The following is a 57,671-nucleotide window of genomic DNA, read 5'->3' as shown; positions in this document are numbered from 1 at the left end:
TGCGCAGCGCAGGCAGCGCATTTTGTTGATCGGTTTGGATGCTGTCACCAACCCCCGTGAGCACCTCGACCAGATCGGCAGCTTTGGCATATTTGAGATAGATGACTTTGGTATTGCCCTGTACCGCCTGCTGGCGGTCGAGCTGCTTGATCATATCGATAACGCGCTGGCGTGAATTTGGTTCTCCACGTACCAGCACCGAGTTTGTGCGTTCATCCGCGACTACATTGGCGGTTAGCATGCCCGGCAAGGCGGATTTTTCATCCATCTTGTTTAGCTCATTCACCATCTTCACCACTTCCGTCGAGGAAGCGTAAGACAGCGGTACGCTAACTACATTCCGATCGCCCGTCTGATCAACCCGCTCGACAATCGTCATCAGCCGCTTGATCACACCCGCACGGCCGGTCATCAACAACACATTCGACGGTTCGTAATGCACCACACTCCCGGCACCCGCATTGTCGTTCAACTGGCGCAACAGCGGTGCCAAATCACGAGCCGCTACGTTGTTGACTGGCACGACGCGCGTAACGACTTCATCGCCGATCCCCGGCTGCTCATCGCTTGCCAACGGCATAGACGTTGATTTCGCATCCTTAGAGCGAATAATTTTCAAGACATTGTTATCCATCGGGATAACGGTGAACCCATAGACATCCAACACGCTCAGGAAGAACTGATAATATTGCTCTTCATTCATCATGTCATAGCTACGTACGGTAATCGTTCCGCTGACCGATGGATCGATAATCACTGTCTTATTCAGGTTCTTACTGACGGTATTGATAAACTCCTGAATATCCGTGCCCTTAAAACTGGCGGAGAATTCAGCGCTCCACGCCAATGATGATGCCATCAGCAGAACACTCCCGCCGAGCAATAACATGCTTTTGCGGCGTACACGACTAAGCCATTGGTTTTCATATTGCGAAAAAACCTGACGCTTAAAAAATCCCTGTCCCTTGCTAAACAAATTAGTGGTCTCCATCCAATGCCAGATATATATCTTGCTGTTGACCATCACGCTCGACGGTCAAATTAAATTTGCTCATCCCTGCCAGTTGCGCCATCGCCTGCTGTGCCTGAGTCGCATCGCGCAAATCCATACCGTTTAATGACACGGCGAGATCGTTGTCCTGCAAGCCTGCGCGGTAAAAAAGATCGGGATTTTTGCCGGGGTTTAACTGATATCCTTTCAGTACGTCTTCTTCCGTGACGGGAGAAATGGTGAGGTAATCCTGCGCCGTGAAGGGATCTTTTTGTATCTTGTCTTTCACCTGATTAAAGGCACCAGAAGACGGCGGTGCATCGGCGGTGTTTTCTTCCTGATACAAATGGAGCGCCTCATAGCGCCCTTGATACTGGAGCACGACACGATCGGCAGAGATAGTCACAATTTTGGCTTCATAGCCTGGCACCGCATCGCCGACGTTGCGGCTATATTGCTGACTATCTTTAGCGATAATGGCAATCGAACGTTTGGCGTCTTCACTCGCCAGCACCCCAGTCAGACTAATATTTAATGATGACAGTGGAATGTTACCGGATAACGCGGCGTCGTTAACGGCAGAGGCATCCGCATCGGGAGCATGGCCGAACAGAGTAAAATCACCCGGCGTTGCGGGTTTTTCTTTCGCTTGAGCAGGCGTGACCGACACGCCAACAATGCGCGAGTCTTCAGGTAGGATAAAACGCCAGGTCAGCACGGCCAACTGCTGACAAATCAGCAGCAAAATCAGCCCCAATACGATACGTCGAATCAGAGGGGCTGGCAGCGAGCGAAAAGTGGCGACCAACGAATTAAAAGACGGTTCTTTGAAAGCTTGCAGTCGTGCCATAGATAATCATCCATAATACTCTCCACGCCCAAGGGCGTGGAGAAAATGCCTTATTCCGTTGCAGCTTCCCGGGTGATGGTTTCATCACCGCTGGTCGTCAGCGCGGCATCATTGTTTACACGGTCTTCGAGCCTGATATTTTCAATATGACCGAAATTCCAGGCTCCCGGTACATTCTCAAAAATGACATTTTTAAATTCACTGTTCTTCAGGAAGGTGATGTCCGTAGCTTTTACATTTTTGAATTTTACATTCTCAAAATGCAAGCCTTGGTGATAAGCATCACGTCCAAAAGAGAACTTATACGCATCAGCCATTTCAGCCACGGTCATCCCGTCGACCATGATGCTGTTTTTCTTCGGTGAACCATCAACCGTGACGTTAGAAACGGTCACATCACGGAACTGTGCGGGTTCTGCCGCTGGCTGGGTATCGTTCACGTCCGCTTTATATTTGATAGTGAACACGAACGGCTCGTTGACAATATCACGCATCGCGTTATTACGGAATACCACGTCACGTGAGCCGCCACCATAATAAGGCCGGCTCTTCATGCGCAAGCCAACATCCGTCTTATTCATTACGTTATCTTCAGCAACAATTTTTTCAATCCAGGCGCCAGTATGGCTACCCGTGACTACCGCACCATGACCACGACGGAAGTAGTTATTGAAGATCCAGGCGCCGCTCTGCGCCTTTTGCCCCAGCGTCGCCACTTCGGCACCATATCCCGCGGCAAAGTTTACGCTGTCATCACCTGTATCAAAAAAGTTATTAAATACCATAACGTTCTGGCTATTTCCGAATTCAATGCCATCCGCGTTGTTGGCATCATACGTTGTGTGAACCAACGCATTCATCACTACATTTTCAGATTCCAGCACCATCACACCGTGATATGCCGGGTTCAGAATTGTCAGCCCTTCCAAATACATATTGCTCACACCGCGCAACGTCATCAGGCTGGAGCGCCGGTTTTTATACGCGTCATCCAATAGCATTCCTTCAGCAACGGCTTTTGCCGTTTGGTCTTTTGCCAGAATACCGTCACTGCTGACATTGGTGGATTTGCTCGCGCGATAGAGAGGTAAGTTGTTATTTAATTCATCAATTTCAGTAATGTTTGCATCACCGGCTTTAATACCACGAGTCCAGCCGTTGCCATCAATCGTGTCCTGCCCGACGATACGAATATTTTTAAAGGTGCCAGCATGGCTGCTGCCCTGATCGTCCGCTTCCAGTACGTTAATCAGTGAAGGTGGACGCTTCGGCAATTTAGGTAAGCTGTAGGGATAGAGATAGTAGCCACGAGCAAGTGGATAATCGTCACCATTTGCCGACCCCAGCAACGTAGCGCCTTTCGCGACTTCCAACGTCATATCGCTATGCAAGAACAGCGCTCCGGTTTTAAACGTCCCACCTTCAACCACAACTTTACATCCTTTCGGATACGCGGCTGGCGTACAGTCATCAATCGCCTTCTGAATCGCCACCGTATCGTTTGCAACCCCATCCCCTTTCGCGCCGTAGTTAGTCACATTCAGTGAAGCTGGTGTGGCCGTCGTTTTCTGCACGACGGCTTCACTATCAACGGATTCTTTGCCGTCGTCATAAAGCGCGCGCACCGTGAAACGGTACTCAGTTTCCGGCGACAGGTTAGCCACCTTGAAATTATGGAAGCTGACGCGGACGTGCCAGTTGGTGGTATCAATCGAGTTATAGAAGTTATCGATATAAGGCTTGGCTGGCGAATGGGTGTTTTGATTATCTATCGTCCCGCCCAGTAAGGTTCCATTCATATAGACACGATAATCTTTAATGCCTGCGGCAGGTTTAGTCGGTTTTTCCCAGGCCAGTACCACGCTGCTGTCATCATAGGCCAGCGTCGGGACTTTAAGATTCTGCGGCGCGGCGGAACGATCGACGCCGACATCTGGTGCTGAGTCGCTATCACTGCATCCAGCAATCAAGCTGCTCAGAACGACGGTTGCACAGAGCGTAAGACGAGTACGGGGTAAAAAATAATTCATAGTATTTCCTGTATTTTTACTATTATTTTTCCCTATATGTCTCACCCTGCGGTGAGAGTCATTACCGCAGAATGATTAATATTAGGCAGAGAGATTACAGATAACTATTTCAATAAAAATAATGCGTTAATAACGATAACTACGGGAGAGAAATATCCAGTTTTCCAGATCCAGCATTTTCCAGAACATATTTCTCAACAACGGCGATGGATTTTCCAACGCTATACACATAAGGCGGGCTCCATTCCAATTCATTGGTACAGGTCTCCAGCGCCCATGCTGGTACAGCTTTCCCAGAACTTGTAGCAGCCGCTTTTTCGGTTTCTTGCAGGGCATTACATTTATCTAATGCGATTTGATTCAGATTGCTTGCTGGATTTCCATTGAACCAGGAGCCATTGTCTTTAAATTTACTTCCCTTGTAGGCACCGACAATCAGTTTTTCATCCGCACTGCCACCTTGGAAATTAAACACGTTACTTTCGGAAAGAATCGATGAATCAAAACCCATCCCAATGGCATACAGAATGGGATAGTTTGTATCCGTTGCACCACGGTGATAGTTATTAAGCAAATGCACCTGACCAAAGCGTACCCGCGGCGAACGCTGCACGCTGTTGTCCCACAAATTGCCTTCAAAAGTGATCCGATATTCCCCTTTATCACCATCTCCTGAACCGATTAATACCGTTTTGTCATGCTGAGCAAAAATGTTGTAGGAAATTGTCAGGTAATCAGCGCCATCTTCTATATCCAGCAGGCCATCGTGGCGTTGGATATGCTTACCGAACAGCACGGGCTCTAAATGATCGGGATATTCACCATCCGTAAAAGTGCAATGGTCAACCCAGACATTTTTACTGGCATTAATCGATACAGAATCATAACGCGCATTCCAGTTGCCTTTATCACCATCGCCTGCATCCCAGGCAGGCGCAAAGTCACGCGGTGCCTGAAATGTAATATTACGGATAATGATGTTGCTGTTGTCCGTTTTACCGAACGTTTGGCTTAACGTATTGAGGGATAAATAACCCTCCACCAGTTTCGCGTCGCTACCGACACCTAAAAGTGTGGTATTCGGCGGAACCTGAAATTGAATCTGTGCTTTCTGGTTATTGGCATACTGCGAACGCTGACCATTCTGCTTTTTCAACAGACTAAGCTCTGCACTGGCCGCCGCTGCATCCGTTCCACCAGCATCCACTGTGGCTTTCAATTGCGCCATATAATCCTGATCGAAAGCTTTGACATATAAATCAAAGTCGAACGTTGTTTTATTCGGTTTGGTTTTATAGTATTCGGCATCCGCATAGCGTCCATTACCTAAATCATCGCCGCGAATAGTACCTTGCCAATAGATAACTTTTGGCTCTAATTTAGCCTTCAACTCCGCATCGGCATCGCCTGCGATATAAAGGGAGCTGCGTATATTATTTAACGCATCTTTTAATTCTTGGCGGCTGGTCACGACATAAATACTATTTGCATGTGCTCCCTCGCCCCCCGTCGTCGCGTAAAACTTACCATCCGTGTTCTGATATTGCGCAGCCCAGCCAAACGGTGCCGTTTTCACCTGTAAATCTGGCGGAGCCGCTTCTTCCACTGGCTGCTGACTGTTGTCGCACCCGGAAAGTACCATCCCAGAAAGGGCAATAGCTACCGCACAGGTACGTAAACGACCAGTCCCAATAACTGTTTTAAACATTTTATCCCTCAGTATTTTAAAAAAATTAAAATAGAAAAAAAATAAATCCGCACAAAACCCTGCGATATTAATCGCACTCTTTAAATTTGCTTTTATTCGTAATTTAGCGGCAGATTGGCACTTCTTTATCGATAAAAAAGCAGCGCAATACCTGTAGTAAAGAACCACATAATAATACTGCCGATTTAACACCCAGGATGGCTAATTAAATTATTATTCTTCCTCCACGTTTATTGATCACCAAATCATCAAAAAGAAACACCATACCTACAATGGTAAAACGTGATTTCATTAAAGCAAATCCGCACTTTTTTTTTGCGACCCGCATCAAGATTCCATCCGTGATTATTATGATTACAATAGTTTTTAATCAAAATGGAGTAACTGTCACATAACCGAGAGATACCGTTTTCTGGTGCTTCCTATTTTTTGCAAAATAAGGCATGTGGCATCACCCTACTCACCCAACTTTCGTTTATGATGTGCTACACGGCCTAAGTAGATAATTAAGGATTAGCGCGTGGACAACGCACCGGACGCACCGACACAACCACAGCCAGCGCTACTTGCCAGATACCCGATGCCTGGTTATCTGATGGTTGTTTATGCTTTGCTTTTTATCGCGCTAGGCTGGTTCAGCCATCAGCGCTGGGGGAGCCCAGCCACTTCTCCGACGACCGCTTTGGCCGTTCACGCAGCCACCTTGCCTGCGGCAGAAGGACAAGCACCAGCCGCGCCCGCAGCGGCACCGCCTCATCAAGAAGAGTCTCATGTCGAGACGCCAGCGTCGCCAGAGAAGAAGACCAGGCTGCCATTACCTGCCGTCAGCAATGGCGAGATTCCTCCACTGACCTACAGCGCACATGTTTATACGTCGGACGAAGCCAAGCGCAGCATCACGCTCAACGGTATGCGATTCCGTGAAGGTGACTCGCCGATGGAAGGGCTAACGATAGAACAAATCCAGCAAGACATGACCATTTTCAGCGTAGAGGGCGAGGTGTTTATTCTGGAAGCGCTGGAGGATTGGCCGGGCGGAAAATTCAACGAGAATGAACGTTCCGCCGACAGTGAAAGTGAAAACGCGGTGCCTTAGCCGTGGCTACGCATGGCATCAATAAACGGCGTCAGCGTGCGGTTAAACTCCGAACACTGCGTCTCTTTTGGCGTGCTATCTTTTAATAACCCTTGATACAGGCTTTCGCTACGCTGTGGCAAAGCCTGATAGTTTGCAATATTCCAGCCTCTTTGCTTCGCTACAGCCAGCGCAACATTGGCAATCGTCGCATCATCGGGAAGATCGCTACGGTTACACTTCGATTTGAGATATCGGGTGGCCGCAACCAGCGACGACAGCTGGTTCAGTTGATCGTTAGAAGAGACCGTTACCGCAGAAGACTGACCCGCCACCGTTCCTTTTTGGGCAGACGTTCCTGTTTGTTGGCACCCGGCCAACGTGACGCAAAGCAGCGTTAGCGCAGAAAATTTAGACAGAGATAACGACATGACAAACTCATCCTGATTGAGATTAACGGTAGGCATTCTAGCAAATGATAAGCCGCTGTCACGGCATGTTTATGTTGCTCCCAGTCAGGTGACTGGGAGCCAGGAATATCAGGCAGCAGAGCCTTTTCCTGATAAGGATTTCGTCGTCGGTAAGATACCGTCAGCGCGGAACATCGTCTTGATGCCACGCACCGCCTGCCGAATACGATCCTGATTTTCGATTAAGGCAAACCGAACATGGGTGTCGCCATAATCGCCAAAGCCAATACCAGGCGAGACGCAAACCTTCGCTTCAGACAACAAGCGCTTAGCGAACTCAAGCGACCCCAGATGCGCATAGGCATCTGGGATTTTCGCCCAGACGTACATGGAGGCTTTCGGTTCATCAACCATCCAACCCGCCTCATGCAGACCACGCACCAAAACGTTACGACGCTGGCGATACTGCTCGGCAATATCTTTCACACATTGCTGATCGCCTTCCAAGGCGGCAATTGCGGCAACCTGCAACGGCGTAAACGTGCCGTAATCATGATAGCTCTTAATCCGCGCCAGCGCGTTTACCAGCTCTGGATTTCCGACCATAAAACCAATGCGCCAGCCCGCCATATTGTAGCTTTTCGATAGCGTGAAGAACTCCACAGCGATGTCCTTCGCGCCGGGAACCTGCATGATCGACGGAGCCTTCCAGCCATCATAAACGATATCGGCATAGGCCAAATCATGGATGACCAACACGCCGTACTGTTTCGCCAACTCAACGACGCGCTCAAAGAAATCCAGCTCGACACACTGCGCCGTCGGGTTCGACGGGAAGCCGAGAATCATCATTTTCGGCTTCGGAATACTCTCGCGGATAGCGCGCTCTAACTCATTGAAGAAATCGACGCCCTCCACTAGCGGAACAGAGCGCACCTGCGCCCCAGCAATCACCGCGCCATAAATATGAATCGGGTAACTAGGGTTCGGCACCAGCACCGTATCACCATGATCCAACGTTGCCAGCATCAAGTGCGCTAGCCCTTCTTTGGAACCAATTGTGACGATAGCTTCATTTTCAGGATCGATATCAACCTCATAGCGATCGGCATACCAACGGGAGATCGCACGGCGTAAGCGCGGGATCCCTCGAGATGTCGAATAACCATGGGTATCTTCACGCTGTGCAACCGTACAGAGTTTTTCCACGATATGAGGAGGCGTCGGGCCGTCAGGATTACCCATGCTGAAATCAATAATATCTTCGCCGCGACGACGCGCAGCCATTTTTAATTCAGCAGTGATATTAAATACATATGGGGGAAGACGATCGATGCGCGTAAAACGGCGCGGAGAAATAGAATCAGCCATAACATCCTCAAATTAACGTGAGCGCCCGGACCGTCCGAGCGACGCAGCGCCTGTAAGAAAGCGCTCTACTCAATATCATTCAAATCACAAAAGCTGACTATAGCTTTCGTTAACCACAAAGGTACATGCGACCTGAAGTGTAATGAGCCTATTCAAGCTATCTCAGATAATTCGCTCTGTCGATACCCGCTCATAAATTTTCTTAGTCAGAAATTACACCTCATTTATTTCTGACTAAAATTGCGAAAAATGAAGAATACTCGCAAGAAGAAGCATTACACTTTATCACCCGTTCAAGCCCGCCAAATGAGGCACTTATGGTGCTGGGGCACAAGATGGTTAATTCGAGATCGAGCTTATGACCGAGATGCGATGTTTCACCGAAAGCTGGCCGATAGAAGGCACATTTACCATTTCACGCGGCAGCAAACGTCAGGCGGATGTCGTTGTCGTGGCGCTCCAGACAGGCAACATCGCGGGTTATGGTGAATGCGTCCCTTATTCACGCTACGGTGAATCCCTCGACAGCGTAATCGAGCAGATTGCCTCACTGCACAACGATATCCGTAACGGTCTGGATCGAGAGACGCTGCAAACCGTTCTTCCCGCAGGCGCAGCGCGTAATGCGCTCGATTGCGCATTCTGGGATCTGGAGTGCAAGCAGCATCAGCAACGCATTTGGCAGCGTCTGAATATCTCTTCCCCCACGGCGTTGGAGACGGCTTATACGCTATCGCTCGATACACCAGACCGCATGCGGCACGCTGCGATACACAATGCCAACCGTCCTCTTCTCAAATTAAAACTGGCAGATGCAGACGATCTGGCCAGAGTTGCCGCGGTTCGCGAGGGTGCCCCGCTGGCTCGTCTAATTGTCGATGCCAATGAGGGATGGGACACAGAGCGCTATCTGACGCTAGTTCCTGAACTCGCTGCGCTTGGCGTAACGATGATCGAACAACCTTTCCCAGCGGGGAAAGATGATGCACTGGCAGATCTACCCCGCCCGATTCCCGTCTGTGCCGATGAGTCCTGTCATGACAGCCAGTCGCTAGAGGCTCTGGTAGGACGCTATGACATGATCAACATCAAACTGGATAAAACGGGTGGGCTGACTGAAGCCCTGCGTTTGCGAAAATACGCACAAGAGCAAGGTGTAAACATTATGGTCGGCTGCATGGTGAGCACATCGCTTTCGATGGCCCCCGCATTTGTCGTGGCGCAAGGTGCGGCCGTAGTCGATTTGGACGGCCCGCTGCTCTTACAGCGCGATCGCAATAATGGGTTGCATTATAACGGTAGCGAAATATTACCGCCCAACGCATTATTGTGGGGATAACGCGCGTTAACCTGCATTGAGCAACTATTAAGGAGTGTTGTGATGCAACGTCTTGTTTACGTTGATGGACAGTATTTAGAAGAAAATGAAGCCAAAATTTCCGTATTTGACCGTGGTTTCCTGTTTGCCGACGCCGTCTATGAAGTGACAGCGGTAATCGATGGCAAGCTGGTTGATTTTCCCGACCATATCACTCGCCTACAACGCTCCTGCCGCGAGTTATCGCTTACGTTACCCGTCACCGCTGAGGCGCTCAAAGATATTCACCATGAGTTGATCAATAAAAACGATCTGAAAGAAGGCGCAATCTATTTGCAGCTTAGCCGTGGTAATGCTGGCGATCGTGATTTCTATTTCCCTTCTGCTGACGTCAAATCCACGTTGGTTTTATTCACTCAGGCTCGTTCGCTGGTCGGTAATCCGAAAGCAACAACAGGCTTACATGTTGTCACCACCGAGGATATCCGCTGGCACCGTCGGGATATTAAAACCGTCAGCCTGCTCGCCGCCAGTCTGGCGAAAGAGTATGCCCATGCGAATAAGGCCGACGACGCCTTCTTTGTCCAAGAGGGTTTCATTACCGAAGGCAGTTCCTGCAACTGCTACATTGTCCTGCATGACAACACGGTTGTGACTCGCCCACTCAGTAACGATATTCTGCATGGCATTACGCGCCAGTCGCTGCTCAAACTGGCAGAAAAGGATGGCATTACGCTCGAAGAGCGCTGTTTTACGCCGGAAGAGGCGTACCATGCCAAAGAGATCTTTGTCACTTCAGCTACCATGCTCGTCCTTCCTGTTGTGATGTTGGATGGAAAAACGATCGGTGACGGCAAGCCCGGCCGAGTGACTCAGCGGTTACGTGAAATCTATCTTGATATGATTAAACAGCAGGGAAAATAGCCGCGATTAACGCCCTGTAAGCACAGCGTCGATATCCATCCGTTACCCGTTCAATATCGGATAACGGATGGCTAAGTAGATTATTTATCGTCGCCCGAAATGCCATCAGGCAGTGCAAAACCTGAGTTTTCCAGCACCATTTTCTGCGGTACGGCCAGTGGAATATTGGATGCCCGTAACCGTTTGATGATCTCAAACAGCAGGTCGCTCTTCGCTTCCGATACCATTCTCGGGCTGCTGACATAGCCCGTCACACTCAGTACCATGCCCGTCGGGTTCAACTGACTGAATTTCACTGACGGCGCCGGTGACTCAAGAATCGCATCATGGTTGATGTAAGCATCCAGTAACAGTGCCCTAACCTCTTCAGGATCAATATCGAGTGGAAACGTCAGCGCCAGCGTCGCAACCCCAAACGGGTTCCCCATCGTAATATTGCGCACATTCTGTGAAATGAATTGCGAGTTCGGCACGATCACCGTCGAACGATCGCCCAGTTGAATTTCCGTCGCACGCACGTTAATCCGACGGATATCGCCTTCAACGCCGCTGATACTGACCGAGTCCCCGACTTTTACCGGGCGTTCCGTCAATAGAATCAGGCCAGAGATAAAGTTCTTCACTATCTCCTGTAAGCCAAAACCAATACCCACCGACAGCGCACTGACAATCCACGCTAGCTTGTTCCATTGAATCCCCAATGTCGCCAACGTCAGCAGGATAATCAGGATATAACCGATGTTACTAAACAGGGTCACCAGCGACGCACGGATTCCACGTTCTAGCGTCGTTTTAGGAAGAAACTCGTCCTCCAGCCAGCGTTTTGAGGAGCGTAAAACATAAACCCCTACTACCAGAAAGAGCACAGCATTGACCAGATGGGCAGGCACAATACTCAAGGTTTCCAGCCCTTTTCCGCCCCAAATTTCAACGGCTTTTTGCACCAGTTCCAGAGGCGTAGTGGTGCCAAACGTTCCGTTAAGTAAGGCAACGGCCGCCATCAAAATTAAAAAGACCTTACCGCCAGCCGACAGAAGCAATGTGGCCTGAGCCAAATGCCGATCGTCCAGATTAAGCGAATTTTTCATTCGCTTGCCGCTGGCATTGTTGGGAGAAAAAAGACTTTCGCAAATATCGGTAATAAACGTTGAGAATAAATACAGGCAGGAAAACACCATGCCAATCCACACTAATTCGAACGCCAGAAAACGAGCCAGTGAGATATAACCAATAACCAGCGACACCAGAATAGAGAATGCCGTCGCCAATACTGCGAGATGAATAACGCCAGATAATGTCGAACGCGCTTCTGGCTGTTCCCCTGAATGCACCATCTGCCGACGAATCTGATCGCTTTTCAGCGTGATCGTCCCCGCGGTAAACGCTAAGAACAATGCAGATAAGCCATTCACCATAATGGTTGCCGCAACCGACGTTCCCACCGTCGCCGTCACCTGTTCAATAAAGCCAAAGATCAGAATAATGCCAGCAGCAACCACAGGGAACGGTTTCATGGCTTTTGCTACGGGGTTAGCAATCGCGGGCAAACGCCATGAAGGACGCTGATTTGACAGGAATGCGCGCCCCAACCCTGCAATCATCGAACAGAAAATGGCCTGCCTCACCAGTGCGTCCAGGAACGAGATTACGCGTTCTGTCGCCTCGCCATGACGCGTGAACGTAAAGTCGATCAAGTTCACCGCAATACCGATAGTGACTACGGTTGAGATAACTGACGCCGTGGCTAAAAAACTCCGACGCAGTCGACCTTCTGGCAACCAGTGAATCCCCGCCCAGGCTAGGTATTTTTCCAGATACCGACGCCCTGCCGAACTCATAGCCATTGCAATCAGAATCAGGAAGGCAGAACCGTAGCGCCAATCTGGTTCCCAGGCCGCCGTAAAGGCATCGCTTAACTGCTCCTGAAAGGCACTTAGACGGCGGACATCCTCGGCTTGCGGCGTAACAAGAGGGGCCCAGAAACGTCCGCCCAGAATGCTGCCAGAGTTCAATGCCAACTGCGTTTTCAGCGCATTACGGCGCAGGGTAACGATTTGTGCCGACAGATTAGCTGCACTAGCGCGTAAAGCCTGAATCTGCTCAATCTGCGCATCCATTTTCGCTTTTTGCGCATTCAAACTATTGCGCTTACGCGTCACTTCACTGGTTTCATTAATACTGGAACCCGATTCTGGCGCGGGCCCTAAGACATCCAACTGAGCCTGAATTTGGGCACGCAGCGGTGCTACAGCATTAGAAAGCTCGTTGGCGTTATTCACCAACGCCTGCGTTGTGTCATTCAACGCACCAAATTTGCTGTCGCTATTTGTGCCTGAAACCTGCTGCTTGATGTTATCTAACTGCTTTTGTAGCTTGATTAACTCAGCATCAACATTAATTTTTACTGGCGCATCGGTCTGCGCGGGCTGTGGGTCAGAATCAGAATCCGCACTCGCCGCCGATGCATATCCAACAGGCAGCATCAACATCGCCAACAGACAAACGCGTAAGAATGCGGATGAAAGAATGTTCATAAATCAAAAGGTTCCAAAGTTCGACAAAATAGCGGATTCACAAATAGCCGAGTAACAGGCCTGACTAGTGAAAACAGCCCGCACTCATCCAAAACCCAACGAATGCGGGCATAGTGTACCAATAGCGCAGGATGCAGAATATGGCCGATCATAACTTGAAAAGAATTACTGAACGCATCCGGCAGATAAAACTGAAACTATCATTGCCATGTTTGGTTCATGTGGATGGCGCTCGCAATTGTGCAAAAAAAGCACACGAGAAAAAGCAACATCTACCAAAGTTGTACAGGGATTCACCGTATAGCGTAAATCCAGCGCCAACCCGTTGACTCACTGGGACGTGTGGGTATAATCCAGCCCACTGTTGCGACAAGCATCAGCGACTTCTTTGCGCAATGCGCCCTTAGCTCAGTTGGATAGAGCAACGGCCTTCTAAGCCGTAGGTCACAGGTTCGAGCCCTGTAGGGCGTACCATTTTAAGTTCTCCCAGACTCTACCGAATTCAACAAAACCCCGTTATATTCATTGATACCACTAGGATTTTCTGTCGCTGAGCTCTACCGAGGTCAACCCAGCATACCGGAAATCAAGTCGATGTTGGGGGCCTCTATGGGGGCTCTTCTTGTTCAATGACTATTAGGGGCCCCCACCATGCCACTTAATGCTCGACAGATAGAAACCGCCAAGCCACAAGACAAAGAGTACAAACTCACTGACGGCGCAGGCCTTTATCTTCTGATAAAGCCGAACGGAGCCAAATATTGGCGTTTGAAGTACCGCGTTGCAGGGAAAGAGAAAAAATTATCTATCGGTGTTTATCCGGATATCTCGCTGGCTGAAGCAAGACTAAAACGGGAAGAGGCTCGAAAAATCGTCGCCTCAGGCGGCGATCCTAGTGAACAAAAGCAGGTCGAAAGACAGGCTAAGAAAATCAACATCGATAACACCTTCAAAGCCATCGCTCTCGAATGGCATGAATACAAACGACCTAACTGGTCGAAGGGTTACGCTGAAGACCTGATGGAAGCCTTTGAGAACGACATCTTCCCTGATATCGGCAAACGCCCTATTGCTGAGATCAAACCACTGGAAATGCTAACCTCACTGCGGAAACTTGAAAAACGAGGCGTACTCGACAAACTGCGTAAAATTCGCCAAGCCTGTAATCAGGTGTTCCGCTACGCCATCGTCACTGGCCGAGCTGAAAACAACCCAGCATCAGAACTGGCAAGCGCCCTTCCCCCACCAAAAGCCACGCACTACCCTCACCTTCTGCCAGATGAACTGCCGGATTTTCTACGCGCTCTATCAACTTATTCGGGGAGCAAGGTCACACAACTGGCAACGCGCATTCTGATGCTTACCGGCGTTCGCACTATCGATTTACGACAAGCAGAATGGAAGGAGTTTGATTTTGAAAAACAGCTTTGGGAAGTACCGACAGAACGCATGAAAATGCGCCGCCCTCACCTCGTTCCCCTCTCCGATCAAGTGATCGATGCGCTGCAACAGCTCTATGCCGTTACCGGACACTACAATCTGGTTTTCCCTGGACGTAACGACATCACCAAGCCGATGAGTGAAGCCAGTATTAATCAGGTACTGAAACGGATTGGTTATCATGGCAAAGCGACAGGACACGGTTTTCGCCACACGATGAGCACCATACTACACGAACAAGGCTATAACACTGCCTGGATCGAATTGCAGCTTGCTCATGTGGATAAGAACACCATTCGTGGAACGTATAATCATGCGCAGTATCTGGAGCAGCGAAGGGGAATGTTGCAGTGGTATGGGGATTTTGTTGATGGGCTGGAACATGAGGATATGAAGAAGGTTGTGGTGATGGGTAAGCGGAAGTAGGCAAGAGGACAATTAGCCGGAGTTGTTCCGGCTTTTACTCGGTGTATATTTAGCTGGCTGATTTCGTCGGGATCATGCTAGAGATATATGGTAGAGTAGGAATATCTAATCACATATCAGAAGATAACAATATAATATTGTTCTTCTTCCTAAAAACAGTGTCTGGCTAAACTGAAGTATCCGGCCTACTTACAATATCAGGTGACTATAGCCATTACTCAACAAGACGCTACTCTACGAAAAAGCAAGGCTAAATATCACTATCGGCAGTGAGAAAGAAATACATAAGGAATATATCAGGGTGTGAAGTAAACTCCATTCGTGTAAAGGAAAACGGCTGAAAATATAACCATCAGCCTCCTTATCATATAGTGTTATGGAATAATCCCTAATCTATATGTATTAGCTCAAATTTTTAGTTATCACTCCAGTTATGTAGCTTTTTTTTCCAATTAGTCAGTGTAATATTATTATTTTCTAATTTAATAGCCTCTTCTAAGATTGATATTGCATCATCTGGACTACTTATATACAAAGCCTCAGCTTTATCATTAAGGAAAGCACTCTTATAGTTTTTAAATTTTGGATTGGATTCAGACAATAATATTGCTTTGTCTATAGATTTTATGGACTCTTCCAAATTATCAAAACCACCTAACAATCTAAGAATCTTACATTTTTTTTGGAAAAAGAATGGGTCATCAACTTGGTTTGCATTCTTACATAATTCGACAAGAGCCTTATCTGGATATTTTGATTCAATATATAAATCTATAAGTTTACCTCTTTGAAAATCATTCAAATCAATTGATTTTAAATACATTTCCGCTAAAGAAAAAGCTTCTTCCATTTTAGAATCTTTGTTTGAATCATTAGAGTATTTTAGCTGTTTATAATAAGCGACTTGTATTGTGGAAAACGCATATTTAATTTTATTATTTTTATCGATGGTTGATGGTAGCGGTAAGCTTTCACAAAAACATCCAAACATTTCCTTATGATTATAACTTAGATGATATGATAACTTAGCAAGCAATTCAAAAGGCTGTTCAAAACCAAATGATAATGAATATAATAGATTACTGACAAAAACACTGATGCATGAATCAATGTATTTTTCTCGATATGATCTCATTTTATTTTCAGAAATAAGTTCATATGTCGCTAATAAAACACTTAGCGAAGTTGAACTCCAGTCATCGGTTTTACTTAATATTTTACTTATATGTTCATTCATCTCTACTGATGAGACTTTACTTTGATCATGCCAAACACCAATTCGTGCAATTTGCAATCTAGCATAATCAGCACTATCATCTTTCTCTACAACATATTTAAACAATTCTATCGCTTTATCGTAATCTTTAATGCGAATATAAATTTTTCCTAGATGATGCCTTAGGTATAAATCAATGCTACTATTTTTATTTTTTTCTATCTTATCTTTAAGATGTTTTATATTTTCTTTACAGAAAGATAAGTAGTTTTCCTCGTCGTTAGTACCATACTTTTTCTTTAAATTGAATAGTTCCATTTCAATTTTTTCTATTAACAATAGATACGATATCTTAGTATCATCGTCTAAGCTAATTTTTTTTATTTCATCTATTATCCAACCATCACTATTCTCATCCCACCCTTGAGCTAGAGAATATATTAAATAGTTTTTAAGTTCATCACCACCTTTACGATTTTTGTACAATTCCATTAGAAAATTATGATGAGTGATTAAAAAATTAAAATATCCTATTGATTTAGATTCACTTTCAACCTTTAAGTAACTGAGAATTATTTTGTAATAGTTGCTTAGATCATCAGAAAATTTATCAAACACAGAGACAACCGAATCAAGGATGATTTGGTGAACTGAATAATTATAAACTTCTGTTTTATTTATAATTGATCTCTTAAGTAAGGATTTTATCCCATTATTCTTTAGTGAAAACTGCAAGAACTCTGAGCTAATGATTTTTGATTTTAAAATATATATCCAATAAAGTTCTTCTTTTATCTGACTTAAAGAACGTTCCAATATCCTAGCAGAGATCCTTATATTTCTATCATGATCTTCTAAACTAACAACATCTTTTATTTCATTTAAAACATCCTCCCAACTATCCCCACAATCATCTACACTGTCTCTTATAATGCTTAAGACTAAAGGATAGCCATCTACATATTGGATTATTTTTTCAACAACATCATTTTTTGGAGTATTATTAGTGTCTAATAATATTTTTTTTGCTATATCTCGCTCTAAATATTTTAGGTGAAATGATCTATCTTTAGAAAGATTTTTTTGTAAAGATGTGATTAAGCACAAAGAATGTTTTTTATTATAAAAATCAAAATCTTTTTCTATGTTAGATAAATTTTCATTAAAATTATCAAGAATAATAATTATTTTATGGTTCTCTAATAGAGTTCCTAGATTTATTTTAGTATTGAACCGAGAAATATGGGTAGACATAAAATCAAAATTAATATTGTTTGAATCATCTCCATTAACCCAAATAACTGTTTCATAATCTTCTTGAACTTTTTTAGCTATGCTTTTTGATATCTCTGATTTACCAATGCCACTAGAACCATAGATTTGCATAAACTCCTTATCTTTTAGAATTTTTATAATGGATAATTCCTCTCTTCTGCCATGATATTTTTTTGATGTAAACCTTGGTAAGGTATTATTTTCCGGAAATAAAATATATATTTTATATGCGTTAGGGACATATAACATCAATAATGGTTTAACTCGTATATTAAGAATGTTCTTCAAAATAACTTCTTTAGTTATCTTTTCTGAATCATATACATTAATTTTTTGACTATAATTCTTATTAGATATTTCATTGTTTAATTTTGATAATGTCCCACCAGTGGCTCTTTGGTTTGAAAATAAAAAAATCTCGTGGCATTGAGGATGATTATTAATAGCACTTTTTATATCATTTATAGGTTTCACAAAACCATCGAAATAATTATGATCAGTTCCACATTGCCCGACTATTTCAAAATCATCAGAGTTAAAATCAGCCGTGCTTTTAACCGGCTTGGCATATAAATTATGTCCTTTATGTTGAACAATTTCGGAAAGTATTAGTTCAATAATATCTTTACAAAAGTATTCAAACTGCGTTCCATTCAATTTTTCAAGGTCACTACATACTTGTGCAATAAAATTAATCTCAATCTGTTTCATAGGATCACCTTTGATTGTCATGTCGATTCTAAATAACATATCTCACAGTCGTTTGTCTCAATATATAAAACTTAAATACTTTTTATAAGTTGCTGTAAAATTGATACTCTTGGCATTAATTTCATTTTTTATATACAATTATTTATAATAATTATGGAATTTATTCTCAAAAAAAAAGCTACAAGCTAATAGCTTCCCTTATGGCTAAATACATCAACAGTAATTACTAAAATGTTTGATTATAGGACTGATGTTGACTCTAATCAGACTAACAAACGTATTTTTTGAAACGCAGCAAGAGGCGACTAATCAGTAAAGTTAAAAGTAGCCCCTTCCTTTCGCCACCCTGCTTATATAAACTATATCAGTGCAACTCTCACAACTGACAAGTATAAACGTCCATCCGCAGACCGATCTTCTTAGTAATTTACAACAGCACGTCGCATGATCGTACCCCCGCTAATTAGGCCCATATTTACAGCGTCAATCAGCAATTAATCCATTCGTTCGCCAGCGAGCGCGAACAAAACTCTCAAAATTGTAGCCTTCTTTGAGCGGCAATTTATCTGCATGATCGCAAACGATGATTTGTGGTATTACCCCTGTTTCTTTTAACGTGTCATCACAAAATTTGGCCAAGGTAGTAAACATCTTTGATACTGCGTCCACATCTTCATCTATCGTTTTATCAGTCTTCCTATCCCCGCGAAGATCATCTGCCTTGAATGTATCCGCATCATCCGTTGATGGGAAATAGACCTGAGTTGGTTGATCTAGGAATAGGATCGGCGGCACCCTACATGTTCCATAAGCTGCAAAGTTATAGTGCAGAGCAAGGAATAATGTCAGATGGGAGTAGAGCCAATTAGCACCGCTCCCCATTGAACGCAGGAAAACCTTTTTAGCATAACCATTTTTCTCTTGTTTCTCATGCCAAAGATCAAATGTATCGATATCAAATCTTAATGATCCATTTTTATAAGTCTCCTCGAAATCAAAATCTTGGCCGATAGACTTCATTTTTCTATTGATGCCGTTCTTAAGAATCCTTAATCTTGACTCAACATCATATTGAGCCATTTCATCATTGTACTCATCTACTTTCTTCTGCCAATAATCCACCTGTTTTTTGGCCTCTGATGGAGGGTTATCAATATATCGTTCAATGGCAAGTTCAAGTTTAATCTTGGCTTTCTGCGCAGAAGCATCGACAGACTTCGATTTTTGTAAGTGCTCAGCTTCATCATCAAGTGGCTTTAGCGACTTTTCAACACTCGCAAGCTCTTTACGTAACTTTTTAATTTCGTCATCGATCGCCCTGCGCTCCTCACCAAATCCCTCACGCGCATAAGTTGAAACCTTGAGCTCTTCGTTCAGCCAGTGTATCGCAGCTGAAAGCTTATTAGCTTCATCTTCAGCTATATCAGATTGAGATGCACATACTGGGCACACACCTTTCTTGAGATTAGTTGTTTTCGGAATAGTAAGAGATGTCATCGTCTCAGCGAATCCAGATGCTTGCCCAGTAGATATATCCAGCAGATAACGGGTATTCCTGGCTTTTTGAATGTGGGACATCAGTGATGCTTTTGTTTTACGTAACTCCGCTCGTTTATACTCAAATGCATCAGAAAGCCCATCAACTCTAATCGGAATACCAATAAGGTGATTCAATGCTTGTTGCGGTCTTTGCCAGATATCTAAAGGCGTCAAGTCAGTGAGTGGATGACCAGCCAACGCATAGTATTCACTCAAAAAGGTTGAAAATTCGTTGATAAAAGCATCTCTGATCTTCTCCTGTTTCGGTATCTGAGCCAGAGCGCGTTTGAGCTCATATGTTGCCTCAGTATGAAGCTTGGCAATGTCGAAGTATTTTTCGCCAACGATATCCATGAAGATCTTGAAATGATCAATGACTTGATCACGTTTACGTTTTTCGTCGAATCTATAGAAAATTGCATGCCTGTTAGCCACCAAATTTTGGTGCTGTAACATAAAAGACATAAAGCTACGCACAGAAGGTGTCGGGCTTTTCTTACCAGTAATTTCCTTCCGAAGCGGATCTACATCAATATTCTCAAGGGTTACCGCAAAATATCGCCCCAAGCATTTAATGAACTCATCTTTGTATTGGAAGTAATCTTTAGTAAAGAAGGACTTAACGTCTTCAATTCGGGGAAGGATATCATTGATTTCAGTTCCTGATACTTCACGCAGGAAACAACGATTACTGTCTACAACTCGGCCAATAACAACTACAAGATTAGAAAAACGTAGTACTGTAAAAAAAAATTTCGCACATTCAGTGATAACACCTTCAGGAATAGTATTCTCAGAGCTCCCCATACAATAATCAAAGATATCAAGTATCGCACTTTTCCCTTTGGAGGACTTGCCTGTAATGATGTTAAGGCCTGGAGTAAAAGTAACGGAGTGGACTTTATAATTATTATCAATGACACCAATATAATTAACATAACACATCATAATGATTTGAGCCCCAACATCCTGTAGATTGAAACAACATTTTCACCAGACAGCACCATCGACAATTTCTGACCATATCTAAAAAGATGCTTGTCCGAGTTGGCCACATTAGGAGCTTTAATTGTCCGCACTGAAAGTTCAGGTGTAATTTCCAAACTTTCCTCAGCGGTCAGGATCAACAAGGCAGCATTAGTGATAGGTTTAAACTCTTCAACTCGTATCGCTAGCCCAATCAATCTACCAGCATCTGATGACATCGTCCGAATCGAGCTATCTCTACGAGCCCCCTTCAAGAAACTATGCATAGGTTTGTAGGTAACGATAGGAAGGATTAAATAGCTCAACAGAATATCATTTTCGATAGAGTCCCAGTCTTGGTAAAAACCATGAATCACTGGAGCTAACGCAAATGGTGTTCGATGCAGGGAATACAGGTGCTCCGAGACTTGAGTTGTCATTACCATAACCTCCAGTGAAACTCATCATCCTGATCCTCAGGTTCCTCTCCAGCAAGTAAGTGATAGACACCGTTGCGAAATTCAGCCTGTGTGTGTTCCATCCCGCAAAAAGGTTCGACCGCCATACCATTGCGATCGTAGTAAAACCTCATGGAATGTTTATTCAACTCCATTTGGCTTGTGACGCCAGTACAGTCGAGCATCGCACTATTTCGTCCATTCTGATGCAGAATCAGGTGATTATTAAAATAGCTATCAACATCTGATTTGGAAAGTACTCCATCACTGTAGAGTTCCGAAATTACGGTCTGAGTAACCACTCGATGTAGAGCAGCTGTCTTCAGAACACATTCTCCACCGATTTGTGTTATTTTCAGGGCAAACAACATGGGCTTAATTTCTTCAATATTGATGGTCTTTTTGAGTGCATCCATGTCGACCAGTGGAAATTTTTTCGGATGCTTGATGTATCTATGCGTGAGTTCGGTAAATTTTGCAGAAAAGTCTTGATGGGATATTTGCCATCCTTCACTAACAAGTTTGGTACTACACATAAACCCTAGCAAATCATCTATGAATTGCTGGTATTTGGTAGGACGAATCATTGTGAGATGACGCGTCTGGTAGTTTTGGATGCGCTGTTCCAGAGAGTCAGCTCCAACCGTGATATGCATCCGTTCTAGAATTTCCATCAACTTATCACGGTGTTCGGGTGCCATTACATACTGTTGTAGTGACTGCGATTTAGTTGGCTTAGCAGTTTCGTCGTCATCGCTAGATTTACTCGTCGTTTTTTTCGCCTTCCTTTTCGTTGCACCAGTTTGCGAAGATACAAAGATATTCTCCATTATTTCAAGCCGTTCAGCAGTAGATCGCTCGTTCCAGCTCTTAAGTTCACTCTGAGATCCAAACTCCTGTGTTGTTAACAACACAAGGCTTTTGAAGGAAGTGCGCTCGAAATTTTCATGCATCCAATTTTTCAGGGTATTCCAGAAATTGGCATGACTATCAGTAAGGTTGTCGGAGTAATTTTTGACCTCAGTCTGAACTTTTCCTGGGACCGTAACATCACCTGATACTTCAATCCATAGGCTTTCGGCCGGAGTTAGATCATGGCAATATTCGACTGCAACCAGTAACTGGTACTGGAGTGCCTTGAACAAGATCGTCGCGTCGAAGGGTAACAGCCCGTCGTTAGAAGAGGCCTTATTCAGAGATAGTTTTGTATTTACACATTCCAATTTTTACCACGCCTCCTACCCAAAGCTAGTGTTGAGCGTTTAGCCCATATAAAAATATGTTTCCCTGTTTATCAAGGTTAGATATAAAAACATTCTTTTTTATTCAAGGCATTGATAAAATTAGCAATACACCCCAAAAACCTCATTAACTAACGCAACACTATGGTGTTTACCTAGGACAGCCCTAAAAAGACCTTCAACAACAATGTACCAAGCTCAACTGCCCATGACCGACTATTTTATCCCGTTTCAGTCATTCAAATTCTATAGTCCAGTGAGGCTACAACCTAAAAACTGTTTATCACAATCGCTCAATCTCATCGATAGTGAACCAGTGGTTACGAACAGCCGCAGCGATAAGAGCATCAGGATTTTCGGTATAAGCGACCAGAGCCAAGCTTTTTTTTGCGCGAGTACACGTGACATACAAGAGGCGGCGTGTGCGTATGATTCCGCTAGCCGTTGCATCAGAAAGATGCTTGCGATCCGTATCCGATAAAGGCTTGGCCTCAAATAGTTTGTCATATGAAAATAAAAACCCACGCGCATCGCTGTCATCTAAGATCACTAGCACGCGTTCAAACTCAAGGCCTTTCACGCCCTGGTGGGTTCCGAACGGCCCACGATCACTGACATATTCTGAGAATGGAATCGTCTGGTTGTACGGAGTTTCTAAAAATTCTCGCCAAGCCTCAAGACTCGAAGGTGACTGCCCTACTGACTCCTCTTCGCTATCTGGCTCATCATCATCGTTGATCTGCTCGTTTTCCTCCACTGTGAGATCACCGAGGACAAAGGGGCGCAATGCCGATGGGATTTCGAATAACTGGTGCTCAGCAATGCATTTCAACACTGAGAGGAAGGTAGTACTGGATTGTTCAGTGTTGAGGGCAAGCAGCGCATCCACAGCGGAGCGTATCGGTTGTAGCGGATCTTCTGGAGTAGGGCTATTGGCAATGACTACACGCTTAAGAAGCGGAGATGTTGCCCGCAGATGGGCCATAACCGCGAATCTGTCATCGGCACGCGCCACAGCGATGAGTGGAGCAACACGTTCAGTGAACAACCTAATACCAGCTAACTCCCCAGTTCGTAGTCCTGTCGACAAGCGAGAATCCCGATCCAAGGCTTGGAACATGTCAAGGAAACCACATCTTGATGCCGCCATGTGGTGTTCTAGAGTGAGTGATTTGATTGCAGGTCCGTTGCGCCAATCAGAATCGCAGCATAGAGTTGCCATCCGCTCACGGACATGCAGCTCAAATCCTGGTTTGTCTAAAATACCATTGGGGGCTACGAAAAGACGGACAAAGCCAACTTCGCTGTCATCACGCGCCACCTGGCTTTGGCTATCAATCGGTGCTCGCAACACGTTGCCTAGCGCAATGACACGCTGAGGCGAGCGATGATTCAACCGTTTGACCGGACGCGCCCAATCCACTGGTACTAGGCGTTCCAACTCGGGATGGCCGTCAAGGAAGATCCGCTGCATGGTATCACCGAACAACCCCAGACCGAATTTTCCTTTGTTCGCAGTTGCGAGCGTAAAGAATGCTTCAAGTAATCCCTTATTGGTGTCCTGGCTCTCGTCGATAAGCAGAAAAGGATATTTGTTGACAAGAACTGCCTGCATTGATGGTTTTGTCTCAATGAACGAAGCCGTTATCTTTAGTACCTCAGTATGCGATAGTGAATCCTGTCCATAATTGTCGCCGTTAGGGTTGTAGGTGAAACGTCTTGGCACACTGAGCCATTCAAGACGTCGCATTATTGAAGCAATCGCGCGTTCGCGATCCATAGATGCTTTACCGGCACGCCCTTTCGCTTGCTTCTCGCGTAGTTCAGCAAGATTGGTCGGGAGCGTGTTGAGAAGCCATTCTTGGATATCCCTATGGTAGGTTTCAATATGCCGCCAGCAAAAACTGTGGATCGTCGAAATCGGAAATAAAGAATCCTCACCAACACGTTCAGCGATCTCATCGGCCGCCGCATTCGTATACGTGATCACCGCAATTTTCTTGCCCAAACGTCGGAACAACGCGCCATGTTCGGCGCGAAACGCATCAAGCGCGTTTTTTAATGAACGTGTTTTTCCTGAACCAGCACTTGCATAGAGGAAAAAACTTCTAGGGGCGGAAGGATTTAGGCAAGCACGAATTTGCGTGTCAGCACCGTCGTCAAAATCAGGTGGTGCCGTCTCAATCATTATCATGAACTGGCCCCGCCTTGATTTCGTTATTCACTACATCGTTACCAACAGCGCTTTCAAACCATTTAAGACCGGCAGCGATATAGCTCGGTGGTTTCAATGCCTTGGGATCTTCAAGCATCAAACAATCGAGCGCAAACGCCGCCTTCTCAGCGGTTTTTAGCAAATCGAACAGTTCATTTTCAAGATCATCACCCGCGAGATCTTGTGTCACTATTTCACGGATCTTTTTTGATGTGACTGAGCCTTCGACATTCGCCACCGTGGCAAGGTTTTCAATGATCAGCGCATCCTCAAATGTCCGGGGTATGATCAATGTATCCCCATCAGATGGAACCTTAACAGGCTTTTGGTAGGCGACGTAAAGTTCATAGCCACTGCCCGTCGTCGATGCATGCCCCTCTGGAGGCAATGCGATTAGTTCGTCGATCGAAATCTTTCCTGGGTGCCACTCTTTCAGCACAGAGTTTGCTGTCTCTTGCTCTTTACCTTTCTCGGGACGCGCTGATTTCCAGCGCGTCGTTTCGTTACCATTCTTGTCGGTTATCTTGACTGCCATAGTTGCGTCAAGATCGCTGATAATCAACGTCGCAACACCGAGCACATCAACCAGATCGCGAAATTTATGCGCGTGGCTACCACCGAGTTCAAGTAATGTAATATAGCGCCTTGATAGTTCTGGGAAATGATGACGAATGAAGTGAGGTACAAGAATACGCTCAGCCTGCCCTTCAACAAATATGACCCCATCAGCAAAAAAAAGATCGCAATGCGTAGCCTTGAGATACCGTTTTACAAAGCGCTTAGTTTCATCACCATTACCGAAAATATGTGAAAGATTAGCGACCGTTGTTGTTGGTGTTTCTCCCTTACTCGCAGCAGGTCGACGACGGAAATACCGCAAATTGGCGAAATCCGCTTCATGAGCGACATGACTCGAATGGGTACTAACAATCAGTTGAGTGCAATAGGTATCGCTATCACCAAGATCGTCATGTTTCCTGAGGAGACCATATGCTTTGTTAATGAAGACCTGCTGAACCTGAGCATGAAGATGTGCCTCGGGCTCTTCAACGAGCACGAGGTGCAGAGGCTGAATCTCATGTGACACATCCGAACCTTCGAGGAGGCCAGCCTTTTTGACTCGCATCCATTCGTCACGGAACCCCATCAGCATAAACACCATGGCGATCAAGTTCTGATAACCAAGCCCAGAATAGTCTTCTGGGAGTTTGAGCGTCTTGGTTCCATCGCCCAAGGGGTCAGCAACTTGATACTGTACCGAGGAGCCATGTTTCATCCCATCCGTCGCACGAAGAAGCGTCGAGATTTTTAGTTTGGGGTTATTCATGCCGGGATAACCCAAGTCTTCGAGTTCTTCAAAGGCTGCGGCGAATCCGGCTTCCAGACGGGCGTCAAAACTACGCTCAGCAGCTTGGATCGCTCCCAGTGCCTCGTAGTCTTTTTCCGAAGGCGTTTTCGACGGGTCGAGATGGCGATCGTAATAAGAACGAAGCTGGTCTGATAGGCGGCGCTTGAATCTGCGATTAGCAGTCTCGCTCTTATCTTCACCACCATCCTTGCTCCCAGCATCGGCGAAGTCACGCTGTGCGGCAATTTCATCGATCTTGATAAGGTTTTTAAATGGAGGATGGTCGAACGCAAGCACATTCGCTGGCAGTATTTGTGGTGTCGCAAGGCCATCATGCCCTGGCATCGTTACCGCAGTTGGGTCGAGAGGATAGGCCACGAGTTCAAGATGTGCCCGTAACCTACGGTCTAGAAACTCAGTCAGGCTGCCCGGCCATAACGCGATCTTGGTTCTTTTTCCATCCGGTCCAGATACTGATGCATCCCGCGCAGCTGAACGCTGTATGAGATACTCAGTTTTGAGTTCGTCTAGGTCTTTAACCCGATAAGAAAGCCGCACACCCAGCATGCCGCCGGACCAATCCAACGTAGGGAGAATATTCACAACATGTTGGATCTCGCTAAGCGGTACATCAAGCCATACATCGAGTGAAGGAAGAAGCGCATTAAGATCGACTGTTGGCTCCCTATCTACCTCCCACTCATCACCCAAGAGATCAATTTTTGTCCAGTTGGCAATCGTTACATCACGTAGTGCCAGACTGTTCGGTGAAAGTAGAAAAATGCGTAGTGCCAGCATTGCCGAAGTTTTGCCACTATTATTAGCGCCAACAAGAATCGTCGTTTTCTTATCGAAGTTTAAATGCATGCACTTCAGTTTTCGAAAATTCGTAATTTCAACGAATTTAATTCGCACATTAACTCCCTATCCCCTGCAACGGAGAATTAGATATTAAGTCCTTGCGTTCGCTCTGAATCGAATAGCTAACATATGGGACGATTATATAGCGCGATAGAGAGTAAATATTGCTCTTCTCTCTGCTCCCCAAAGCGCTAGTGCATCATTGACGTCGATCCCCATTACTGCACATTAAAGAGTAGTTTTGCCAATACGCGATTGAAAGACACTCAACTTATAATGCATAGGAAAATTAGTAACGCTTTCGTTTTTTGCACTCTCTACATGCCATAAGACTTGATGTCACCGCAGGCAGGATAGGCTGGGTGATAATGTTCGTTTCAGTCAGATGAATCCTGTTTACACCAGCCATAACAGAATCCATCAATAACGAAGATATGTAAGCATTTTTACACATACCAACATTTTACTTCACGATCAGAAACACAGTTTTGAATCATTGAACTCATCAACGCTGACTGCACCCAAACGACCGTTCTTCCCTGCAATACGATTTGGTTCGCTCTTTGGCGAAGTAGCTAACCCTGAACGTCAATCGATCATAAATCGTTCGATAATCTTCAGCGTTGATATCCAGATAATAGAGAGGTTTTTCAGGGAAGTGTACCAGCGTCCGGTAATCGGACTGGTTACTCAGGCCTAACCCACTCAGCCATGCTGCTTGTATCAACGATGCTAGCCCCGTTCCGCTTTCGTCATACCTTCCCAGGCCGCTGAAGGTGCCTTTGTTGACGAATAAGACAACATGATAATGGGATTTTCGGTTTTCCTCTCCAACTTCGCGTACCCAGAGATGACGCAAATGGCAGGGGTATGTTCGTGTCCCTTGCTTCTGCTTACTCCGATATCGCGCTTCAATCTTTGCATCCAGTGATTCAACGAAACGGGACATCAAGCCCTGACGTGCATTGAATTCATCATCTGGCAAACGTAAATCTACCCGTATTGCCATGGTGCGCGGATGCTCGGCCACTGCGTTATTTATCACGCTAATCATGCGTTGCAGATAAGCCTCATTGAACGGAGCCTGGCTCTGATCAATACGAATATTATCTATCATGGTTTTTCACTTATAAGATTGCTACAGGCAGGGCATAGCCTTACCCGTAGTGGGCTAATGAATGAGTTAATAATGTGTGGGGATACTGCTGTAACAGCAGTAAGAGGGATCACAGTGATATGTGAATGACTACCTTCCTGGTAACCGAGTGGATAGATAATTTAATTATATCAGACAGTTAATAATACCAATCCGTCATCAAGCACACCCGATTGATACCTGTGGCGTATGGTGTTACTCGAGAAAATCAGGTTAATTTTTACTCCGAAGTTATCCTGCTCATACTATGGCCTGTTAACGTACCAAAACATCTGAAGACGATTCGGTACGTGTTATGTTTGAGAAGCCTCTGTAGAGCCTGTATTTCAGCCTTTCAGGCAATTATATTTCCCTGCTGTAAATGCCTGTCTTGCACAGTGAACACTGTTTATTCCCCCGGTAGTGGCTACCACACATTGTGCATCGCCAGTGGGTAACCCGCTGAACGGGTGGTAGCTACGCAATAAGCCTTTGCAGTTGCTTCATATTGGAGGACGTTTGATCCTTTGAGACAAGGTAAGCGCAATGTAATAGCGCTTCGGGATCACCAGCAGTAATGACATGCTCAAACCATACAGGCGACATTACAGTTGCAGGATGAGATATCAACGGACACCGACAGTGATGGCAGCACCACTCATTGTCAGCAGAATCGACTCGAGGGGCTGCCGCGATTTCACCGGTACTCCTCTGTACGATGTGGCATTTTTCTATACGCCTAGCCCACCTTCACAATGGCCGGGTGGCTTCAATGTAATCCTTCGTCAGCGTTGCCAGTCCTCGGTAAGTTTCTTGTTGTGCTGATATCCACTTTTTTAACTCATCAGCGTCAGGCAAGTGTAGTGAATACCATTCATCCAAATCGCTACCAGTGATGAGATCACACCAGCACAGCAGTATTAGGGCATGACGTATCTCCGGTTGCGTATGCAATCGGAATAGCATTTTTAATTGTTCCAGCTTTCTTTTTCCCAACCGGCAACATTCACTGAATAGCACGCCTGGAAGCAAGGGGTAATCAATATGCTTAATCAGTTGGGGAATAATATTGCAATCTACTACCTGCTCTGTGCGTATAACCTGGAGCAGACATTGTGGAATGACAATAACGAATACGCTGCCATCTTCTTGCTGGCATGATGCAATCGTCAGCTTGTGCCACAATGTTATCGACTGTTGAAATAATCCATGGCACAGGTTTAGTCGGGTAAAATCATCAAGCCAAGTTTGATAATGGTTAAGTAGTGGAGTCTTTTTCATCGTTATTTCCCTTCAATACTGGATTTCAGACAGCAGAAAACCGCCGCTAATGCGGATAATGGTGATAGCTGACTAAAAAGGTGTTATTAGTGAATAAAAGGCGGGTTAGCGTTGTTTTCGGGATTTGGCAATGCTCTCTTGTAGCCAGGCCTCAACCTCACTCTTTAGCCAACGGGAACTCCGGCCAAATTTAACGGGCGCAGGGAAATCTCCATCCTGAATCAACTTATAAAACCACTTATCCGTCATCTCAGTGAGGGCGGTGATAAATTTCATATCGATAAACTGATCTTCCAGTAAGGTCGGTTGCGTTGCCATGTTGGTATTCTCCGGCTGGTAAATAGATATCAGAGCCGGGGGTTTTGCTTACCAGTCGACTCCGCTATACCAACTGACCCATCTGTAAAAATACTCAGTAGCCAACTAATATGTGTAAATCTTACATCCTTCAAGATATAAAGAACTACTCATAATTTATTTTTTCACCTAGTTTCCACAAGTCATACTGTCATGCTTAAAGTTGCTTTTTCGTTGGGGATACTTTTTCACCAAAATCATTTTCTTAAATAAGCTCATCGGAGTTCTTTCCCTTTCCACTTCCCTGTGACTCGAATGATTTGGGGTATATATAGCTAACGAAATAGGTATCGATGATGGGGGGAGTCGTCTATATAAATTGTCTCTAATGGTATTTAGTAGAGAAATTATCTGTACTCTGCCTATGATCATCTACATGAAATCATCAGATATTCGTTGTGTTTTCAGCATAAAATTGTCAGAATTATACATAAAATCACGTAGTGATGAGGTGGTATGTATGGCTAGTTTCATGGATGGTAGAAGTTCTGTGCTTTTTTTGTTCACCGCTTTGAAGTTGAAGAGGGTAATATTTCCTCCAGAGGCTGGAGAGAGTGATATAGATAGTTATGAAAAAAGAGTAAAAAGATATCTTTTAAATAAGGGGGAGGATGAAATTAAGGTTGATTATTATCTTAACAAAGTTCGAGAAGATAGTGCAAAATTACTACCTGATGAAAATGAATTAACATGGCTTAAAAATGACTCTCGGGCTAGTTATTGGTTTCTTCTTAAAATTGACAATCCTAGTTATATCCGTGAAGATGATATTCTCCTTGGTGGAACAGATGAACTGGTTTTGGTTGAATCATCCTTAGGTAAAAAAGTCCCTCCAAAGCATGGAGCAAGAATAAATTTCATTAAAGAAAAAATCCGAGAGAATATACCAAAAGCAGTAAAAGGATACTCAATTAAAGAGTTCATTCTTAACTCACATAATGAATGGATTGATTTGATTTCCCATGATGATTTATTTAGTGATATTAATGGAAGGACAGGCGTTACAATTGACTGGTTACTAAACTACCTCAGAGATAACAACATTACAACTTCAGGTTATCGATGTGGGGATAGTATAGATGAAAAAATAGCATACTGTTATGCGGCTTATTTCAATTGGTGTAAAATAATTAATCTTGATTTCAATGACGCAAGGAAAGAGTTATTCATAAATAAATTTAAAAGTGCATTGAGCACACAAAAATCCAGAGTCAAGAAGAGAGCTGAAAAATATAAGGATTTGAACGTTACTATTTTACAAGAAACACATGATAAAATTCGTGAAATTTCTAAAATAGAAGGAATTTCAAACTCCAGAATCATTGAATATGCTATTCATATCGCTTGGCAGCAAAAGAAAAATCGGCAATTAAAATAATCTCAGATAGATATTATCCCCATGAACACACCAATCTGTGGCGGTTTTCAATAGCCGCCACACCATTCTGTCTGAGAAATCCTTATGCCCAACCACGAGAATCTGCGAGAGATACAGGCGTCGCTGTCAGTATTGCCGGATAGCCTGCACCAGCGCGTCATTGACCACATTGAACAACTGATCCAATACGAACCCGTCATCGGCATTATGGGGAAAACCGGTGTAGGTAAATCCAGCCTATGTAATGCACTGTTTCAAGGGGAAGTGTCCCCGGTCAGTGATAACAGCGCCTGCACCCGGCAAGCTCTTACGTTCCGGCTGTCATCAGGGCAACGCAGCATTCTGTTTGTCGATTTACCCGGTGTCGGTGAGAGTGAGGATAGGGATCTTGACTATGTGGCACTCTACCAGCACTGGCTGCCGCGCGTTGATATTGTCCTCTGGTTGCTTAAAGCCGATGATCGTGCGCTTGCCATTGACCAGCATATCTATCGTACCGTTATCGGTGAGCACTACCGTGACAAAGCACTGTTTGTCCTGAATCAGGTGGACAAGCTGGAGCCCAGTCACGAGTGGGACTGGGAGTCGCAGCAACCCTCACTCAATCAGTCAGGCAATATTTATGCCCGTCGTGTCGCAGTCCGTTCCACCTTCTTTCCGACCCATCCTGTTTGCGCCGTGTCGGTAAAAAACGGCTGGGGCATTGCAGCAATGGTGGAGACGTTGTTTCAGTGTTTACCGCCTAAGGCCAGCAGTCCGCTGTCGGCCCGGCTACAGCCCAACTGGCGTTCAGTGGCTATTGAGAACCGGGCTCAGGATGATTTCGCCCAGTCGGTCGGCGACGTACTTGATAGCGTGATTGCGCTACCTGCCGTCCCCGCACCGCTAAAAATGCTTATCGGCGGCCTCAAACAAACCGTGGTGTCACTCGCCCGTTCATTGTGGTCCTTGCTGTTCTAGGCAACACCTAACCTTTTCATCCCATCTGGCCCTGTCGCTTTTGCGGCAGGGCTTTTATTTATTCTTTTTCTGAGGACATTCCTATGGTTCGTTTAGCTTCCCGCTTTGGTGCCGCCAATGTTATCCGTCGTGACCGACCGTTAACACACGATGAATTGTTCCGCGTGGTCCCCAGCGTGTTTAGTGAGGACAAGCATGCGTCGCGCAGTGAACGCTACACCTGTATCCCGACTATTACCCTGTTGGATAGTCTTCAACGTGAAGGATTCCAACCCTTCTTTGCCTGTCAGACCCGCGTCAGGGATATCGGTAAACGCGAGCACACCAAGCATATGCTACGCCTGCGCCGGGAAGGACAAATCACCGGCCAACAGGTGCCGGAGATTATTCTGCTGAACAGTCATGACGGCTCAAGCTCTTACCAGATGTTGCCGGGGCTGTTTCGCAGTGTGTGTCAGAACGGCCTGATTTGTGGTGAATCGTTGGGTGAGGTTCGGGTGCCACACAAAGGCGATGTGGTTGGGCGGGTGATTGAAGGGGCTTATGAAGTGCTGGACACCTTTGAGCGTATCGATGAGAAGCGGGATGCGATGCAGTCACTGCTGTTGCTGCCACGGGCTCAGGTAGCGCTGGCAAAGGCGGCGCTGACCTACCGCTTTGGCGAAGACCACCAGCCGGTCACAGCAGCGCAGATACTGGCTCCACGCCGCTGGCAGGATGAATCCAACGACCTGTGGACCACCTATCAACGGGTACAGGAGAACCTGATAAAAGGCGGGCTGACCGGTCGCTCAGTGCAGGGAAAGCAGGCCCGGACACGAGCCGTCAAAGGAATTGATGGCGATATCAAACTCAACCGGGCGCTGTGGGTGATGGCGGAAACCATGCTGGCGACATGCCAGTGAGTGAAGGACAACGTGTTATCAATCTGTAACCACCTGGACAGGGTGTGTCCGACTGTTAGCGTTTGCCTTCATTGCCTGTTTACCTCAATGGCCCCTTAGGCCGCATCCCACCAGCTTTCTTACTGAAAATAAAAATATTTTCCATAGTGTCCATACCCTGACCACGCCCCTCTTTAAAGTAATCACAGGATTTTCATTCAGTTAACGGCCTCAGGAGGCTGCACCATGACACAGGCTGACCGCCGATATGACCGGCTGGCCGTCAGGCTGTCATTGATAATCAGCCGATTACTGGCGGGAGAAACGCTGAGCGTCAGGAAACTGGCGACAGAGTTTGGCGTTTCTGCCCGTACCTTGCGACGGGACTTCCGTGAACGGCTGATGTATCTCGACCTGGAATACCGTAACGGTCTTTGTCGTATGCCTGAGCACCACAACCCGGCACGACATGAGCAGGATGTGCTGATGTTTGCCCGCCAGACTGGCGTAGGGGTGTTCTTTCCCGGTCTGGATAACCGGCTGGTCAACACCCTGCTGGACAGCGGCGAGGACGCACCCTGTCTGGTCTGGCATCCGCCCTTGCGCGGTGCGCCAACGCTGCCTGGGCATTTTTACCGCCTGACCCGGGCAATTGGTGAGCAGCTACGTGTCACGATTCTGGCCGACGGTCAGCGCTATGACGGGTTATCGCCTTATCGGCTTATCTGCCTGTATGGCGAATGGTATCTGGTGGCCGAATCACTGGGGCATCTTCTGGTCCTGCCGCTGCATGAGATTCACGGTGTGACGGTGTCCACCGAGTCATTCCAGCGCCGCGATGATATCTGCCACCTGACCACGCAATCCGGCTTCATCACGGCATTGCCGCATTTTCGCTTTATTCATGACGTACTGACCACTTTCGGCACGTCTCCGACCACATAAGTCAGGGACGCGATGCCAACACCAGAGAAAACCAGAAAGACAGATAAAGAAGGACAGTACCGGTAGTTGCACACAGAGGCCGTTACCGGACAGTTCAGTGAAGGACCACACCTGGCGTCACGGACAGGCACAGTCCTGTCTTGACGATATTTATGATGACTTCAACATAAAGGATACGATGATGTTTACATACCTTCCGGGCAAACGGGGATGGCTGATAATCGGGCTGTTGACCACTTTCTCTGCGCACTCAGCAACCGGGTTCCCCACTCAGGTTAACTGGTTCTCCTTAAAAGCGCTTGGCTGGACCAACACGGATGGGATAAGTGACGACGAGTTAGGCCGCCGAATATACAAAGGCAGAGCGATTTTTAACTACCCCTGGACTGAGCAGTTTTTTGTCAGAGATGGCTCCGGTCCACTGTTTCTGGCGAATAAAAAGGCCAAAACCCTTTCCCTGATGAAAGTAAATACGCGGTCACAATCACCAGGTGACCTGGAGGTCACCTATCGTGGTAACAAAACCAGCAACTGTACCTATGAAATTACCGACAAAAAGACTTACTTCAATGCCAATTTTGCCAACGACAAGCCCGAGCAGCCGACGTTATTGCTGAGCATTCCAGAGAAGTGTATCGACCAGAAAAAGATGGCAGAAATTCAGGCACAGAAGCGCGAACAGGAGCAGAAACTGGGTAAATGGCTGGTCGACGGCGTGAACAAAGAGCACTACCGCCGTTACGGCTACTGACCCTGAGACGTGTCTATTCACACCAAGGAACCCGTATGAAAAACATTCCTTCACTTCTGCTTGCAGGCGCACTGTTGTTGCCGCTATCCGCACAGGCTGTACCGAACCTGTGGAGTGCCGACTCTGGTCAGGGTGTCACCGAATATCGGATAGCCAATACCGCAGGCAGTGTCTTTACCGTTAACTGCACCGGCAACCCTGACGAAGACAACACGCTGCAACACAGCGTAGCGGTATCGCCCGTAGGCGGTCAGGGTGTCGATTCCCATTTTTCCACCGAGGTGTATATCGTCGTCGTTATCGATGACCAGCAGTACGGTATTCCGTCCTCACTGGGGTGGCGCAATGCGGATAATGCCTGGTTCGCGTTTATTGAAGCAATTGGCCGCGCAACGCAGTTTGACGTTTATCTCAATGACCGGCATGTGGGTGCCTGGGAGCCCAGGCAAAAGAACGTGCAGAAGGTACTGGCTGATATCGCGTCGTGTGCCACGACACACCGGGAATAATCGGGAGAGGTAACGCTATGCCCATTATTGCCATCATCGTTATTGTCGTGGTTGTCATTATCTTAAGTAAAACCGGTATCTCGGACAGCCTTATTGGACTGGTTATCGCCACCGTTGCAGGGTTGCTAACTGGCAGCGGAACCGCAGGCGTTACCAGCGTGGCACTGACACCGTTTCTGGGTATCCCGATAGGGCTGTTTGTCGGTGTAACCGTATTCGCCAAAGTACTGCGCTGGTTTTCCCGACGCTAGTGATAGCGTTAACCACACAAAGTAAATCCATCCCTGTCCCTGTTGCTTATGCAGCGGGGGCATTTTATTTATTAAGGAATCACCATGTCATGTAATTCATTGGCAAGCAGTGTTGCCTCCAGAGAGCAGCGCATCATCCAGATGGCGCTGTGCCTGCTGGACAAGCGCGTGCGTAAAAATGCGCGACAGTTCAAAACCTCTGAGGACACCAAAAGCTGGTTACTGCTGGAACTCAGCAGTCTGGAGCGTGAAGTCTTTATGGTGCTGTATCTGGATAACCAGCATCGCCTGATAGAAAAAGAAGTTATCGCGCTGGGCGGCATCAACAATACCGAAGTACATCCGCGTGAAATCCTCAAAGCCTCACTACGTCACAACGCAGCCGCCGTGATACTGGCACACAATCATCCCTCCGGCTGGGCAGAGCCCAGTCAGGCTGACCGCCATATCACCGACACACTGAAAAATTCTCTCTCTCAGCTTGATATCAGAGTACTTGATCACCTGGTTATTGGCGGCACTGAGGTGGTGTCGTTCGCTGAACACGGCTGGCTGTGATGCCCACATTTACCACCGTGTTTTTTATAAGGAAGCTATCATGCCATTGTCTGATTCCCCGGAATGGGGACTAAAACGTGCCGTCACTCCGCAATTCGGAGCCAGGCTGGTTCAGGAAGGTCACTATCTTCATTATCTGGCAGACCGGGCCAGCATTGTCGGTACGTTCAGCAAAACGGAAGCCCGTAATCTGGAACAGAGTTTTCCTGAGCTGATTAAGCAGTTGGAACAAAAACTGCGCTCGGGTGAGTTGAATCCCCGCCAGCAGGGCTGCATCACGCTGCATTGCAACGAATGGACCTGTGAAGCCGATACGTTGGGCAGCTTTGGCTACGTGTATATTGTTATCTATCCCTCTTCGGCAGCAGCAGAATAACCTGCAATTTCTCTCCCATCCTGAGCATTTTTCTGATTTTATCGACTTAACCTGTAGAGAGTATTCCCATGCAAACAACACCTGCAATCCCGTTACGGGAGGATCAATCCTGTCCGTCACCTATAACCGTCTGGCAGCAACTGCTGACCTACCTGCTGGAAAAGCACTACGGCCTGACGCTGAACGACACGCCGTTCTGTGAGGAAAACGTGATTCAGGAACATATCGATGCTGGCATCACGTTGGTCAATGCCGTCAATTTTCTGGTAGAGCGTTACGAACTGGTACGCATCGATCGCAACGGCTTTAACTGGCAGGAACAATCACCGTTTCTCACGACTGTCGACATCCTTCGCGCCAGACGTGCAACGGGCTTACTTAAGGCATAAAGATCCCGAGCTGTTTTCCAGTAACACCACACCAAACCTACTTATCTCTCTCCCCGATGCATAATGCGCCAGCCCTTACCGGCTGGCGCATTTGCTTTTATGTATGGATCACAAACTATGCAAATTGAACCCGAGGTTTTGACCGAACACACTGAGCTGATTTGCTCGACCAATATCGAACGTATCGTCACCGGACGTGATACCGCGCTGCAACAGATAGAGCAACTCCTCAATCAGCTACGGGCGATCTCAACGCTAACGGCGACTGTCGGTGGCGGCACTGCCGAAGATTGGGGGCTGAAGCAAGGGCATCGCTACGATTGCTGGCTAACGGAAACGCCTGACAAGGCGATGCCATCCATCACCCGCACGCTGGATCGCAATATCTGGCGCGACCTGATGCTGAAATCCGGCATGTTGTCGCTGATGGATGCCGAAGCGCCTAGTCAGTGGCACAAGAATCTGGATCAGGGGGAGCTACCGGCCATCAGCGAAGCCAATATCCTCAGCACCTTTGAGCAACTTCACCAGAGCAAGCGGGAAGTATTTGAGCGAGGTGTGATTAACGTATTCAAAGGGTTATCGTGGGATTACAAGACCAATCACCCTTGTTACTTCGGCAAGAGAATCATTATCAACAATCTGGTGACCTACAACCGTTGGGGCTTTGGTCTGAACTGGGGCTGGAGACGCGATCAACTGGCTGATTTGGAACGAATGCTGTATCTGCTGGATGGCAAACCGATCCCCGACAATCGGGGCGATGTCACCATCCGGCTAATGGATCATATCCGCGATAATACGCATCAGCAGGAATACGAGGATGAGTATTTTAGCGTGCGTTACTTTCAGAAAGGCACAGGGCATCTCACCTTTAAACGCCCTGACTTGATCGATCAGATGAACGATATTATAGCTAAACATTATCCGGGGGTGTTGGCGAAAAAGTAATTAACACCATAAATCAACAAATAAAAATTAATATAACAAATTAATTTTTATTAAAAATACCTAACCCCTATTATGATCCTTACTGGATGTTCGTTTTCTTCCTAGAGAAACTGGATAAGGATCAACAGGTTTAAGATCAGCTTGCGGTTTACGTAATGCCTCCTCCCAACGGCCAATATCATCCTTAAGGTTGATATCCCGGCTGAACTGATCAAAATCGCAGGCATCCAGTTTCGTTTCAAAATTACGTTTGTGCTGGATAAATGCGGCAAGTTGATCCTGATCCAGTGACTGCGCCAAATAGGGATAGTGAATACGTAGCTCGGTACTCCCCTGCTCTTTTAGCAGATGGTTCACGCGTCCGAATAAACGATCGACTCGGCCCACACGTTGCTCGTTATCACCCGGCGTCCACGCAATGCCATAGTGATGAACCTGGTTGCACTGCAAATGCAGGTTTACGCCTTCCTGAAACACCGATGTCGCCACCAATACGTTGGGATAAAAGGGGCTGTTAAACCCAAGGATCAAACGTTGCCGGTTATCCGTTTCACCACTGGCATACCATGCAGGGCTAGAGAGGCTGGTTAACTCGCGCCACGGCATTGTCCACGCTGTCAGCGCATGATCGGTGATCTTTTCACACATTGCTTCGAAAGTTTCAATGCCATTAATGAAATAGCGTAGCAATAAAGATCCGGGCAATTTATCAGCAATACTGTCCGTGAAATGCCGGTAACGTTCTTGCACATCCAAGGCGGTATTATTGCGGCTAAAGCGTGTATACCAGCAGTACAACTCAATCATAACCGGACTGGCAAACACATATCCGGTTTTAAGATAATTGCCCAAATTTTCTACAATTGCCGGATTGGTGCTGTGCCATTTTTTGATCTGCTGCTGGCAGTGTTCAGGGAGCAGAGGAAACATCATTCCCCAGGCTGTTTTCAATGGCTGGCTATATTGGCGCTCTTTTGTATTGGCCGAGTTTAACGGGGTCTGCCGCTCAACCCACTGACTTCGCCGGTAATCCTGCGCCGCATCACCAAAACTATCGCGCAGTTGCTCAGCCACTCGGTAATAAGTGTGATATTCAGCGGTGAGGTAATCGGCCGCAGGCTCGAGAAACAGCGAAAACAAGTTTTCCGGTCGGCGAAAACGCAAGCTGACGTTAGTGCAATCGGTTCGTTTTACACCGCTTGTTTTTGCCACAAACAGATCAGCTATTTTTGATGAAAGCTTCAGCTCATTAAGTTGTTGCTCAGCATTTTCCCGGTTCTCTTGCACATCATTGGCATCGACTAGATCATCTTGCGGGATTTTCTCAGTTAGCGCTTGCGTAAATTGGTTGAAATACCTGCGCGACCAACCATAACCACGCCACATTTCTAACGTTTTATCCGGCGATTGTACATCCCATGCTGCAATAATCTCTTTCGCCATCAACTCATCATATTTAGCGTTTATGCGCTGGGTGATTTCACGCACAGAGGGAATACGACGCACAAAAACCAGATGCTTATAGGAATAAAGCGAGTCTTGCGAATCAAAGAGTTTTTCGGGAACACACTGTTTCACCAGTGTGTCATATTTCGGGTGATCCGGAAAACGCTTATAGATCTCCTGAAATTCTTTCGTCAGTGTAGCGAGCAAATCGGAGTCAGGAGCCTGATGAAAAGCATCTTTTGCCATCTCGTCCACATTTTCCGTTTCAGTATCGTTATCTTCTCTGGCAACAGTACCCGTTGATTCAAATCCTTCGAGGTAACCATACTGGAATTGGCGATTTTCCCCTTTCGCACCTAACGCATTTACCAGTTCTTTCTGATACAGCGCAAAAAACAGTTCGGCATCCGGATTACTAACAAAACTCGCGGCCGTCACCCGCTCATTACGGTAGTTATATTTGTTATTTGTAATACCTTGTCCTTGCATTTTGCGCAAACGTCGAATAGCAAAGGTCTTTAATAGCGTTTTGACGTCACCGTCTGGGCTGACTGATTCGGGATGGGTAAAGTAACTGAAAATATCCATCACATTGCGCGATGAGGAGTGATTTGGTGTCGCGCTCAATAACAGGGTTCTTTGCCCAAGTCGCTCATCGTCCTCACCAAAGAAATATTTGGCCGCCGCCGCACGCTGAGATTGACCATCGCGATTACGGAAATAGTGCGCTTCATCAATAACAATCAGATCAAATCCTTGCTCACCAAGCGATGCTTTAATATTGGCATGTAATTGTGCAGCGTAACGCTCGGCGTTTACCAGCGCATTGTCTTTTTTATCCAATGGAACCAAGCCGCTCAGCGAGTGGATTGTCGTCAGATAAAAATTCCCCGCCGACTCGCGGATATCGTTTTCCAGTTCATACAGCCTGGTGAACATTCGCGCTTCATGCACGGGCTCTTTCTTGGCGTTGCAAATAGTCGTGTTCTTACCCCGATAATGGCGTTGCAAAAAGATGTTGTACTCGCGTATCCAGTGCAGACAAATGTCCTTATTAGGGGCCATGATCAGGATCTTTGCATCGGGTTTTATCTGCCACAAATGCAGTATCACACCTATCGCCTGATAGGTTTTTCCCATCCCGACCTCATCCGCCAACAACGCTAAAGCGTGTCTTGACAGAATATTCCATAACCCAGCAACACCTTCTGCCTGGCGAGCCGCCATCGATGAATCTTGTGCGTCATATTGCCAATCATCTTGAGAAGCATCAAAACGCATTTTCTTTGCGACAGAGTATGGTGTTATGGTTTTCCAGTTATCAAGCTTCATATTTACACCTCTTTTTAATCACTGTGAGGTATTTCTTCCGTGATTCTTCCTCCGCCGGAATGGCAGGAATGTCAATGGACAGCTTCGGCCAGAGAGAGGTGGCCAGACTCTTTTTGCGGTAGCGTTTCTTCGCCAATTGACAGAGGTTTTGTACCTCTTGTGCCAGAAACCAGCCAAATATCATGCTGGGTTGCTGCGTCAGAGTTTCACGTACCTTTTCAACCAGTTCCAGCAAGCAACCTGGACAGGTAAATAGCCAATAGTGCAGTTGATCGTCATTTTGCAGCGTTAACAAATGTTGGCGGCGTTTATCAAGCGCATAGAACAGGCGAAAATAGCTGGTGGCGTTAGCATGTGCGAATGAGTGGTTCGTCGGAAGTCCATCTTCTGCTGAATTACCGTCTCGAAACAATTCACGAAGCTGTACGCTATCATTCTCCTGTGGGTCCACATCATCGATGTAGCTATTCAAGAGATCGTGCAGCGAATCAAATCCATTGACACGGCGAAACTCCTGCTGCTCCTCGTGAATAATCCCCTGCCAATCCGCCTCACCTTGTGTACTGACGGTGTAAAAGTGCTGCGTTAACAAATCATCCGGCTGTTCAGCCGCTAACGCGCGAAGCCCAACCAGTGAGCCTCCTCGCCAGCGCAAAAGGATGGGCTGTGAGATACCAGGCAATCTCAGTTGGTACTCTTCTGTGGGTTTGCCATCAAACCACGCACCACGGACCTCATATTGGCTGGAACGCCAATAAAATCGCACTTGCAAATCAAAAGGCAACTGGGCAGGAAGCTGTAATCCTTCCTCCTCAAGTAATTCCGCGCTGGCAAAGGCATAATCCACGTCCTCAAACGCTTTTCCGGCAATCTTTGTTCGTACTGGAACACGGTGAACAATGCCTGCTTCGATGTTCCAGTGTGTCTCTTCCTTACTGTCCACTTTCACACTGCCACAGCCAGGATAGGTAAAGTTCCATGAGCCAATCGCCAATCTGGCCGACGTTTCACCAGTAGCCAACCACACTTTGGCATGCGTGAGCTCCGAGCGATCATCCCGTTCAATCGGGTTATGACAGAAACATAGCCGCCCAGATTCTTGTAATGTCTCTACACCTTCGCTGTCAGATGTGCGCAAAAAATACCCTTGGGCCAGATCGGGAACCAGGGTGATCTTGAGCGCGGGGTTACCCAACGCATGGGACACCGTATCAATAAACCCGGCCAGATCCGCCGCCAGATAGGGTGACCAGACAGAGAGCGTTTTGATGCTTTCGCCCTCTGCCAACGCTTTCAGCAACGTTTTTTTGGAAAATGAATGAATAAAATTCCAGTAAGGATCGGCGTGCGAGAATTTAGGCCGAACGCGCAAATCGGGTTCGGTCAAGGGGTCTACTGCGGTAAAAAATGACTTAACTTGCTGATACTGTTTGTTATTGCTGACATACCGGAAGTTCATCGCCTCCTGGTTACGTCCCCAACCACTGAGCGTTAGGTTCGCACTCCCGGCGCCAAGGATCATGTTGCCATTCACATCTTCAAGATAAATTACCTTGGGATGAAAAAGACTGTTTTTTGCATCAAGATGCGGTGCAATCTGCCGTACAGAAACAGGCAAGATATTAATTGAGGTGCGCTTATGCTGCTCTTGCGTTATCAAGCGCTGATCACAGTAGACTCTGAAATCAATCCCTTGGCGAATGAGTTCAAACTGTAAACGCTCAAACTCTCTGCGATTCTTCGGCGGCTCATCTATCCCTAATACAGCAGGCAGCAAATACGTTTCAATAAAACCGATATTTATAGTAAAGCTGGTCAGCCACACACGTTTGATATCACCCAGCGTTGCTAACTGCGCTTTAAACTCATTGATTAACTTCACTGCTCTTTCCCCCACAACCCTTGCAGCATATGGCGGAACTGAGAGATATAATAGTCGTTGACCCAATCCTCATTACGGCGATCTACGTGTAACGCGCGGACAGGCACTTGCAACGTCAGCGTCTCCCCGGTCAGCGTCAGCCAGGGTAACTGACCACGGCCTTGCATTACGCCCTCGTGGTATTTCAGCAATGCTGTAACTTGTTCGGTCACTGAAGGGGCCTTTGCGACTTTTACTAGCTGTTCTAAGCGCGTGTATGCAGTACCGGAGAGTGCGGATAACAGCGTTTTATCGCTAATAACTCGCTCAGCACACTTAGGTAGCGTGTCCTTATTCAATCCGCGCGTTGCCCAGAATTGACACATATCTTCCAATGTCTGTTTTTTACGCTGTAACAGACCGGAAAAGAGCAACACAATACCCGCCAACAAAGGTTCAACATGAACAATGTGTTGCAACAGCGCTCGGTCACCTACATCGTGGCAACGATTTAGCGCCTGTTGATAAATATCTTCCACCGTCATTTTTTGCGTTGATGATTCTTGTTCAAGCACATCGTACAGTACGCCGGAAGCGCCTTCTTGTATGTGGGTCATTTTGAGCCAGAAATCCTTAGCATAGCGCCCGACGAATGCTACGGAACGGAATGACTGCACATAAGCTTGCGTGAGTTTTCTATCAATATCGAAAAAGCGGATCGTTAATTCATGCTGACGCCGTGCACTTAACTGAGTACGTAAATAGGTGCACAACATATGAAAGAGCTTTTTCAAATGTGGCGTATCCAGAATAAAATGCCCCGCTAGCGCCCACGCAGAGCCCCCATCAGGTAGATGATAGTTATATTTATTATCGAAGAAATGCATGTTCATCATCGGTGTTTTATAACGACCATTGGTACCGAGGAATAACTGCTGGGTCAGGAGTTGGGAATCTGCATCATGGCCGAAAACAAGCCTGGGGTTATTATCTGATTTAGCGAACTTGTCTCGGGCTTTAACAATACCTAACACGCCCGTAGTGACCACTCCTGATTTATTTTGACTGTTACACATCGATAATGTGTAGATATTTTCCAAGAAAATTAAACAGGCATGTTTCAATTTTACGTCATTTTTACCATCATACTTTTTCAGCAATGCCGCTCCAAGTTGGACTTCTGCACCGTTGAGAACACTTCGAATAACATAGTGATGTAACAGGTTGAGTGTGTAGTGGCGAACATCATTGGCTACAGAACTAATACGGTTGCAAAAAATCTGCTGCCCAAATGAAGACCAAACAATCAGTTGTCCAAGCGGGTCAATACTCAATTCACTACTTAGTGATTCATCATATTCCGTGATAAAGTGCTTTAGGTTCATCATGATACCATTCAAGAAGTTATTTTTATATATCAATCACTTATTTTAATATTGATAATATACTCCTTCATTTGTCACTATTCACCACATTTAGTCCTCAAACAGGAAGTCAGGGACGCTTTCCACCGTTATTACGGGCAGTTTGCTATCAGTGCTATCACGCTGATGGAACTGATCTATGGTGCGGAGAAATCGGTAAACCCAGAAAAGAATCTGGCCGTGATTGACGGATTTTCTGCGCGTCTGGAAGTTCAGCACTATGGTTTTGACGCTGCCGTACATACCGGCCAAATTCGTGCAGAGCTGGCAAAACAAGGAACACCCATCGGCCCGTATGATGCCATGCTAGCGGGTCATGCTCGGTCCGCAGGTTTGATACTGGTAACGAACAATGTGCGTGAATTTGAGCGTGTGCCTGGGCTACGTGTGGAAAACTGGGTCAGTCGATAAGCTGTATTCTTCCCTCCCCCAAAACAGGATATAATCCACCACCTACTGCGGATAACCCGCAAAAAATCCAGCCAGAAAGGTTTGGGGGCCCATTTGGGGGCCACTACGTTTTTCGAACTGGTGAAAATCCTTTTATTTCAATATAGATACGTGGCCAACTCGAATCCTGTAGGGGCCTAAATTTCAGTGAATTAGCTATAAATCCGCTGTTTTCAGTCAACCAGACTCTACCGGCATCTACGTACATCAAGTAGGATTTGTTGGTATAAGTGATGGTACAAGCCCGTTCAATGAATTCTTATACCAACAACCAGCGTATGCCGACACCTCAATATGGAGATCTGCTATGCCACTCACCGACGTAAAAGTCAGAAGTGCCAAACCAGAAGACAAGGCTTATAAACTTACCGATGGTGAAGGGATGCATCTGATAGTCCATCCTAATGGCTCAAAATACTGGCGTCTGCAATACCGCTTCGACGGCAAACAGAAAACACTGGCGCTTGGGGTATATCCTGAAATTACCCTATCTGAAGCCCGGCAACGCCGTGATGAAGCCAAACGCCAGATTGCTACCGGGACTGACCCCAGCGAACAGAAGAAGGTGGACAAACAACTGCGCCAAACGCTCGTTGATAACACCTTCAAAGCTATCGCATTGGAATGGCATGAATACAAACGCCCTAACTGGTCGAAGGGCTACGCTGAAGACCTGATGGAAGCCTTTGAGAACGATATTTTTCCTGATATCGGCAAACGGCCTGTTGCTGAGATCAAGCCGCTGGAGATGCTAACCTCACTGCGCAAGCTGGAAAAACGTGGCGTACTCGACAAGTTGCGTAAGATTCGCCAAGCCTGTAATCAGGTGTTCCGTTACGCGATTGTCACTGGCGCAGTAAATCCGGTGAGCTCTTTTATGGTTCCAGATATTGCCCTGTCTGCGAAGTACCTGAAAAAGCTTTTTAAATCCATATCGCGGATAGCGTTCAGCCGCCACGGTCAGTGCCATAATCACGGGCTCATTATGTAAAGTAAACCAATTCACCCATCTTCCGACAGATGAACGAGCGGCACAGAGTATTCTGGCGACCTCCGTGACTGTCATTCCCCTATGCAACATCAGTATGGCAATGAGGCATCTGGCATGATTTTTATCGTGGATTTGTTGGGCTGCTTTACGTATCAACTGTCGTTCTTCATTAGGAATTGCTGCTATGAGTGGCATCGCTTAGTCCGGTTGGTGATTTTGGATATTTGACGATTGATCAGATCGCACAACTCGGACTGAGCTCCTTTCGAGTAATCTACTATTTTGCGAAGTTATTTAGTCTTTTTTGAAAGTAATTACTATAGATTACCAAATTTAACAAATTGCTTCGGATAGAGCTTCTTCATATGATGAGCAGATCTTGATCTCTGCATCAAGAAAAGAATCACGCAGAGTTAGGTCTTTACAACTTAGAATGTTTTCATCGAGTTTTTCACTAGAAAAAAGAATAGATTTATCATTTTTATAATTCGTTTCTAGATAAATAAACTTTCTGATAGCAGAGTGATTGCAGTAACTTGTGTTAAAAATATCGCAGATTACTTTTGGTGACAAATGAACTCTACCTTGTGTGGAAAATTCAACTTCATCAGAGGAAGAAAGATTTTGTATACTATCTTTTAAACAAGGGGAAATATCTAAACTTCCGTAGCGAATACCAGCACTTACAGGTAAAGAAAAGACATAAAATTTACCTTCTGACTTATATATATATGGTTTATCATTTGATATAAAATTATAATTAAGCGAGAGCAACTTAAGCATGAGAGTTGTTTTACCTGCAAACTTATCACCAATAACACATATCGCACCACGACTATCACTAACACAGGAAGCATGTAAGGTCATGACGTTATTATTTATAATGAATGTATCAAGATGGTCACGTATCTCTCTAAATGCAGCCTTATATAAGCCCTTCGATTTAAACAACCCAAACAGTTGAAACTGAGTTGAATCACATGAAGAATTTACTAATAAACCACAGCGTACCGAATTAAAGGTTCTACTTAACTCTGTAAAATGTATTAATGGTAATCCAAACTCAGCAGAAACTGTAACGTCTATATTAATTTCATCTTCTACATTACATAAATGAGTATAGAATAACGACTTTAAAAAAAACAAAAATTCATCATCATTGCTTTCAATGCAAATAATTTTGACATCACAATGCAAATCTAACTTGATAAAAAACTTGTTTTGCGACATGATTTATTCCACCATTAAATTATTAAATTCAGAAAAAATAACTTTTAGATTCTTTAGCAAGACAAATTGGAGCACATTCCTTTTGCGGAGAAAAACTTGCATCCTTGCATTATGGAGTGCCATATCCTCAACTTCACATTCTAAACAGAAAATGAAGAGGTAAAATTCGAAAGCTGATAATAAATCAATATCAAAATTTTCCCTATACGACTTAAAATACCCCTTAAATTCAAATATATAACTTTGAATAGGTACTGTTTCTTTGATTATATAGTCAATAAGAGAGATAAAAAAACACCTCATCAATTCATAATCGTTATAGAAAATCCTTATGCAGTCGAAATCAATGAATGTAATTCCATGATGGTTTGTAATAATATTTTGAGCCCACATATCCCCGTGGACAAGAGATTGTCGTTTTTGATATATGTCAGGATTATTTCTTAAATAATCAAAAACATATTGGCTCCTAAGAATGCCGTTACTTAATGAAGTGAGGTTGCGTGATAGGAATTGTTCAATCATATTCTCTAAAACAGTAGGATTTGTCTTTACATCAACAACGTTCAATAGGTTATGCAAGCGTGAAAGGGATTGACCTAAATTTATTGCCTTCTCTCGAGTGAACGTGAATGTGTCACCTGATACTTTTTTGTAGGCATAAAGACAGTAATCATTATTATGATATATAAAACCACCACTAATGGAAGGTAACAGTTGATAAACTAATGAGGTGTTATTATTGATAATTCTTTCAAAGAAACTATTGAATAAACTTGGATTTTTAATTACACATTTTTTTAAACAAACTTGTTGATTATCTAAAAGGCCGGTCATGACTAAAATGTCATCATTCATTTTTTTGAATAGACGATAATTCGGAAAGCCTACGAATAATTTTTCAACCTCACCTAATATATTATTTATATGCATTTGCAATCTCACACAAAGAATTAATTATATACTCCTCATCTTTGTCGCTGAAAGAAGGATGCATAGATACGGAAAAAATTCTTTGCCCTAAGTTATCAGCATTTTTACAAATGGGAAAATTTAAGTGAGAATTTAGGAAACCTGATGTTTTATACACAGGAAAGTTTGCAATTGAACATCCTATGCCTTTTGATTTTAGAATATTAATAATGTGATCACGTACTTCAGCAGGATACTTTTCATTAATTTTCAAAGTGTAAAGATAGTAAGTGCATTTAAAATCAATGGTATCGGGATATAGGAAATCAAAAAATCCAATTTTTGCGATAGCTTTGTCTCTTGATAATCCCATTGAAATTCTTTTATCAATTTGCTCTTGAACTATATCTAAAGCATTCAATCCGAATAATACTTGTGAAAATGATATTTTATGATTGAACCCATATGTTTTTTTATTCCCAAAACCACGAGCCGCCTTGATAAAATCCACATGTGCTGAATCTTTGCAAACAACCCCTCCGCCCTCCCCTAATAGCGTCATATGTTTTTTGGATTGGAATGAAAATACGGAAAAATCACTAAATTTAGAAATATTACAAGAATCAATTTTAGCACCTAAACTCCTTGAAAGATCATCTATTATCCATATTTTCCTTTTCGTTATGTGGAAAACCTTTTTTGCAATATCTGTCACTGACTTCATATTTACAGGTATCCCGTTCATATGAGTGACTAGAATCACATTTGCGCCATTAAGTAGTTTTTCTTCTAGTTCAGAATAATCGAAGTCAAAAGAAGTTTTTTGCACATCACATAATGTCAAAGAATAGCCACGACTTAATACCATCGAGTGTACGCCGAAAAAACCAATGGCTTGAGTCACAACATGTGCAAAACCTGATTCAAGTTTTACAACATACAATGCTAACTCTAACGCGGTGGTTGCATTTGTTATGAGTGAAAAATTTTCTTCATTAAAAGTAAAAGAAAATTTCTTCTCAAATTTTTCAACCAATGAATTTGCAGAAAAACTTTTACTCTTCATAATGCTTGATAGTTGGTGAACGTATCTATCAACAAATTCGTCGTCAATGTTACAGCCGATATTTGGCTCACCAAAATACATAAATTCATTCATAATAGAAAAACCTTTGATAGCTATCATTATAGTTAATAAAATCAGAGCCAATAAAATCATCAGGTATATAACCAGATGTTTTTTTAAAAAAATTCAAATTACTGAAGTTATGAATTAGTTTTCTGTCTGTTATTAAACCAGAATTAATTATGAATTTTTGTGGATTACCTGTAATGCTAGATAAAAGAGAATTAGCTTCATAATACTTATTACGAACTCGCGATGTAACATTATAAACTTTCAATTCATTGATTAGATTATAACCCATATTTGTGTAATACCCATCGGTAGCTATAGCAATATTATTGAAGTCCATAGGTAGTAAAACTGGATTGTTCAGCCTTATACATGAGGAGGGGCAAAGAGTAATTAATGTACTATTATTACTATTTATGCTTAACAACTCTTTGGGAATGTAACTGCAATGAACAAGAATTTTCATTAGTAACTTGTTATTGATAATTTTAATCAAGCAATTATCCAGATTTATAGACTGCCAATTACGTTTCATTCTTAAATAAATACTGTCGTTAAAATCTGCATATGGTTTTTGATAAAACAATAACTCCCCCTCCCACTCAAACAGATGAATACTAATAACAATCCGATTTTTCAAGGAGTATTCACAATAAAAACTCAGGTCATCTTCTGTTATGTTGTATAACGAATGAATTATGATGGCAGGTCTGATTGGTACATTATACGTATCAAAAAACTTAACAATCTTATTTAGTTCTAATATAATTAAATTTTTGTCATGATAATGTTTAACACTTATAAATGGTACGACCTTAATGGGTAAATCATTATATACACTAAGGAGATCGTTTACATTTTCAGGCCTAATACTAGAGCAAACAATGTTAACACCATTGATAGTACAATCATTTGAAGAATTGAAAACATTATCAGTAAAAGATCCCCCCCCTATGTTAGGTTTGCCTTCCAAAACATCTGAACCACATTGATTGCTATATCTTGGGATATGTGAAATATGAGCATGTGTGTTTATAAAACTTGAAATTGCCAAAAATTTACTTTTTTCAGCGGTTTTATTAAACTCAATAACAAAATTCCCACTCTTATCTGTTTGTTTAAAAAGCCACCCACCACTTTTCCATTCAAAACCATCAAAAAAAGCTTTTACGGGTAAGGATGGGTAGCTTCTCATCGTGTAATAACTCCAGTAGTTAATAATCTCTGGTGAAGTTCCCATGCAGCTGTACGATTACTGTCCCATGTGTGGAAATTACACAGTTCAGAGTATTTAATAATCTGATGACTAGAATGCTCTAAACTTAAAGAGAGTTTCTGATTTTCAGGTATCTCAATAGCAAAAGAATGCTCAGTGACAGTAAATATATCTTTAGGCCAGTTTTCATTTCCATCGAAATATATCTTAGGAATAGAGCATTTTGACTCTAATGTAATGATTTTTAAATCACTACAGAGAATCCCAAGCTCTTCTTGGGATTCTCTTAAAGCTGCTTGTTGTATAGATTCATTTTCTTCAACTCCACCTGCAACCCATTGCCACATGTCCATATCGTGACGCTTTAAAATTGCTAATAATAACTCACCATTAGTAACTTTAAATGGAACTACTAGTACCTGTGCTGGTTGCCTCATTTTAACTTACCTCCAAAAATAGTCTCGGATTCATGAAGAAATTCATGAATTAATTTTGGGCCATTAGTCTTGTATTCATTTTCTAATCTATCAAATAGTCTGTTCGACCTGGTTTTGAATGGATCGCATACTGACGGGCATATACAGGGAAGCTGTTTATCGATATTTGCTCGGAATTGTGATTCCCAAATATCCTCAAGTGAGTTCTCCACGAGATTTCCTAATGTGTATCCATTTGGTCTCGGGTGATAATTACACGGATATAACATACCATCAGAACCTACCGCTGCCATCATTTTAGAAATCAGACAGGAGCTAAAATCCTGTAATTGCTCTTTTTTATTATTCAAATCGTGTACAATAATTAGTTTAAATGATGTATCCTCAAGATCACATTTGATTCTCTCGATTAATTCAAGACATTCTTTTCTCTCGATTTCATTTAAAACCTTCTCACCATAAATATCTTTTTTTAACCTTAAGTTAGAGACTCCTAACTCTTTTAATTTTGAGGCGAGCGTATAGATTTCACGATAATTTTCTGGGTATAATATACAGGAGCAATTAATATCAAGACTGGTAGCATTAAGCGTTTTGAATTGATTTAAAAGATAAATATTTGAAAAAACTTTATCGAGATCTGAGTTTTGAGATTTCCTACCTGAACACTTTAGTTTATTATAAGTTGAATTACTTCCTGCATCAACACTTATATTTATATAAGATAATCTTGATAATACATCACAGCAATCTGATGATATTTTTAATCCGTTAGTAAACATACCAGTTCGTTTACCTTCTGATGTTATTTTTCTGATAGCTGAGATAAGTGATTTTTTAGCTATCAAAGGTTCCCCTGTAATACCTGAAAAACTAAAATTCTCTACACTAAAGACTTTGTCGATTTGTATGCCGTCAATGACAGTTTTAACTGTCTTTTTATACGAAAGTATATTTTCTACAACTGCAAGCAATGCACTTTCATCATGAAGAATATTCGGCAATATATGCTCATTTTTTTTTGGTATAAAATGAGGTTCCATATCATCGCTGCTCTCGACATGTATATGCTCTCCAATACACCACTGGCAAGTTAAGTTACAGTAACTCGATGGATGTATAAGAACTTCATAAGGTGGTACTATAATTCCGTTTAGGTTACAAAGCACCAGTTCCTTTCTTTTATAGAGATTATATGCCTCATTAAAATTACCTGGAAGATCATTTCTAATTAAATCCTTTAAGCTTATCATTTGTTATCCTTTAATTAACTTGATCTTATGCTCAGAGAGTTGTAAGTTTAGTGATTCATTGATTACATTTTTCATATCTATAATCAAAGACTCATTGTTAATTATTTTTTTATAGTCTGAAAGAATCATTCTTTTATACTCATCATGAGCAACGCAAATGATAAGAATATCACAGCCAGATATGTTTTCGACCGGCGTGAGATTTATATCGTAATTAGTAGTGAATTTCGACTTATTCAGTAACTTAATATCATTTAAATGAACCTCATATCCACTATTAACAAGAGATTGATAAATCAATAAAGATTTCGAATTTCTCGTATCTGTACAGTTTTCTTTATACGTAACTCCAAAGATGGCAATCTTTGGGTTCATAATTTTATTATTTTTTATGAATAAATTGACTTTCTCAATGATAATGTCTTTTTTGTTCTCATTAATCCTTCTCGATACACTTACTAGTGGAACTGGATGCCCAGATTTATTTGCATAATCAATAAAATAGTATGGGTCAACACTTATGCAATGTCCTCCAACAAGACCGGGGAAGTATTTCCCAAAATTCCATTTTGTTGAAGCCAGACGTATAACTTCATAAGTATCTATGTTATCTTTTTGAAAAACCTCATGGACTTCATTGATTAGTGCAATATTAACATCTCGTTGTATGTTTTCTAATATTTTAGCAGCCTCTGCACTTCTAATACTTGAGGTTTTGTGTATTCCTTTCTTATACACATGGTTATATACCATAAAAATTTTCTGCAATCCGTTTTCATGAGCACATGATACAATTTTATCTGTATTTACTAAGGAGTGAAGCTCATCCCCTGGGCACAATCTTTCAGGACTAAATCCAATAAAAAAATCCTTTCCAGATTTCAGTTGTGCGTATTCTTCAAGAAGTGGTTGACATACTTCTTCAGTTGTTCCCGGCGATACAGTAGACTCATATACAACTATGCTATTTTTTCTTAAATAATGACCAACAGTTTTTGTTGCTTTTATCAGACATGTTATGTCTGGTTTGTTGTTTATATCGACAGGTGTAGGAACGCAAACTATAAAAAAATCAGCCGATTCAATATCATACTCATCGTTAGTCCATTTTATGTTTTTCTCATTCCTACATCCGTATGAATTTGTCCCAGTTGAGTCTATATTGTTACTCAGCTGTTCAACTCTGGTTCGGTTGCAATCATAGGCTATAACATTGAAGTATTTAGAAAACTCACAAGCTACAGGTAAGCCTATATAGCCCAACCCAATAACTGCAACAATATGACTTCCTATTCTATTCTCTGCCATAAATCCTCAACTTGCTCTCTGCGAGCACCCCATAATAAATTCTTTAAAAATGCCAATGTTTGCGCCGTGTTTATCTTTAGATATAGTGTTTCTTAATACCCTGACAGGTTTGGCTCCACCCATTATTGCGTATACCATATCTGAATCTGAGTCACCATAGTAAACATCTATTCTATTGCTTTCTATGTATTTAGCTTTCAGTTCATTCGTGCCGCCAAGAAGTATTATATTGATACCAATTAAATCTTGCGGAGAAAAAATACTCCTCATTAATCTTGTAATTTCACTTCTTTGATCTTCATTCCTATTTGAAATTAAATAAATCTTCCTTTTAAGTTTAATATCTAAAATTAATCGCTTCACAATAGTTAAATTAAATACTGGCTTAATATCTATTACGCTGCCATCTCTTGAGATTAAAATAGTATCATCGAAATCATAACCAACTCTTTCGTATTGACTATTTGCATGATTTTCGAAATATAGCCAATCCCCTGGTATCCCATTTTGTATGAAAGGGATTGGCGAACATGGAAAAGTATTAGCATAATCCTTGGGGGTAAAAAAAAATAAACCCCAAAAAATTAAAAGTTCACTAAAGAACAACATTTCTTTGCCCTATAGTAAGGATGTTGTATTTTAGAAGCGTCATCATAATATCATTTAAATTTGGAATATCTGTGTTAAAATACTGTTTTATTTCTGAGTAAGAATGTGAGCTCATTAGGTACTTAATTAATTCAATGCATCGTTCGCTCTTCAATATGACGCATTTTGAATCCATTGACATAGAGTTCATTTTTTGAATAATAACTTCAGTGGTGTTTATTATTACAACTCTTACATCCACCTCCATGCTATAGTATTGACTATCCATGATATCCCTCTATCATTTTTAATTTTTCTAGTTGCAAATCAATAATCATTGAATTCATTTTTCTTAAGTGATTACGCATCTCATCATCTGAAGTTTTTAATATGCTTATGTTTTCTAGAATTGATTTGTACCATAATGTGATAGAGTCATCTGGATAAAACCTTTCGAGCACCAATACCCTAGACTTAACAGAAGGATTTATATAATTTTTACTTGATAAGAATATGTCAACCAATTTTGCTGCACATTCATTTATGCGTGTATATGCATAGTATCGATGTCCTGATAGTAGTGCTCCTACAGCATCTTGATATATGCCGAAAAAGTCATTTATTCTATCGAAGGTTAATATTAATGGTAGGGAATCATCATAATTCTTATACTTGAACTCGTTCCCATGTAAGCATATACCGTTTGATATCCTATCCAAAGCTTCATGCTCATCATTTCTCAAACCGATTCTGAAAGGGTTTTTATTATCTGCAATTATATCTGCTTTTTTTTGTATGTTGTCTATTACAGATTTTAGTTTACTCGTAGATATGGTTCTACAATCGACTCTTACTCCTTTTATCTCAAATTGTGTCAACTGAGCAGGTAAGTGGCTATAGCTATCATCTACAACAGCCAATATATCTATATCTGAGTAAATATTATTTATTCCATAAACTATAGAACCACCTAGATATGCAACATTACACTTTACATTAGCTTTAATTTTTTCAACAACTTCAGCTAATAATACGCTTCTTTTTTTTAAATATTTCTCTAAATTTTCGAGAAGAATTCTTTTATTTAAATATCCTTGCATGACATATCCTTGTTTAAAAAGGGGGAGTTCCCTCCCCCCTTGGTTTATTCCATTAAATGTTTGAACATGCCATACAAGCCAGAGTCGCTTCTTTGATCTCTACTTTTTTGCTATTTGATGCAGTTTTATCTTGTGTTTGTTCAGTTTGTACAGGAGCAACCTGAGTTGCTGTTTTGCTTGACGTTGTATCTACACTAGCTGAAGCACTAAAAGCAGCCAATCCCAATCCACCAATTATCCCAGCACCAATCATACCTGATGCAATATTCATGTTTTTCATGCACTCACTCCTTGTTACGGATTGTTTGAATATGTGTTTTAACTGCAAACTCATGCAGTTATATAACCATACTCCGATTGTGGATTTACATAAAATCTTAAAAGGTGAGAATTTGTATAAAAATAATTCTTAAAATGAAACAACTATAAATCAGTAAGATATATAATATTACTTAGATTGATAACCTCTAAGCTTTTATAAATAGAGCCTATACATTGCAATATGTTACCAAATACTTTTATTTCTTAGTGTGATAACTATTTCAATATTTATGCATTATTATTCAGTTGATTATAGACACATGTTTTTGTAAGCATCCCGGTAAACAGAACCATTCACTTTTAGAGATCTTCCGACATACTGATTATGTCCCGTTGAGGAGATCGCTATGTGTAAAGCCCGATTTACCAAGCACCAGATCATCGCCGTGTTGAAGTCCGTTGAAGCCGGACGTACTGTCAAAGACGTTTGCCGCGAAGCCGGAATATCCGAGACGTCGTACTACAACTGAAAAGCGAGGTTTAGCGGAATGGAAGCCTCTGATATCAAAAAGATGAAAGAGCTGGAGGATGAAAACCGTCTGCTGAAACAGATGTTTGCCGATCTGAGTCTGGAGTGCCGGGCACTCAAAGATGTTATTGAAAAAAGCTTTAAAACCAGCGATAAAGCGTGAGCTCGTCAGTTATCTGACTGCACAGTTTGCGATGAGCATCCGCCAGGCATGCAGGACGTTATCGCTGAGCAGGACGGTGTATTTTTATCAGTCTGACACCCAGCGTGATGAGCCGGTCATTCAGGCACTGACTGAAATTACGGAACGCTGGCTGCATGAATATAACAGCGAGCGTCCTCATGAATCCCTGAATAACCTGACGCCGGAAGAATATCGGCTGATGGCTGAAAACCCGGAAATCTCAAAAAGTGTGTGGAACTAAAATGGGTGTGCTTACAGCATCCCTTTTATAATGTTAGTGTGTTAACAATCATTATCCGCCAAGTATCTTGGTCTGCCGCCCACTTTAATTCCAGCTAAATGCAACTTTCACGAGAGTAAATACTTGAAGTCAGCGATACTTTCTGCAGTCATTACGGGTTTGCTATCAGTTCTATAACGCTAATGGGACTGATCTATGGCGCTGAGAAATCGGTGAACCCAGAAAAGAATCTCACGTGCTTGAGGGTTTTTTACTCGTCTGGACGTGCAAACTTATGGTGTTGATGCTGCTGTACATACGAGGAAAATTCGTGCGGAACTGGCAAGACAAGGAACACCCATCGGCTCGTACGATGCCATGCTAGCAGGTCATGCGCGGTTCCCAGGTTTCCTGACCGCGCGCCTGATCATGAATATAATTCATGTTTGATGAAATTAACTCTCTTTAACTCATCCAATGACTCTGGCATAAAATATGCAATATTAACGTATTGACAACATGAAGACTGCTGAACGAGAAACAAATAAACCATTAAAAGTCAACATATTGATTTAGTTTTCATATCAAATTTTAGGATGCAAGAACACGATGAACAAAGATTTTACATTTACGATTAAGAGCAGTTGTTTCGATGAGAATTATAACCCCTCAGAAAATACACGTATCACGACCAACTTTGCTAACCTGGCCAGAGGGAAGAGTCGCCAGGAGAACTTACGCAACACGTTAGTAATGATTGATAACCGCTTCAATACATTGGCCTATTGGGATAACCCCAACGCAGACCGTTATTCTGTCGAACTTGAAATCATTTCCGTAGAGATTGATATTGAAGGCAATGGCGACACCTTCCCAGTCATTGAAATATTGAAAACGAATATTGTTGATAAAAAAACCAATCAACGCATTGAAGGCATCGTAGGGAATAATTTTTCCTCTTACGTGCGAGACTATGATTTCAGCGTACTACTGCCAGAGCATAATAAGAGTCACACTGGATTTAACACGCCAGATAACTTTGGCGATTTACATGGAAAACTATTCAAATGTTTCACCAATTCAAACGATTACAAAAATAATTTTAATAAACAACCTGTTATATGCCTAAGCGTTTCCAGCAAAAACACCTATCATCGGACTGGAAATCAGCACCCTGTATTGGGCATCGAATACCAGCAAAATGAATCCTCTTTGACAGACCATTATTTCGCAAAAATGGGATTACAGGCACGCTACTTTATGCCTGCAAATAGTGTTGCACCTTTGGCTTTTTATTTTTCTGGTGATTTACTGAGCGATTACACGAATCTTGAGCTTATCAGTACTATCAGCACGATGGAGACTTTCCAAAAGATTTACCGACCTGAGATTTACAATGCTAACTCGGCAGCAGGACAATGCTATCAACCCAACCTGAACCATCAAGATCATTCATTAACAAAAATTGTTTATGATCGGGTAGAACGCAGTCAGTTGGCTATTGAGCAAGGAAAGTTTACTGAAGAGCACTTCATCAAACCCTACAAGAATATTCTTGAACAATGGTCTGCTCACTACGCGCGTTGATTCACCAAAAATATAAGGTCACCTGTTATGAAAACATTGCTACCCACTTCAACTGCTGGCAGTTTGCCCAAACCATCCTGGCTCGCAGAGCCTGAGAAACTGTGGTCCCCTTGGAAATTACAAAACGAAGAGTTAATTGAGGGGAAAAAAGATGCTCTGAGTTTATCGCTGTTTGATCAACTGCGTGCCGATATTGATATCGTCAGCGATGGCGAGCAAACGCGCCAACACTTCGTCACGACGTTTATTGAACACCTTAGCGGCGTAGATTTTGAGAAACGTGAAGTCGTTAAAATTCGTAATCGCTATGACGCGAGCGTACCGACCGTTGTCGGTGCGGTGGCGCGTCAAAAACCCGTTTTTGTCGAAGATGCCAAATTCTTACGTCAACTCACGAAGAAACCGATTAAATGGGCTCTGCCTGGGCCAATGACGATGATCGATACGCTCTATGATAACCACTATAAAAGCCGCGAAAAGCTAGCCTGGGAGTTCGCAAAAATTCTCAATCAAGAAGCCAGAGAATTAGAAGCTGCTGGTGTGGATATTATTCAGTTTGATGAACCGGCTTTTAA

General features: G+C 43.7%; 48 protein-coding genes, 1 tRNA gene and 5 pseudogenes (2 of these 54 only partly in view). 22 read left to right on the top strand and 32 right to left on the bottom strand.

From position 1 onward, the window contains the following. The 4 genes from gspD to CLR69_RS01040 form a co-directional block, all read right to left on the bottom strand. Positions 1-889 carry the 5' end (the start) of a type II secretion system secretin GspD gene (gspD, locus tag CLR69_RS01055; protein ID WP_165345973.1) on the bottom strand. Its footprint begins 1,064 nt before the window's first position, so the window shows 889 of its 1,953 coding nt (coding positions 1-889); it begins with the start codon at positions 887-889; its stop codon lies beyond the left edge, outside the window. Between the two features lie 88 nt (positions 890-977). Then, entirely contained in the window at positions 978-1,841 is an 864-nt protein-coding gene (gene gspC, locus CLR69_RS01050; protein ID WP_129705380.1) for a type II secretion system protein GspC, read from the bottom strand. Positions 1,842-1,891: 50 nt separating this feature from the next. Next, the gene (locus CLR69_RS01045) at positions 1,892-3,871 is read right to left on the bottom strand and encodes a glycosyl hydrolase family 28 protein (RefSeq protein WP_129711895.1); all 1,980 of its coding nucleotides are present in this window, start codon (positions 3,869-3,871) and stop codon (positions 1,892-1,894) included. 139 nt (positions 3,872-4,010) lie between these two features. Further along, the gene (locus CLR69_RS01040) at positions 4,011-5,579 is read right to left on the bottom strand and encodes a pectate lyase family protein (RefSeq protein WP_129712058.1); all 1,569 of its coding nucleotides are present in this window, start codon (positions 5,577-5,579) and stop codon (positions 4,011-4,013) included. Positions 5,580-6,099: 520 nt separating this feature from the next. Here CLR69_RS01040 and gspB point away from each other — a divergent pair. Then, the gene (gene gspB, locus CLR69_RS01035) at positions 6,100-6,675 is read left to right on the top strand and encodes a type II secretion system assembly factor GspB (RefSeq protein ID WP_129711896.1); all 576 of its coding nucleotides are present in this window, start codon (positions 6,100-6,102) and stop codon (positions 6,673-6,675) included. On the opposite strand, the gene gspS is transcribed toward gspB, so the two are convergent. Next, positions 6,672-7,085, bottom strand: a complete 414-nt coding sequence (gene gspS / locus CLR69_RS01030; RefSeq protein ID WP_129705372.1) for a type II secretion system pilot lipoprotein GspS — start codon at positions 7,083-7,085, stop codon at positions 6,672-6,674. The two genes, gspB and gspS, sit on opposite strands and share 4 nt — an antisense overlap. A 108-nt stretch (positions 7,086-7,193) precedes the next feature. Then, positions 7,194-8,435 (bottom strand): alanine transaminase, encoded by a 1,242-nt coding sequence (alaC, locus tag CLR69_RS01025; protein WP_129705370.1) that lies wholly within the window; start codon positions 8,433-8,435, stop codon positions 7,194-7,196. Positions 8,436-8,793: 358 nt separating this feature from the next. Here alaC and dgcA point away from each other — a divergent pair, with 358 nt between their 5' ends. Beyond that, positions 8,794-9,774 (top strand): N-acetyl-D-Glu racemase DgcA, encoded by a 981-nt coding sequence (dgcA, locus tag CLR69_RS01020; RefSeq protein ID WP_129711897.1) that lies wholly within the window; start codon positions 8,794-8,796, stop codon positions 9,772-9,774. 42 nt (positions 9,775-9,816) lie between these two features. Further along, entirely contained in the window at positions 9,817-10,677 is an 861-nt protein-coding gene (locus tag CLR69_RS01015; RefSeq protein ID WP_129711898.1) for a D-amino-acid transaminase, read from the top strand. A gap of 80 nt (positions 10,678-10,757) precedes the next feature. Here CLR69_RS01015 and CLR69_RS01010 read toward each other — a convergent pair whose 3' ends face one another. Continuing rightward, complete coding sequence (locus CLR69_RS01010) at positions 10,758-13,211, bottom strand: DUF3772 domain-containing protein (protein ID WP_129711899.1); 2,454 nt, start codon at positions 13,209-13,211, stop codon at positions 10,758-10,760. Positions 13,212-13,608: 397 nt separating this feature from the next. Here CLR69_RS01010 and CLR69_RS01005 point away from each other — a divergent pair. Both CLR69_RS01005 and CLR69_RS01000 read left to right on the top strand, forming a co-directional pair. Beyond that, positions 13,609-13,685: transfer RNA gene (locus tag CLR69_RS01005), tRNA-Arg, on the top strand. A gap of 177 nt (positions 13,686-13,862) precedes the next feature. Continuing rightward, on the top strand, positions 13,863-15,077 hold the full coding sequence (locus CLR69_RS01000) for a tyrosine-type recombinase/integrase (protein WP_129711900.1): 1,215 nt from the start codon (positions 13,863-13,865) through the stop codon (positions 15,075-15,077). 415 nt (positions 15,078-15,492) lie between these two features. On the opposite strand, the gene CLR69_RS00995 is transcribed toward CLR69_RS01000, so the two are convergent. The 11 genes and pseudogenes from CLR69_RS00995 to CLR69_RS00950 all read right to left on the bottom strand — a co-directional run bounded on the left by CLR69_RS00995 (position 15,493) and on the right by CLR69_RS00950 (position 29,641). Beyond that, positions 15,493-18,279, bottom strand: a complete 2,787-nt coding sequence (locus CLR69_RS00995; RefSeq protein ID WP_165345965.1) for an ATP-binding protein — start codon at positions 18,277-18,279, stop codon at positions 15,493-15,495. Positions 18,280-18,762: 483 nt separating this feature from the next. Beyond that, positions 18,763-20,766 (bottom strand): DUF3732 domain-containing protein, encoded by a 2,004-nt coding sequence (locus CLR69_RS00990; protein WP_129711902.1) that lies wholly within the window; start codon positions 20,764-20,766, stop codon positions 18,763-18,765. Further along, a complete protein-coding gene (locus CLR69_RS00985) occupies positions 20,763-21,224 on the bottom strand; it encodes a three component ABC system middle component (RefSeq protein ID WP_129711903.1) in 462 nt (153 codons plus the stop codon). The genes CLR69_RS00990 and CLR69_RS00985 overlap by 4 nt, the downstream gene beginning before the upstream one ends. Beyond that, positions 21,224-22,387, bottom strand: a complete 1,164-nt coding sequence (locus CLR69_RS00980; protein ID WP_197730525.1) for a hypothetical protein — start codon at positions 22,385-22,387, stop codon at positions 21,224-21,226. The genes CLR69_RS00985 and CLR69_RS00980 overlap by 1 nt, the downstream gene beginning before the upstream one ends. Positions 22,388-22,766: 379 nt before the next feature. After that, positions 22,767-24,677, bottom strand: a complete 1,911-nt coding sequence (locus CLR69_RS00975) for a UvrD-helicase domain-containing protein (protein WP_165345966.1) — start codon at positions 24,675-24,677, stop codon at positions 22,767-22,769. Next, complete coding sequence (locus CLR69_RS00970) at positions 24,664-26,961, bottom strand: AAA family ATPase (RefSeq protein WP_129711904.1); 2,298 nt, start codon at positions 26,959-26,961, stop codon at positions 24,664-24,666. The genes CLR69_RS00975 and CLR69_RS00970 overlap by 14 nt, the downstream gene beginning before the upstream one ends. A 451-nt stretch (positions 26,962-27,412) precedes the next feature. Beyond that, positions 27,413-28,024 carry an inovirus Gp2 family protein gene (locus CLR69_RS00965; protein WP_129711905.1) on the bottom strand — a complete coding sequence of 204 codons (612 nt, stop codon included), beginning with the start codon at positions 28,022-28,024 and terminating at the stop codon, positions 27,413-27,415. 381 nt (positions 28,025-28,405) lie between these two features. Next, a pseudogene (locus tag CLR69_RS23485) lies at positions 28,406-28,486 on the bottom strand (putative zinc ribbon protein); the annotation flags it as partial. 33 nt (positions 28,487-28,519) lie between these two features. Beyond that, complete coding sequence (locus CLR69_RS00960; RefSeq protein ID WP_479691727.1) at positions 28,520-28,762, bottom strand: DUF7828 domain-containing protein; 243 nt, start codon at positions 28,760-28,762, stop codon at positions 28,520-28,522. Positions 28,763-28,792: 30 nt separating this feature from the next. Then, positions 28,793-29,323, bottom strand: a complete 531-nt coding sequence (locus tag CLR69_RS00955) for a secretoglobin family protein (RefSeq protein ID WP_129711906.1) — start codon at positions 29,321-29,323, stop codon at positions 28,793-28,795. A gap of 105 nt (positions 29,324-29,428) precedes the next feature. Next, positions 29,429-29,641 (bottom strand): helix-turn-helix transcriptional regulator, encoded by a 213-nt coding sequence (locus tag CLR69_RS00950; protein WP_129711907.1) that lies wholly within the window; start codon positions 29,639-29,641, stop codon positions 29,429-29,431. Positions 29,642-30,140: 499 nt separating this feature from the next. Here CLR69_RS00950 and CLR69_RS00945 point away from each other — a divergent pair, with 499 nt between their 5' ends. The 11 genes from CLR69_RS00945 to CLR69_RS00895 all read left to right on the top strand — a co-directional run bounded on the left by CLR69_RS00945 (position 30,141) and on the right by CLR69_RS00895 (position 37,632). Next, positions 30,141-31,058 carry a hypothetical protein gene (locus CLR69_RS00945; RefSeq protein WP_129711908.1) on the top strand — a complete coding sequence of 306 codons (918 nt, stop codon included), beginning with the start codon at positions 30,141-30,143 and terminating at the stop codon, positions 31,056-31,058. An 84-nt stretch (positions 31,059-31,142) separates the two neighbouring features. Then, on the top strand, positions 31,143-32,018 hold the full coding sequence (locus tag CLR69_RS00940) for a GTPase family protein (RefSeq protein ID WP_129711909.1): 876 nt from the start codon (positions 31,143-31,145) through the stop codon (positions 32,016-32,018). An 83-nt stretch (positions 32,019-32,101) separates the two neighbouring features. Further along, positions 32,102-32,923: a DUF932 domain-containing protein gene (locus tag CLR69_RS00935; RefSeq protein ID WP_129711910.1), complete on the top strand. Its 822-nt coding sequence runs from the start codon at positions 32,102-32,104 to the stop codon at positions 32,921-32,923. 225 nt (positions 32,924-33,148) lie between these two features. After that, the gene (locus tag CLR69_RS00930; RefSeq protein WP_129711911.1) at positions 33,149-33,847 is read left to right on the top strand and encodes a DeoR family transcriptional regulator; all 699 of its coding nucleotides are present in this window, start codon (positions 33,149-33,151) and stop codon (positions 33,845-33,847) included. A gap of 97 nt (positions 33,848-33,944) precedes the next feature. Further along, positions 33,945-34,598 carry a hypothetical protein gene (locus CLR69_RS00925; protein ID WP_242451513.1) on the top strand — a complete coding sequence of 218 codons (654 nt, stop codon included), beginning with the start codon at positions 33,945-33,947 and terminating at the stop codon, positions 34,596-34,598. Between the two features lie 35 nt (positions 34,599-34,633). Continuing rightward, positions 34,634-35,107 carry a hypothetical protein gene (locus tag CLR69_RS00920; protein ID WP_129711913.1) on the top strand — a complete coding sequence of 158 codons (474 nt, stop codon included), beginning with the start codon at positions 34,634-34,636 and terminating at the stop codon, positions 35,105-35,107. A 17-nt stretch (positions 35,108-35,124) separates the two neighbouring features. Continuing rightward, a complete protein-coding gene (locus tag CLR69_RS00915) occupies positions 35,125-35,358 on the top strand; it encodes a hypothetical protein (RefSeq protein WP_129711914.1) in 234 nt (77 codons plus the stop codon). An 84-nt stretch (positions 35,359-35,442) separates the two neighbouring features. Continuing rightward, entirely contained in the window at positions 35,443-35,916 is a 474-nt protein-coding gene (radC, locus tag CLR69_RS00910) for a RadC family protein (RefSeq protein ID WP_129711915.1), read from the top strand. Positions 35,917-35,956: 40 nt separating this feature from the next. Further along, positions 35,957-36,292 carry a type IV toxin-antitoxin system YeeU family antitoxin gene (locus tag CLR69_RS00905; protein WP_129711916.1) on the top strand — a complete coding sequence of 112 codons (336 nt, stop codon included), beginning with the start codon at positions 35,957-35,959 and terminating at the stop codon, positions 36,290-36,292. Between the two features lie 68 nt (positions 36,293-36,360). Continuing rightward, positions 36,361-36,681: a TA system toxin CbtA family protein gene (locus CLR69_RS00900; protein ID WP_129711917.1), complete on the top strand. Its 321-nt coding sequence runs from the start codon at positions 36,361-36,363 to the stop codon at positions 36,679-36,681. Positions 36,682-36,798: 117 nt separating this feature from the next. Continuing rightward, positions 36,799-37,632 carry a DUF4942 domain-containing protein gene (locus tag CLR69_RS00895; RefSeq protein WP_129711918.1) on the top strand — a complete coding sequence of 278 codons (834 nt, stop codon included), beginning with the start codon at positions 36,799-36,801 and terminating at the stop codon, positions 37,630-37,632. Between the two features lie 60 nt (positions 37,633-37,692). Here the strand turns inward: CLR69_RS00895 and CLR69_RS00890 are convergent, their stop codons facing one another. From CLR69_RS00890 to CLR69_RS00880, 3 genes are read right to left on the bottom strand one after another with little or no spacing between them, the layout of a single operon-like run. Continuing rightward, positions 37,693-40,410, bottom strand: a complete 2,718-nt coding sequence (locus CLR69_RS00890) for a DEAD/DEAH box helicase (RefSeq protein WP_129711919.1) — start codon at positions 40,408-40,410, stop codon at positions 37,693-37,695. Further along, positions 40,400-42,292, bottom strand: a complete 1,893-nt coding sequence (locus CLR69_RS00885) for a phospholipase D-like domain-containing protein (protein ID WP_129711920.1) — start codon at positions 42,290-42,292, stop codon at positions 40,400-40,402. Before CLR69_RS00885 ends, CLR69_RS00890 begins: the two co-directional genes overlap by 11 nt. Further along, positions 42,289-43,659 (bottom strand): hypothetical protein, encoded by a 1,371-nt coding sequence (locus CLR69_RS00880; protein ID WP_242451512.1) that lies wholly within the window; start codon positions 43,657-43,659, stop codon positions 42,289-42,291. Before CLR69_RS00880 ends, CLR69_RS00885 begins: the two co-directional genes overlap by 4 nt. A 45-nt stretch (positions 43,660-43,704) precedes the next feature. Between CLR69_RS00880 and vapC the strand changes: the two genes are divergently transcribed. After that, positions 43,705-44,106: a tRNA(fMet)-specific endonuclease VapC gene (gene vapC / locus CLR69_RS00875; protein ID WP_129705243.1), complete on the top strand. Its 402-nt coding sequence runs from the start codon at positions 43,705-43,707 to the stop codon at positions 44,104-44,106. Between the two features lie 346 nt (positions 44,107-44,452). After that, positions 44,453-45,016, top strand: a pseudogene (locus CLR69_RS00870) (tyrosine-type recombinase/integrase); the annotation flags it as partial. Positions 45,017-45,126: 110 nt separating this feature from the next. Here CLR69_RS00870 and CLR69_RS00860 read toward each other — a convergent pair. The 11 genes and pseudogenes from CLR69_RS00860 to CLR69_RS00810 all read right to left on the bottom strand — a co-directional run. Beyond that, positions 45,127-45,331, bottom strand: a pseudogene (locus tag CLR69_RS00860) (helix-turn-helix domain-containing protein); the annotation flags it as partial. Positions 45,332-45,469: 138 nt separating this feature from the next. Beyond that, positions 45,470-46,366 (bottom strand): hypothetical protein, encoded by an 897-nt coding sequence (locus CLR69_RS00855; RefSeq protein WP_129711921.1) that lies wholly within the window; start codon positions 46,364-46,366, stop codon positions 45,470-45,472. A gap of 3 nt (positions 46,367-46,369) precedes the next feature. Further along, positions 46,370-47,299: a phosphotransferase gene (locus CLR69_RS00850; protein ID WP_129711922.1), complete on the bottom strand. Its 930-nt coding sequence runs from the start codon at positions 47,297-47,299 to the stop codon at positions 46,370-46,372. Then, positions 47,286-48,437 carry a DegT/DnrJ/EryC1/StrS family aminotransferase gene (locus CLR69_RS00845; protein WP_165324989.1) on the bottom strand — a complete coding sequence of 384 codons (1,152 nt, stop codon included), beginning with the start codon at positions 48,435-48,437 and terminating at the stop codon, positions 47,286-47,288. Before CLR69_RS00845 ends, CLR69_RS00850 begins: the two co-directional genes overlap by 14 nt. Then, positions 48,430-49,608, bottom strand: a complete 1,179-nt coding sequence (locus CLR69_RS00840; RefSeq protein ID WP_129705234.1) for an amidohydrolase family protein — start codon at positions 49,606-49,608, stop codon at positions 48,430-48,432. The genes CLR69_RS00845 and CLR69_RS00840 overlap by 8 nt, the downstream gene beginning before the upstream one ends. Further along, positions 49,605-50,066: an NUDIX hydrolase gene (locus CLR69_RS00835; protein ID WP_129705232.1), complete on the bottom strand. Its 462-nt coding sequence runs from the start codon at positions 50,064-50,066 to the stop codon at positions 49,605-49,607. The genes CLR69_RS00840 and CLR69_RS00835 overlap by 4 nt, the downstream gene beginning before the upstream one ends. After that, complete coding sequence (locus tag CLR69_RS00830; RefSeq protein ID WP_129711923.1) at positions 50,063-51,319, bottom strand: SPASM domain-containing protein; 1,257 nt, start codon at positions 51,317-51,319, stop codon at positions 50,063-50,065. The genes CLR69_RS00835 and CLR69_RS00830 overlap by 4 nt, the downstream gene beginning before the upstream one ends. Positions 51,320-51,322: 3 nt before the next feature. Then, positions 51,323-52,627, bottom strand: coding sequence for a nucleotide sugar dehydrogenase (locus tag CLR69_RS00825; protein ID WP_129705228.1), 1,305 nt, complete (start codon positions 52,625-52,627; stop codon positions 51,323-51,325). Positions 52,628-52,633: 6 nt separating this feature from the next. After that, a complete protein-coding gene (locus CLR69_RS00820; protein ID WP_129711924.1) occupies positions 52,634-53,236 on the bottom strand; it encodes an HAD family hydrolase in 603 nt (200 codons plus the stop codon). A 260-nt stretch (positions 53,237-53,496) separates the two neighbouring features. Beyond that, complete coding sequence (locus tag CLR69_RS00815) at positions 53,497-54,315, bottom strand: nucleotidyltransferase domain-containing protein (RefSeq protein WP_129705224.1); 819 nt, start codon at positions 54,313-54,315, stop codon at positions 53,497-53,499. A 52-nt stretch (positions 54,316-54,367) separates the two neighbouring features. Continuing rightward, on the bottom strand, positions 54,368-54,595 hold the full coding sequence (locus CLR69_RS00810) for a hypothetical protein (protein WP_015841087.1): 228 nt from the start codon (positions 54,593-54,595) through the stop codon (positions 54,368-54,370). 388 nt (positions 54,596-54,983) lie between these two features. Here CLR69_RS00810 and CLR69_RS23065 point away from each other — a divergent pair. From CLR69_RS23065 to CLR69_RS00790, 4 genes and pseudogenes are all read left to right on the top strand, one after another. Next, positions 54,984-55,530: pseudogene (locus CLR69_RS23065) on the top strand (transposase). A 119-nt stretch (positions 55,531-55,649) separates the two neighbouring features. Continuing rightward, positions 55,650-55,923 (top strand): annotated as a pseudogene (locus CLR69_RS23060) (PIN domain-containing protein); the annotation flags it as partial. Positions 55,924-56,118: 195 nt separating this feature from the next. Beyond that, on the top strand, positions 56,119-57,096 hold the full coding sequence (locus tag CLR69_RS00795) for a DUF1852 domain-containing protein (RefSeq protein ID WP_129711925.1): 978 nt from the start codon (positions 56,119-56,121) through the stop codon (positions 57,094-57,096). Between the two features lie 27 nt (positions 57,097-57,123). Further along, positions 57,124-57,671: the 5' portion of a methionine synthase gene (locus CLR69_RS00790; RefSeq protein ID WP_129705220.1), read on the top strand. It continues 484 nt past the right edge of the window; 548 of the gene's 1,032 nt are visible here — the first part of the coding sequence; it begins with the start codon at positions 57,124-57,126; the stop codon falls past the right edge of the window.

The organism is Pectobacterium zantedeschiae, assembly GCF_004137795.1.
Lineage (GTDB): Bacteria > Pseudomonadota > Gammaproteobacteria > Enterobacterales > Enterobacteriaceae > Pectobacterium > Pectobacterium zantedeschiae.
Note: the sequence above shows the minus strand (reverse complement) of the source record. Positions and strands in the feature narration are given on the sequence as shown.

What these genes read in the sequence shown, in the direction of transcription:
- gspC (WP_129705380.1), bottom strand. Translation starts at nt 1,841, where the DNA reads ATGGCACGACTGCAAGCTTTCAAAGAACCGTCTTTTAATTCGTTGGTC.
- CLR69_RS01045 (WP_129711895.1), bottom strand. Translation starts at nt 3,871, where the DNA reads ATGAATTATTTTTTACCCCGTACTCGTCTTACGCTCTGTGCAACCGTC.
- CLR69_RS01040 (WP_129712058.1), bottom strand. Translation starts at nt 5,579, where the DNA reads ATGTTTAAAACAGTTATTGGGACTGGTCGTTTACGTACCTGTGCGGTA.
- gspS (WP_129705372.1), bottom strand. Translation starts at nt 7,085, where the DNA reads ATGTCGTTATCTCTGTCTAAATTTTCTGCGCTAACGCTGCTTTGCGTC.
- alaC (WP_129705370.1), bottom strand. Translation starts at nt 8,435, where the DNA reads ATGGCTGATTCTATTTCTCCGCGCCGTTTTACGCGCATCGATCGTCTT.
- dgcA (WP_129711897.1), top strand. Translation starts at nt 8,794, where the DNA reads ATGACCGAGATGCGATGTTTCACCGAAAGCTGGCCGATAGAAGGCACA.
- CLR69_RS01015 (WP_129711898.1), top strand. Translation starts at nt 9,817, where the DNA reads ATGCAACGTCTTGTTTACGTTGATGGACAGTATTTAGAAGAAAATGAA.
- CLR69_RS01010 (WP_129711899.1), bottom strand. Translation starts at nt 13,211, where the DNA reads ATGAACATTCTTTCATCCGCATTCTTACGCGTTTGTCTGTTGGCGATG.
- CLR69_RS01000 (WP_129711900.1), top strand. Translation starts at nt 13,863, where the DNA reads ATGCCACTTAATGCTCGACAGATAGAAACCGCCAAGCCACAAGACAAA.
- CLR69_RS00995 (WP_165345965.1), bottom strand. Translation starts at nt 18,279, where the DNA reads ATGAAACAGATTGAGATTAATTTTATTGCACAAGTATGTAGTGACCTT.
- CLR69_RS00990 (WP_129711902.1), bottom strand. Translation starts at nt 20,766, where the DNA reads ATGATGTGTTATGTTAATTATATTGGTGTCATTGATAATAATTATAAA.
- CLR69_RS00985 (WP_129711903.1), bottom strand. Translation starts at nt 21,224, where the DNA reads ATGACAACTCAAGTCTCGGAGCACCTGTATTCCCTGCATCGAACACCA.
- CLR69_RS00975 (WP_165345966.1), bottom strand. Translation starts at nt 24,677, where the DNA reads ATGATAATGATTGAGACGGCACCACCTGATTTTGACGACGGTGCTGAC.
- CLR69_RS00965 (WP_129711905.1), bottom strand. Translation starts at nt 28,024, where the DNA reads ATGATAGATAATATTCGTATTGATCAGAGCCAGGCTCCGTTCAATGAG.
- CLR69_RS00955 (WP_129711906.1), bottom strand. Translation starts at nt 29,323, where the DNA reads ATGAAAAAGACTCCACTACTTAACCATTATCAAACTTGGCTTGATGAT.
- CLR69_RS00950 (WP_129711907.1), bottom strand. Translation starts at nt 29,641, where the DNA reads ATGGCAACGCAACCGACCTTACTGGAAGATCAGTTTATCGATATGAAA.
- CLR69_RS00945 (WP_129711908.1), top strand. Translation starts at nt 30,141, where the DNA reads ATGGCTAGTTTCATGGATGGTAGAAGTTCTGTGCTTTTTTTGTTCACC.
- CLR69_RS00940 (WP_129711909.1), top strand. Translation starts at nt 31,143, where the DNA reads ATGCCCAACCACGAGAATCTGCGAGAGATACAGGCGTCGCTGTCAGTA.
- CLR69_RS00935 (WP_129711910.1), top strand. Translation starts at nt 32,102, where the DNA reads ATGGTTCGTTTAGCTTCCCGCTTTGGTGCCGCCAATGTTATCCGTCGT.
- CLR69_RS00930 (WP_129711911.1), top strand. Translation starts at nt 33,149, where the DNA reads ATGACACAGGCTGACCGCCGATATGACCGGCTGGCCGTCAGGCTGTCA.
- CLR69_RS00920 (WP_129711913.1), top strand. Translation starts at nt 34,634, where the DNA reads ATGAAAAACATTCCTTCACTTCTGCTTGCAGGCGCACTGTTGTTGCCG.
- CLR69_RS00915 (WP_129711914.1), top strand. Translation starts at nt 35,125, where the DNA reads ATGCCCATTATTGCCATCATCGTTATTGTCGTGGTTGTCATTATCTTA.
- radC (WP_129711915.1), top strand. Translation starts at nt 35,443, where the DNA reads ATGTCATGTAATTCATTGGCAAGCAGTGTTGCCTCCAGAGAGCAGCGC.
- CLR69_RS00905 (WP_129711916.1), top strand. Translation starts at nt 35,957, where the DNA reads ATGCCATTGTCTGATTCCCCGGAATGGGGACTAAAACGTGCCGTCACT.
- CLR69_RS00900 (WP_129711917.1), top strand. Translation starts at nt 36,361, where the DNA reads ATGCAAACAACACCTGCAATCCCGTTACGGGAGGATCAATCCTGTCCG.
- CLR69_RS00895 (WP_129711918.1), top strand. Translation starts at nt 36,799, where the DNA reads ATGCAAATTGAACCCGAGGTTTTGACCGAACACACTGAGCTGATTTGC.
- CLR69_RS00890 (WP_129711919.1), bottom strand. Translation starts at nt 40,410, where the DNA reads ATGAAGCTTGATAACTGGAAAACCATAACACCATACTCTGTCGCAAAG.
- CLR69_RS00880 (WP_242451512.1), bottom strand. Translation starts at nt 43,659, where the DNA reads ATGATGAACCTAAAGCACTTTATCACGGAATATGATGAATCACTAAGT.
- CLR69_RS00855 (WP_129711921.1), bottom strand. Translation starts at nt 46,366, where the DNA reads ATGTCGCAAAACAAGTTTTTTATCAAGTTAGATTTGCATTGTGATGTC.
- CLR69_RS00850 (WP_129711922.1), bottom strand. Translation starts at nt 47,299, where the DNA reads ATGCATATAAATAATATATTAGGTGAGGTTGAAAAATTATTCGTAGGC.
- CLR69_RS00845 (WP_165324989.1), bottom strand. Translation starts at nt 48,437, where the DNA reads ATGAATGAATTTATGTATTTTGGTGAGCCAAATATCGGCTGTAACATT.
- CLR69_RS00840 (WP_129705234.1), bottom strand. Translation starts at nt 49,608, where the DNA reads ATGAGAAGCTACCCATCCTTACCCGTAAAAGCTTTTTTTGATGGTTTT.
- CLR69_RS00835 (WP_129705232.1), bottom strand. Translation starts at nt 50,066, where the DNA reads ATGAGGCAACCAGCACAGGTACTAGTAGTTCCATTTAAAGTTACTAAT.
- CLR69_RS00830 (WP_129711923.1), bottom strand. Translation starts at nt 51,319, where the DNA reads ATGATAAGCTTAAAGGATTTAATTAGAAATGATCTTCCAGGTAATTTT.
- CLR69_RS00825 (WP_129705228.1), bottom strand. Translation starts at nt 52,627, where the DNA reads ATGGCAGAGAATAGAATAGGAAGTCATATTGTTGCAGTTATTGGGTTG.
- CLR69_RS00820 (WP_129711924.1), bottom strand. Translation starts at nt 53,236, where the DNA reads ATGTTGTTCTTTAGTGAACTTTTAATTTTTTGGGGTTTATTTTTTTTT.
- CLR69_RS00815 (WP_129705224.1), bottom strand. Translation starts at nt 54,315, where the DNA reads ATGCAAGGATATTTAAATAAAAGAATTCTTCTCGAAAATTTAGAGAAA.
- CLR69_RS00810 (WP_015841087.1), bottom strand. Translation starts at nt 54,595, where the DNA reads ATGAAAAACATGAATATTGCATCAGGTATGATTGGTGCTGGGATAATT.
- CLR69_RS00795 (WP_129711925.1), top strand. Translation starts at nt 56,119, where the DNA reads ATGAACAAAGATTTTACATTTACGATTAAGAGCAGTTGTTTCGATGAG.